Origin of the sequence: Pallidibacillus pasinlerensis, assembly GCF_009996845.1 — a bacterium.
GTDB lineage: Bacteria > Bacillota > Bacilli > Bacillales > Caldibacillaceae > Pallidibacillus > Pallidibacillus pasinlerensis.
This window is the reverse complement of record NZ_JAACYS010000016.1, coordinates 1-50,093: the sequence shown is the minus strand read 5'-3', so window position 1 is coordinate 50,093 and position 50,093 is coordinate 1. Positions and strand designations below refer to the sequence as shown.

General features: G+C 34.4%; 46 protein-coding genes, 1 pseudogene and 1 riboswitch. Of the genes and pseudogenes, 9 read left to right on the top strand and 38 right to left on the bottom strand.

The features are described from left to right. The first annotated feature begins 206 nt into the window (after window positions 1-206). A complete protein-coding gene (locus GW534_RS05425) occupies window positions 207-647 on the top strand; it encodes a YtoQ family protein (protein WP_161920044.1) in 441 nt (146 codons plus the stop codon). A 139-nt stretch (window positions 648-786) separates the two neighbouring features. On the opposite strand, the gene GW534_RS05420 is transcribed toward GW534_RS05425, so the two are convergent. Further along, a complete protein-coding gene (locus GW534_RS05420) occupies window positions 787-2,328 on the bottom strand; it encodes a malate:quinone oxidoreductase (protein WP_161920043.1) in 1,542 nt (513 codons plus the stop codon). 542 nt (window positions 2,329-2,870) lie between these two features. Further along, window positions 2,871-3,776, bottom strand: a complete 906-nt coding sequence (locus GW534_RS05415; RefSeq protein ID WP_161920042.1) for a LysR family transcriptional regulator — start codon at window positions 3,774-3,776, stop codon at window positions 2,871-2,873. A 172-nt stretch (window positions 3,777-3,948) separates the two neighbouring features. On the opposite strand from GW534_RS05415, the gene GW534_RS05410 reads away from it, so the two are divergent. Continuing rightward, the gene (locus tag GW534_RS05410; protein WP_161920041.1) at window positions 3,949-5,139 is read left to right on the top strand and encodes a coenzyme F420-0:L-glutamate ligase; all 1,191 of its coding nucleotides are present in this window, start codon (window positions 3,949-3,951) and stop codon (window positions 5,137-5,139) included. A 220-nt stretch (window positions 5,140-5,359) separates the two neighbouring features. Here the strand turns inward: GW534_RS05410 and GW534_RS05405 are convergent, their stop codons facing one another. From GW534_RS05405 to GW534_RS05395, 3 genes are all read right to left on the bottom strand, one after another. After that, on the bottom strand, window positions 5,360-6,037 hold the full coding sequence (locus GW534_RS05405; protein ID WP_161920040.1) for an RluA family pseudouridine synthase: 678 nt from the start codon (window positions 6,035-6,037) through the stop codon (window positions 5,360-5,362). 250 nt (window positions 6,038-6,287) lie between these two features. Continuing rightward, the gene (locus tag GW534_RS05400; protein WP_161920039.1) at window positions 6,288-6,515 is read right to left on the bottom strand and encodes a hypothetical protein; all 228 of its coding nucleotides are present in this window, start codon (window positions 6,513-6,515) and stop codon (window positions 6,288-6,290) included. Window positions 6,516-6,690: 175 nt separating this feature from the next. Continuing rightward, window positions 6,691-6,888: a hypothetical protein gene (locus GW534_RS05395; protein WP_161920038.1), complete on the bottom strand. Its 198-nt coding sequence runs from the start codon at window positions 6,886-6,888 to the stop codon at window positions 6,691-6,693. 567 nt (window positions 6,889-7,455) lie between these two features. Here GW534_RS05395 and GW534_RS05390 point away from each other — a divergent pair. Beyond that, window positions 7,456-7,851, top strand: a complete 396-nt coding sequence (locus GW534_RS05390) for a hypothetical protein (protein WP_161920037.1) — start codon at window positions 7,456-7,458, stop codon at window positions 7,849-7,851. A gap of 68 nt (window positions 7,852-7,919) precedes the next feature. Here the strand turns inward: GW534_RS05390 and GW534_RS05385 are convergent, their stop codons facing one another. The 18 genes and pseudogenes from GW534_RS05385 to GW534_RS05300 all read right to left on the bottom strand — a co-directional run bounded on the left by GW534_RS05385 (window position 7,920) and on the right by GW534_RS05300 (window position 27,244). Continuing rightward, window positions 7,920-8,804, bottom strand: coding sequence for a radical SAM/SPASM domain-containing protein (locus GW534_RS05385; protein WP_161920036.1), 885 nt, complete (start codon window positions 8,802-8,804; stop codon window positions 7,920-7,922). Window positions 8,805-8,996: 192 nt separating this feature from the next. After that, window positions 8,997-9,479 (bottom strand): nucleoside deaminase, encoded by a 483-nt coding sequence (locus GW534_RS05380; protein WP_161920035.1) that lies wholly within the window; start codon window positions 9,477-9,479, stop codon window positions 8,997-8,999. A gap of 76 nt (window positions 9,480-9,555) precedes the next feature. Next, window positions 9,556-9,898: pseudogene (locus GW534_RS05375) on the bottom strand (zinc ribbon domain-containing protein YjdM). 221 nt (window positions 9,899-10,119) lie between these two features. Then, window positions 10,120-12,795 carry a YhgE/Pip domain-containing protein gene (locus tag GW534_RS05370; RefSeq protein WP_161920034.1) on the bottom strand — a complete coding sequence of 892 codons (2,676 nt, stop codon included), beginning with the start codon at window positions 12,793-12,795 and terminating at the stop codon, window positions 10,120-10,122. Window positions 12,796-12,908: 113 nt separating this feature from the next. Then, window positions 12,909-13,493, bottom strand: a complete 585-nt coding sequence (locus tag GW534_RS05365) for a TetR/AcrR family transcriptional regulator (protein WP_161920033.1) — start codon at window positions 13,491-13,493, stop codon at window positions 12,909-12,911. Window positions 13,494-13,898: 405 nt separating this feature from the next. Further along, window positions 13,899-14,636 (bottom strand): energy-coupling factor transporter transmembrane component T family protein, encoded by a 738-nt coding sequence (locus tag GW534_RS05360; RefSeq protein ID WP_161920032.1) that lies wholly within the window; start codon window positions 14,634-14,636, stop codon window positions 13,899-13,901. Then, the gene (locus tag GW534_RS05355) at window positions 14,633-16,222 is read right to left on the bottom strand and encodes an ABC transporter ATP-binding protein (protein WP_161920031.1); all 1,590 of its coding nucleotides are present in this window, start codon (window positions 16,220-16,222) and stop codon (window positions 14,633-14,635) included. The genes GW534_RS05360 and GW534_RS05355 overlap by 4 nt, the downstream gene beginning before the upstream one ends. After that, on the bottom strand, window positions 16,200-16,796 hold the full coding sequence (locus tag GW534_RS05350; protein WP_161920030.1) for an ECF transporter S component: 597 nt from the start codon (window positions 16,794-16,796) through the stop codon (window positions 16,200-16,202). Before GW534_RS05350 ends, GW534_RS05355 begins: the two co-directional genes overlap by 23 nt. Next, window positions 16,793-17,479 (bottom strand): thiaminase II, encoded by a 687-nt coding sequence (gene tenA, locus GW534_RS05345; RefSeq protein WP_161920029.1) that lies wholly within the window; start codon window positions 17,477-17,479, stop codon window positions 16,793-16,795. The genes GW534_RS05350 and tenA overlap by 4 nt, the downstream gene beginning before the upstream one ends. A 116-nt stretch (window positions 17,480-17,595) precedes the next feature. Further along, a riboswitch (TPP riboswitch) is annotated at window positions 17,596-17,696 on the bottom strand. A 128-nt stretch (window positions 17,697-17,824) separates the two neighbouring features. After that, the gene (locus GW534_RS05340; RefSeq protein WP_202630838.1) at window positions 17,825-17,950 is read right to left on the bottom strand and encodes a LysR family transcriptional regulator; all 126 of its coding nucleotides are present in this window, start codon (window positions 17,948-17,950) and stop codon (window positions 17,825-17,827) included. Further along, a complete protein-coding gene (locus GW534_RS05335) occupies window positions 17,947-18,294 on the bottom strand; it encodes a hypothetical protein (RefSeq protein ID WP_161920028.1) in 348 nt (115 codons plus the stop codon). Before GW534_RS05335 ends, GW534_RS05340 begins: the two co-directional genes overlap by 4 nt. A gap of 206 nt (window positions 18,295-18,500) precedes the next feature. Next, on the bottom strand, window positions 18,501-18,857 hold the full coding sequence (locus GW534_RS05330; protein WP_312854631.1) for an SAVED domain-containing protein: 357 nt from the start codon (window positions 18,855-18,857) through the stop codon (window positions 18,501-18,503). A 318-nt stretch (window positions 18,858-19,175) separates the two neighbouring features. Further along, window positions 19,176-19,625 (bottom strand): hypothetical protein, encoded by a 450-nt coding sequence (locus tag GW534_RS05325; protein ID WP_161920027.1) that lies wholly within the window; start codon window positions 19,623-19,625, stop codon window positions 19,176-19,178. Further along, window positions 19,622-20,269, bottom strand: a complete 648-nt coding sequence (locus GW534_RS05320; protein ID WP_161920026.1) for a S1 family peptidase — start codon at window positions 20,267-20,269, stop codon at window positions 19,622-19,624. The genes GW534_RS05325 and GW534_RS05320 overlap by 4 nt, the downstream gene beginning before the upstream one ends. Window positions 20,270-20,561: 292 nt before the next feature. Continuing rightward, window positions 20,562-23,810, bottom strand: coding sequence for a type I restriction endonuclease subunit R (locus tag GW534_RS05315; protein WP_161920025.1), 3,249 nt, complete (start codon window positions 23,808-23,810; stop codon window positions 20,562-20,564). A gap of 35 nt (window positions 23,811-23,845) precedes the next feature. After that, entirely contained in the window at window positions 23,846-25,123 is a 1,278-nt protein-coding gene (locus GW534_RS05310) for a restriction endonuclease subunit S (RefSeq protein WP_161920024.1), read from the bottom strand. Beyond that, window positions 25,113-26,630: a class I SAM-dependent DNA methyltransferase gene (locus GW534_RS05305; protein WP_407670442.1), complete on the bottom strand. Its 1,518-nt coding sequence runs from the start codon at window positions 26,628-26,630 to the stop codon at window positions 25,113-25,115. The genes GW534_RS05310 and GW534_RS05305 overlap by 11 nt, the downstream gene beginning before the upstream one ends. A gap of 20 nt (window positions 26,631-26,650) precedes the next feature. Then, a complete protein-coding gene (locus tag GW534_RS05300; RefSeq protein WP_161920022.1) occupies window positions 26,651-27,244 on the bottom strand; it encodes a helix-turn-helix domain-containing protein in 594 nt (197 codons plus the stop codon). A gap of 135 nt (window positions 27,245-27,379) precedes the next feature. On the opposite strand from GW534_RS05300, the gene GW534_RS16340 reads away from it, so the two are divergent. Further along, the gene (locus GW534_RS16340; protein WP_246203943.1) at window positions 27,380-28,291 is read left to right on the top strand and encodes a recombinase family protein; all 912 of its coding nucleotides are present in this window, start codon (window positions 27,380-27,382) and stop codon (window positions 28,289-28,291) included. Window positions 28,292-28,404: 113 nt separating this feature from the next. Next, window positions 28,405-28,902 carry a hypothetical protein gene (locus tag GW534_RS16335; RefSeq protein ID WP_246203941.1) on the top strand — a complete coding sequence of 166 codons (498 nt, stop codon included), beginning with the start codon at window positions 28,405-28,407 and terminating at the stop codon, window positions 28,900-28,902. Here GW534_RS16335 and rlmH read toward each other — a convergent pair. Next, window positions 28,846-29,325, bottom strand: a complete 480-nt coding sequence (gene rlmH / locus GW534_RS05290; RefSeq protein ID WP_161920021.1) for a 23S rRNA (pseudouridine(1915)-N(3))-methyltransferase RlmH — start codon at window positions 29,323-29,325, stop codon at window positions 28,846-28,848. The two genes, GW534_RS16335 and rlmH, sit on opposite strands and share 57 nt — an antisense overlap. 253 nt (window positions 29,326-29,578) lie before the next feature. Between rlmH and GW534_RS05285 the strand changes: the two genes are divergently transcribed. From GW534_RS05285 to GW534_RS05275, 3 genes are all read left to right on the top strand, one after another. Continuing rightward, a complete protein-coding gene (locus tag GW534_RS05285) occupies window positions 29,579-30,280 on the top strand; it encodes an NAD(P)H-dependent oxidoreductase (RefSeq protein ID WP_161920020.1) in 702 nt (233 codons plus the stop codon). 18 nt (window positions 30,281-30,298) lie between these two features. Continuing rightward, the gene (locus tag GW534_RS05280; RefSeq protein ID WP_161920019.1) at window positions 30,299-30,481 is read left to right on the top strand and encodes a hypothetical protein; all 183 of its coding nucleotides are present in this window, start codon (window positions 30,299-30,301) and stop codon (window positions 30,479-30,481) included. 192 nt (window positions 30,482-30,673) lie between these two features. Further along, on the top strand, window positions 30,674-32,056 hold the full coding sequence (locus GW534_RS05275; protein ID WP_161920018.1) for an amino acid permease: 1,383 nt from the start codon (window positions 30,674-30,676) through the stop codon (window positions 32,054-32,056). A 47-nt stretch (window positions 32,057-32,103) separates the two neighbouring features. Here GW534_RS05275 and GW534_RS05270 read toward each other — a convergent pair whose 3' ends face one another. Beyond that, complete coding sequence (locus tag GW534_RS05270; protein ID WP_161920017.1) at window positions 32,104-33,381, bottom strand: MFS transporter; 1,278 nt, start codon at window positions 33,379-33,381, stop codon at window positions 32,104-32,106. Between the two features lie 385 nt (window positions 33,382-33,766). Here GW534_RS05270 and rlmD point away from each other — a divergent pair, with 385 nt between their 5' ends. Then, window positions 33,767-35,152 carry a 23S rRNA (uracil(1939)-C(5))-methyltransferase RlmD gene (rlmD, locus tag GW534_RS05265; RefSeq protein ID WP_161920016.1) on the top strand — a complete coding sequence of 462 codons (1,386 nt, stop codon included), beginning with the start codon at window positions 33,767-33,769 and terminating at the stop codon, window positions 35,150-35,152. Between the two features lie 506 nt (window positions 35,153-35,658). Here the strand turns inward: rlmD and GW534_RS05260 are convergent. From GW534_RS05260 to rpsF, 13 genes are all read right to left on the bottom strand, one after another. Then, on the bottom strand, window positions 35,659-36,867 hold the full coding sequence (locus GW534_RS05260; RefSeq protein WP_161920015.1) for a S1C family serine protease: 1,209 nt from the start codon (window positions 36,865-36,867) through the stop codon (window positions 35,659-35,661). A 152-nt stretch (window positions 36,868-37,019) separates the two neighbouring features. Continuing rightward, on the bottom strand, window positions 37,020-37,814 hold the full coding sequence (locus GW534_RS05255) for an MBL fold metallo-hydrolase (RefSeq protein WP_161920014.1): 795 nt from the start codon (window positions 37,812-37,814) through the stop codon (window positions 37,020-37,022). A gap of 321 nt (window positions 37,815-38,135) precedes the next feature. Then, a complete protein-coding gene (locus tag GW534_RS05250; protein WP_161920013.1) occupies window positions 38,136-38,933 on the bottom strand; it encodes a two-component system regulatory protein YycI in 798 nt (265 codons plus the stop codon). Window positions 38,934-38,935: 2 nt separating this feature from the next. Next, window positions 38,936-40,198 carry a YycH family regulatory protein gene (locus GW534_RS05245; protein ID WP_161920012.1) on the bottom strand — a complete coding sequence of 421 codons (1,263 nt, stop codon included), beginning with the start codon at window positions 40,196-40,198 and terminating at the stop codon, window positions 38,936-38,938. After that, on the bottom strand, window positions 40,195-42,018 hold the full coding sequence (walK, locus tag GW534_RS05240; RefSeq protein ID WP_161920011.1) for a cell wall metabolism sensor histidine kinase WalK: 1,824 nt from the start codon (window positions 42,016-42,018) through the stop codon (window positions 40,195-40,197). Before walK ends, GW534_RS05245 begins: the two co-directional genes overlap by 4 nt. A gap of 9 nt (window positions 42,019-42,027) precedes the next feature. After that, window positions 42,028-42,735: a response regulator YycF gene (yycF, locus tag GW534_RS05235; RefSeq protein WP_161920010.1), complete on the bottom strand. Its 708-nt coding sequence runs from the start codon at window positions 42,733-42,735 to the stop codon at window positions 42,028-42,030. A gap of 666 nt (window positions 42,736-43,401) precedes the next feature. Continuing rightward, complete coding sequence (gene dnaB, locus GW534_RS05230) at window positions 43,402-44,763, bottom strand: replicative DNA helicase (RefSeq protein ID WP_161920009.1); 1,362 nt, start codon at window positions 44,761-44,763, stop codon at window positions 43,402-43,404. A 242-nt stretch (window positions 44,764-45,005) separates the two neighbouring features. After that, window positions 45,006-45,455, bottom strand: coding sequence for a 50S ribosomal protein L9 (gene rplI / locus GW534_RS05225; protein ID WP_161920008.1), 450 nt, complete (start codon window positions 45,453-45,455; stop codon window positions 45,006-45,008). Then, complete coding sequence (locus GW534_RS05220; RefSeq protein ID WP_161920007.1) at window positions 45,452-47,422, bottom strand: DHH family phosphoesterase; 1,971 nt, start codon at window positions 47,420-47,422, stop codon at window positions 45,452-45,454. Before GW534_RS05220 ends, rplI begins: the two co-directional genes overlap by 4 nt. A gap of 69 nt (window positions 47,423-47,491) precedes the next feature. Further along, window positions 47,492-48,436, bottom strand: coding sequence for a YybS family protein (locus tag GW534_RS05215; protein WP_161920006.1), 945 nt, complete (start codon window positions 48,434-48,436; stop codon window positions 47,492-47,494). 398 nt (window positions 48,437-48,834) lie between these two features. Next, a complete protein-coding gene (rpsR, locus tag GW534_RS05210) occupies window positions 48,835-49,071 on the bottom strand; it encodes a 30S ribosomal protein S18 (protein ID WP_161920005.1) in 237 nt (78 codons plus the stop codon). 53 nt (window positions 49,072-49,124) lie between these two features. After that, on the bottom strand, window positions 49,125-49,610 hold the full coding sequence (gene ssb, locus GW534_RS05205; protein ID WP_161920004.1) for a single-stranded DNA-binding protein: 486 nt from the start codon (window positions 49,608-49,610) through the stop codon (window positions 49,125-49,127). Window positions 49,611-49,682: 72 nt separating this feature from the next. Beyond that, window positions 49,683-49,970 (bottom strand): 30S ribosomal protein S6, encoded by a 288-nt coding sequence (gene rpsF / locus GW534_RS05200; protein ID WP_161920003.1) that lies wholly within the window; start codon window positions 49,968-49,970, stop codon window positions 49,683-49,685. Window positions 49,971-50,093: the final 123 nt, after the last annotated feature.

Below are 50,093 nucleotides of genomic sequence, written 5' to 3'. Positions count from 1 at the left end.
CCCCCATGAAGGACACTTAGTAAGCTTTTTTTGAGATAATGTCCTTCATTACCGTAATGAAAGACATTTCAAGCTTATTTCTTTTAATTATTATCCTACACCATTAAGTAATATGTGTATATCACCCACCCGAAACTCCTTCCTTTGCTATCATCATCAAAGTTTAATATGATTAACTTAGAATACATAATAATGGAGGGGGATTTATGAAGTTAGTTGTTTATTTAGCTGGACAGATTCATGATGATTGGCGTGAGGAAGTAAAGAAAAAAGCTCAAGAGCGAAATTTACCACTGACTTTCGTTGGTCCACAAACAGACCATGATCGCTCAGATAATATCGGTAATGAAATATTAGGGGAACAGCCAGGGAAACTTTACAAAGACGAAGCAGCTTCTGATATTAACAACTTAAGAACACAAGTATTAATGAATAAAGCAGATTTAGTGATCGCATTGTTCGGTGAAAAATATAAGCAGTGGAATACAGCAATGGATGCAAGTACAGCAATCGCTTTAAATAAACCAACAATTATTATTCGACCTGAATCTTTAATCCATCCGTTAAAAGAACTTTCCAACAAAGCTAACGTTACAGTAGAAACAATTGATCAAGCACTTGATGTCATTAGCTATATTTTTGAATAAACCGCAATTCCAAACAAAAGGCTAGCCCATAAGCTAGCCCTATTTTCATGAAATTAAACCTCACAAACTACAAAACTCAAAAAAGAGCCACCTGAATACAACGTCCCAGGCAGCTCAACAATCCCAAATTATATATCTATTAATTAAAAGCCGGCTGTTTATCGCCTTGGTCAGCAACTTTCACTTTGTCCACTTCAAACTCAGTTAAGCGAAGTGCTTCATTTGATAACTTTTGAACTTCTTCTAAAAGATCTAAATTATCTACTAAAGATGCGCCATAAGATGGGACCATTTCTTTAATTTTTGGTTCCCATTCGTTTAAATATTGTGGGAAACATTTTTCAATGACTTGAAGCATAATATGAACAGCTGTTGATGCACCTGGAGAAGCACCTAACAGAGCTGCAATTGAACCATCAGATGCGCTAATTACTTCTGTACCAAATTGTAACGTTCCTTTTCCACCAGCTTCTGTATCTTTAATAATTTGTACACGTTGACCAGCAATGACAATATCCCAATCCTCAGATTTTGCTTTCGGGATAAATTCACGCAATTCCTCGATTCGTTTTTCTTTCGTTAACATTAATTGTTGAATCAAGTATTTTACTAAGGAAAAGTTCTTTCCAGCAGAAGCTAATAAAGTTAAGAAGTTGTGTGGTTTCACCGATGCGAATAAGTCCCATAATGAACCTGTTTTCAAAAATCTTGGTGAGAATCCGGCAAACGGTCCGAATAACAACGCTCTTTTACCATCAATATAACGTGTATCTAAGTGAGGGACAGACATTGGTGGTGCACCAACTTTAGCTTTTCCGTACACTTTGGCAAAATGTTGTTCAACAACTTCTTGATTTTTACAAACTAAGAACAAACCACTAACTGGGAATCCGCCAATACCTTTACCTTCTGGAATTCCTGACTTTTGTAATAAATGAATGCTTGCCCCACCAGCACCAATAAATACGAATTTCGCTTGGTGACGAGCAACCTCACCACTTGTAAGGTTTTTCACTTTTAATTCCCAATAGCCATTACTTAAACGTTTTACATCTTGCACTTGATGACTGTAATGTACTTCAACATTTTGACGTTGTAAGTGCCCAAGTAACATTTCTGTTAAAGCACCGAAGTTTACGTCGGTACCTGTGTCAATTTTCGTAGCCGCGATTGGTTCGTTATCCGTACGGCCTTCCATAATTAGTGGAACCCATTCTTTAATTTTTTGTGGATCATCGGAAAATTCCATTCCTTCGAATAATGGATTTTTCGATAAAAGTTCGTAACGTTTCTTTAAAAATTGCACATTTTTTTCGCCATGCACTAAACTCATATGTGGCAATGGACGAATAAAATCTTGTGGATTTTGAATTAATTCTTTATTTACTAAGTATGACCAAAATTGCTTGGAAATTTCAAATTGTTGGTTGATATTGATTGCCTTTGTAATATCAACTGAACCATCTGGCTTTTCCGGTGTATAGTTCAATTCACATAGTGCAGCATGTCCTGTACCCGCATTGTTCCACGCGTTAGAGCTTTCTTCAGCAGGTTTATCTAGTTTTTCAAAAACTTTAATACTCCACTCCGGTGCCAATTCTTTTAAAAATGTCCCCAATGTTGCACTCATGATACCGGCGCCAATCAAAATTACATCTGACTTCGATTGTGTGTCACTCATTTTATCTTTCCCCTTATCCCCTAAGATTTTAAAAGATGTAAGCGCTATAACAAAGCCGTAAAATCAAACTAGCATTTAAAAATTAAAAGAATGCTAGAAATAAGATTCATTAAACAACTGGCTTTTGTCATTGTACCTATGTCTTGCTAAATCGTGCAGTATTTTACAAAAGATTACTAACAACTACAGTGTAACATTGATGTAAAAGTATTAAAATATTTATATATCAAATTACTTTTTACTATTATTATAAAATAATTTTCATCCTTTTGAAAGTTTTATGAAGTTTTTGTGTAAAAAGAGGCACATTCAATAAAAATTAGTATGTAAAATAGAAAATCTATACTTTTATCTCATTTATACTCTCGCAAATCGTTCCATTCATCTTCCAACTTCTTCATTAGCATTTTTATTCCACTTCATAAAGTCTCATTCATTAAAATTAACATTCACATATTCTCGAAAATGAAACTGTGGAAATAGGGTTATTATAATAATAAAATATTTTCACAGCGAACGAGTCACATAAAAACTTAGCCAAACTAATACTCTATACGATATTCATTAAATTGATTAAGTCTTTGAACAAATTGTTCAGCTGCATGGGATAATGGAACACTTTTTAAATAACAAATTCCGATACTTCGTTTTGGGATGTCTTGTTCAAGTTGCAACTCATAAATCTCACCTTTATCTAAATAATCTTTGGAAAACTCTTTAATCACACAAGCTATACCTAAGTTAATTTTCGCAAATTCAATCAGTAAATCATAGGAGCCAAGCTCAAAGGACGGGGACAGTTGCAAACCTTGCTTTTTAAAAAATTCTTCCACATATATACGTGAATTCGACTTTTTCTCTAAAAAGATTAACGGTAATTTCAAAAGATCTTCAAAACGAATTGGCTTTCTCGCTAATCGTTTATACTTTTCTCCACAAACAAAGATGTCTTGGATTTCTTTACAAGGTAAAATCTCAAGCTGTTCATCTTCAATTGGTAAATTACAAATCCCTAAATCGGCTTGACCGGCTTTAATTAATGAACGAATTTCCGATGTTGTCCCATTGATAATCGTTAATTTAATCCCCGGATATTTAAAATGAAACTCTTCAAGATATGGTAATAAATAATACCGGGAGATTGTATCCCCAACAGCAATACGCAACTCTCCAGTTTTTAACCGTTTAAATTCTAACAACTTATCCTCGGCGACACCAATAATCGCTAAAGCTGATGTCACGTGTTCTTGTAACAATTTTCCTTCATTTGTTAGCTCAATCCCTTTAGGTGTTCGGTGAAAAAGTTGAACATCAAGTTCGTTTTCTAATTTTGAAATCGCCTGACTAACAGCTGATTGGGTCATATATAATTCCCTTGCCGCTTCAGAAAAACTGTTACTCCGACTAACCGTGTTAAAAATGCGATATAAATCTAGTTTCCCTATCATATAATCCACCCTTATAACAGATATTATTAATATTAATTTTACTAATATCCCTTTTAAAAGTATAGTAAGTAATGTGAGAAAACAATACATAATATAAGAAGGAATTTATTTTTTTACTTTAATAAATTACTCTCATTATAAATGACATAAAAAATTTCAAGGAGCGATTCATTTGGAAAGAGCAGTTGGAACTGTAGTACGCGGTTTACGTGCACCAATTATTAACCAAGGCGATGATATTGAACAAGTTGTTGTTGATATTGTTTTAAATGCAGCTAAAATTGAAGGTTATTCAATCGAAAATCGGGATATCGTGACCATCACTGAGTCCATTGTAGCCCGTGCACAAGGTAACTATGCTTCAGTTGATGATATTGCAACAGATATAAAAGAAAAGTATGGAGACGAAACAATCGGTGTTATTTTCCCGATTCTTAGTCGTAACCGCTTCGCTTTAAACTTAAAAGGAATTGCAAGAGGCGCAAAAAAGGTAGTTTTAATGTTAAGTTATCCATCAGATGAGGTGGGTAACCATTTAGTGAGTATTGATCAACTTGATGAAAAGGGGATTAACCCTTGGACAGATGTTTTAACGGAAAAAGAATTCCGTGAACATTTTGGTTATCAAAAACACCCATTTACTGGTGTCGACTATATTGAATATTATCGTAGTATTGTGGAAGGTGAAGGGGCAACATGTGAGATTATTTTCTCGAATAACGCCGCTACAATTTTACAATACACAAAACATGTTTTAGCTTGTGATATTCACTCTCGTCATCGAACAAAACGTATTCTTAAAAATAATGGGGCAGAAACCGTTTATGGACTTGATGATATTTTAAACAAACCGATTAATGGTAGTGGATATAACGAAGCTTACGGTCTTCTAGGGTCAAACAAAGCGACAGAAGATACAATCAAACTATTCCCGAATAACTGTCAACCGATTGTCGAAGGAATTCAAGCAAAACTAAAAGCAGCAACAGGTAAAACAATCGAAGTTATGGTTTATGGTGACGGTGCCTTTAAAGATCCTTCAGGTAAAATCTGGGAGTTAGCTGATCCTGTCGTATCTCCAGCCTATACTCCAGGCCTTGAAGGTACACCAAATGAAATTAAACTTAAATACTTAGCGGATAATAACTTCGCCCATTTAGAAGGGGAAGAATTACAAAAGGCGATCGCTGAATATATTCAAAATAAAGATGATGATTTAGTTGGTTCTATGGAATCACAAGGAACAACACCACGTCGTTTAACCGATTTAATTGGTTCCTTATCTGACTTAACTTCCGGCAGTGGAGATAAAGGAACACCAATCGTTTATATTCAAGGGTATTTTGATAATTATACGAAGTAAAAATAAAAAGGATGTCTTCTTAACAAACCCGTGAATCAGTAGTCAGGGGATTGGTTAATAATATCTTTTCCAAAAATCGTGAAAACATTATGTCCGATATCCGTTAATGGTTTATTTGAATTTACAATTTTATATTTGAGAAAGGCAAAAAAAGCCACCAAAAATTGGTGACTGGTATTCCAGAGCTATTCAATTTATGAAAATATTGGTAATAACATTATTATTTAATATCCCACATATCCCAAGGTTCGTATTTAGGTGGTAAGCAAATTGTATGCATTGGCTCTTTACGTACTGGGTGTTCAAGTTCAAGTGAATACGACCATAAGGCTATTTGTTTACCCGGTTTCGTTAAATGTTCACCATATTTTTGATCACCGTAAATGGGGTGCCCAATGGTTGATAGTTGCACACGAATTTGATGTGGGCGCCCCGTCTGTAAGTAAACTGATAAAAGACTTAAACCATTTTTCGAATCTAAAACTTCATAATTAAGCACTGCTTTTTTACCATTTGCATTTTCACGTGAAACAACAGATACTTTATTTTTCTGTTTATCCTTATATAGATAATGTACTAATTGACCTTTATCTTTATCCGGCTTTCCATGAACAACCGCTAAATACTTTCGCTCTATAACATTTCTACGTAGCATATCGGATAACCGAGAAGCAGCTTTTGACGTTTTTGCAAACACCATTACACCACCCACGGGGCGATCTAGCCGGTGCACAAGTCCTAAATAAACATTACCCGGTTTCTGATATCGAACTTTAATATCGTCTTTTAATATGGATAATAAATCGGGATCACCGCTACTATCTTCTTGAACGGGTACATTAATTGGTTTTTCAATAATTAGTAAGTGATTATCTTCATATATAATTGGTACTTTCATTTTCTTGTCCCCTCAAAGCATATTGCATTAATCTTAACACGATGAACAAACGAACGACAAATGCCTATTTGATGTTATGAAGTACATTGTCTAATTGTCTATTAAAATGAAAAACATTTAATCTATCAATTTAAAATAATATCATAGATAAATAGATAACGGCTGTAAAATGCTGCTGTAAGACTATTATCAAACTTTGCAACCTTGGCAATTCCTGCGCTTAAAATCATTAAAATACTACTTTGCAGAACTAAAAAATAAGAATATATACGAATGTTTCCACCGGGATTTTATTTTGATACACACTAACAAAACTGACTGCAGGCATGAGTAAATACATATTTAATTTTGATAATGTATGTAGATCAAGCTGAAATTTCCGATGAAGAAAAGCACCAATAATAATTAGTAGAAAAACAGGTACGATGACATGAAGTAATATTTGTAAAAAATTGACAATATCCTCACCTAAATTCATCTTTTAGTAAATATTTTTTACCGTACTTTCATTAGATCATTAAAAAATAGATAGGATAACTTTTCTACTTAAACGATTTTAATAAGGAACACATTTTTAATCTAAATAAGAAAGATAACACTTTTTATGATGTTCATCTATTTAGGCGTAGAAATCATAATATTATTTATGATTATTAAACTTTGTTTTCAATTATATATCCGTCTAGTGAAATCCAGATTGTTTTTGTTAATCTTTGAGCGACTTTTTCTAAGTCTTGTTCTTCTATCACTTCTAAGCTTGACGTTAGCTCTTTATGCCACTTTTTTATTAATGGCATATTCCATTTAGTTTTCGCAAAAATATTCGTAATACATAAGATTTCAGATGTCATATGTTGATAAACTGAATTATTCGCATAGGATCACCTAAATTTTTAACCTTTTTATACTATATTTTTTTCCTTTCGTTAAAAACGGTTCTAAATAAAAAAACTTGATAAGTACTTGGATTTATCTGGGTAATATATTAAAGAGAGGTATGGTATAGACTTACGGCAAATTATTTTACAATAACCATCATATAAAATTTTTACTTAGCGCCCATTCCACCGTCAACACGGATTTGTGCACCAGTAATAAATTGACTTTCATCTGAAGCTAAGATTCAGCTTCACCATAACGGCCAAGAGGAATAGTTTTTGCTAGTTCTCTACGTACCGCAATTGGATCATCTGGATTGTTACCAGCTTCAACAATATCCATCATTTGTGTTTTTGCATAACTTGGGTGAATGGAGTTTACGCGTACACCGTATTATTGCATTGAATAATCATAAATTTTCAAAATGAACATTATTATTTAATAAGACTACTAAAGGAGGGATGTATAGTATCCATTTAAAGTGAAAATGTTTAAAATTCAGGAAACAATTCCAAACACATTAAATAAGGGGGAATAATATGGGAGCGAACTGGATTAAATTGTCTGTTCTTTATTTAGTTTTTGGAATTTGTGTTGGCTTATTTATGTCCATGACTCTACAACTGAATTGGGGATCTGCACACGCCCATGTTAACTTAGTCGGTTTTGCGACAACGGCTATTTTCGGAGTTATTTATTCTATTTATCCTGGTGCAGCAAACAATTCATTAGGAAAAGCCCATTTTTGGCTTCATAATTTAGGTGTCCCAGTTTTCCTTTTAAGTGCATTTTTAGTGCAAATACCTGGTATGTTAGATACTGCCCATATTTTCACATATCTTGGTGGGGGAGCTTTCGGGTTAGGTGTAATAGTCTTTATTGTTAATGCGTTAAAAAATATTAACGAATCAACGATGATCGGTTCTGGAAAATAATCACTAATTATATTTAAACCGGTCATCTCATAACAATTGATGGCCGGTTCCTTTTATGTATAGGCTATTTACCCAAATCTTTTACGAAAACCACATTTTCTACAAAGTTCTTCAACTGCTTCTCTTCTCGAAAAGCCTTCAACTAAATTTTTAGCTCTTTCCATTTCAATAATATCTGAAAAAGCATGTTGATTAATATTTCCTAAATTAATAATGCCTTCTCCATCTAAACAACAAGGAATAACCGTTCCGTCTGCTAAAATTCCTGCCTGAGTTCTTAAACCATAGCAAAAGCCTTTTCCATCATCTTCTTCTGCATCTAATGAAGGCCATTCAAACTCGTAATCTTGGTTAATATATACCCGTTCTGCAATCTTAATGCCGCCTTCAGGCTTTACTTCTTCTTCTATTTTGTAATTTAAATTAAATTCATCTTCAATAATTGCAAGCAACTCTCTGTTCCGCTCTCGTTCAAAATTTGTTTTATTATCCGGTGATAAATTCCACAGTCTTAGAGAGATATACAATTTCGTTTTCTCTGTTGCTTCTTTAACAAAAGACAGTATACTCCTCACATATTCTTCCTTATCTTTCTTTTGCTTCAGAGCCGGATTGCCATCATAACTATGAAGTGAAAAGTTAATTTGTCTTAAGGCAGGCTTATTTAACAAGTCGTTTCGCTTTTTATTAATTAGTGTTCCATTTGTTGTAATATGTACATTAAATCCCTTCTCATGGCTAATATCTAACAGCTCGCCGATTTTCGGGTGGAGTAGGGGCTCTCCCTTAACATGTAAATGAATAAAATTCGTATGGGGTTTAATTTGATCTAACCGTTTTGAAAAGTCCTCTACTGAAATAAATTGTTTCGGTCTTAAGGTTGGCGGGCAGAAATAACAAGCAAGATTACATACACTCGTAATTTCTAAGTATACCCTTTTAAACTTTTTCAACTTACATTCCTCTCTTTAAAAAACATATTTTAGTAATCATCATAGCGTATACTAGTTGAACAAAATACATATACTTTTAAAACTCGAGAGATTAAACGTATTCTTACAAAGTAAACGAGCATTGGATTATATTCACAATGCTCATTTTTTATTTTCATAATTTAATTTTAATCAGTTTATAATACAATAAAATTAACGTTTTCCTTCATGGAGTTGACGATGAAGTTCACGTACTTGTTCTGCTAGTTCAGGAACAGGACCAGCCACTTCTACATCTCGGATTACTTCTTGTATTGGAAGATTGCGAACGCGTGATGGAGGTACGCCTAATTCACTTAACCATTGGGCTAACTGTTTAGAAGAACTAGCATAAACGATTCGGCCTAAACCAACCCAACCGTGGGCCGCTGCACACATTGGACAATATTCACCGGACGTATAAACTGTTGCCTTTGCTCTTTCTTCAGGAGTCATGTTGTTTGCTGCCCAGCGTGCGATGGCAAATTCCGGATGTTGCGTGTGATCACCACTGGCTACATGGTTATGGTCCTCAAATAGAACCTTGCCATCAGCTGAAACAAGAACTGAACCAAAAGGCTCATCACCTTTTTCCAATGCCTCTTTAGCAAGTTCCACACAACGACGCAAGTGTTTCAAATCTGTTTCACTGATCATCAACTGAATCCTCCTTTCGCCATCATGTGCATTTTTTCTATTATCAAATGTGATTGGAATTAAAGAAAAGCAGATATTATGCATTTTTTACAAACTCTGATTTCAATTTCATCGGACCAAATCCATCAATTTTACAATCGATATTATGGTCACCATCAACTAAACGAATATTTTTTTACCTTCGTACCTTGTTTTAATACTGAAGAACTTCCTTTTACTTTTAAGTCTTTAATTACGACAACAGTATCTCCGTCGTTTAAAACATTACCATGGGCATCTTTAATTACATTTGTATCTTCTGCACTTTCTGTATCTTGATTTAACGTCCACTCATGGGCGCACATTGGGCAAACTAACATGTTCCCATCTTCATATGTATATTCAGAATTACATTTTGGACAATTTGGTAAGTTACTCATTCTATCATTTTCTCCTTTTAAAAGATGTATTCATTACTATAATACAAGCTATTATAAGAAAGACAAATCACGATTATATTTTGACCAGAAAAAAGGTACCGTCGTTTTATATATATGGGGTTTAAATGAATAACAATCCCTTTGAATATAAGTGATAAGATCTCTCAGCCAGTAAGATATGTCACCAACCAAAGAAAGAGGGACTTGTAAAATCCCCCCTCTTACTCCAACATCCTGCTAGCTTTCGTTTTTTCATATGCAGCTTCAATACGTTCAGCAAGCAATGGTTTTAAGAGTGCCCCAACAAGAAGTGCAAGAACCATAAAAATGAGTAATATGCTTATATATTTCATCACAAGAACAGGAATAGCTCCAGCAACGGCTTCTCGTAACAAATTTATCGCGTAAGTAAATGGTAAGAAAGGATGAATTGCTTGGAAAAATGGTGGCGTAACATCAATTGGGAAGGTGCCTCCGCTACTCGATAATTGCAGCACGAGAAGGATAATCGCAAGCCCTTTACCAATATTTCCAAAAATAGATACGAGTGTATAAACGATTGTCATTAATACTATAGAGATTAACATGGAAAACACAACAAAGAAAACTGGATGCTTTGTGTAAACCCCAAGTAAAAGTAAATTTCCTACACTAACAATAAGGCTTTGTAAAATTCCAATAATCAAGAAAATAATTAGCTTTCCAAAATATACATGACGTAATGTATATTCCTTTCGCATATCTATAGGGTGCACGTTAGTGGAAATTAAATTTGATAATAATAACGCTCCTACCCAAATACTTAATGTCGTATAAAATGGTGCATTCGCTGATCCATAATTCGGTATTTCAAATAAGTGTTCTTCTTTTAAGTCAACTGGATTGGCAAAAAATTCACTTTCTTTATCAAGATCATTTCGTAATAAGACAATCAACTTATTTATTTGGTCCTCTTCTTCAATTTTCTTAAAGTGATCGGCTAACTCATCTATCACATGTTCAAATTCAGGTAAATACTCACGACTATACCTATTTATATCATGTAATGAATTTTTCACTTTAGGAGCCTTTTCTGTTAATAATGTCGCAATATTTTTATACTTCTCTTTCATTTTTGGATAATCAGTCTTCATCATCTGTGCTACATTATGAACAAGCTTTTCAAAGGAAGGCAATTTTTCATTCACAAATTTAGCCAAATTTTCAATAGTATTGACCACTTTTGGAAGTTCTTCCTCTGTTATATCTACGAGTTTATTTACTTTAGCTTCCACATCTGGGAGTTCATTAATGAGTCTTTCAATCGTTTCTCCGCTTTTATTTACGATATCGTTAGATAAATTTAATACATTCCCCAATGATTCTAATTCAGAATACAAATTTTCTAATCCACTATTTGACTGTTCAATTCGCTCCATTAGATCCATAAAAGCTGTAGTCAGGTTTTTTCCTTGTTCGCTGTTTAACATGTTCATCAATGTTGTAGAAACTTCTTTCACAGCCTGGTTCTTTTCACGAATTTCTTTTAATTTTTCTGAGTTAAAGTTTCCGTTATTGATTTCATTTTGCAGTGAATTAACTGATTGTTGAAGAGTCTCCATTTTGTTACGTAAAACAGTCAGCTTATCTATCATATCTTGGATTTGTTCATTTTGCTGTTTTTGATTCATAAGCTCATAGTACTTTATGATTTGATCAATCACTGCAATTTGATTTGTTAATTGTTCATTTAAATTTGTAACATATTTCGTGGCCTCTTCAAGCGAATCTTTATTATAAAACTCTTCAATAACTTGATCTGTCAATGTTGCGGTTTCACTGATAAACTGGATTTGCTGAAGGAAAATTTCGCTCATTGTCGAGTCTGTTTTAGCAGCTTGTTCCTTTAGTGATTCAACAATTTGCAAAAATTCCTCTGCATACTCTCTGTTTTCCTCTAAAACAGGAATCAAATTTTGCATTTGTGCAATCTTCTCTTTTGCTACATTTGCCTTTTCTAGACCATCTTTTAATTGCTCTCCCACTTCAGTAAAGCGATCTCGAAAAATCGTTAGTTTTTCAACTGCTTTTTCCAGTTCTGGTATAGACTGTTCGATCTTTAAGACTTCATTTCCTATCTGGTTTATCTTCGGCAATTGCTCTTCTAGACGGAAAATGTATTCCGCACCTTTGTCTATCTGAGGAAAATAATCTTGTAATCCAATAAATTGTTCTATACGATTATCAATCTTATCCCAGTTTTCTTCTATTTCCATTAAACTTTCTGCAAAATGATTAATTTCAGGAAAGCTTTTGTGTATTTCATCGACTATTCTTTTTATTTTACGCATTGTTGGAAGTTCTTCTTCCATCTTGATACCAAGCTTATCTAATTGCTCAAGAAGAGCCTTTGACGTTTCTTCAATCAATTTGTCATTTATTTTTGAAACAACCGCATTTGCTCCAGCCGACGTCATCTTAGGAGCAATTGCATTCATTTTTTCATTCACTTGATATACTATTTCCGCTTGCGTCGGATCTCCATCAAGAACCTTAACTAAATTACTAGAAAAGTTTTTATCAATATAAATGGCAGCATACAAATTCCCTAATTTTACACCTTTTTCTGCTTCACGTTTCGAAATAAATTTCCATCCGAAATCTTGATTCTCTTTCAAACTATGAACAATCTCTTCACCAATGTTAATGGATTCTCCCTCTATTTCCACTCCCTCATCTTCATTAACAACGGCTATTTGAATCCCCTTCGTATTTGCATAGGGGTCCCATGTAGACTCTAAGTTAAACCACGCATAAAGGGCAGGTAATACAGCAATTGCTAATAAAATTAAAGCAAACAATGGAACTCTTTTTATATTTCTTAAATCCTGCTTAAAGATATTGATAACGTTCCTCATAGTATCCTCCAATAAAACTATGAATATGACTAGAATAGTTCTTTGGTCAATTTATTTAAAAAATATAGATCATATTTCGATATTCCCTCATTTAGCAAGAACTATGCCAATTGTTAATAGTCTTCATTTTTCATTCCAATTCCCTCAATAAAATATGTATTGATAAGTTCTGCAATTTGATCTTTATCTAATGGTTCATGACGTTCTTTCCAGTCATTAACCAGGTTTACGTACATTTTAAACATTAAAAAGGATGTTATTTTAGGATCACATTTCCGTAATTCTCCACGTTCAATCGCGGTTTCGATTTTTACTTCAATAAATTCACAAATTTCATCTTCTACAGATTTCATTGCTGCAATGACTTCAGGAGTTCCGATTTCCTTTACCTCTTGAGAAAGTTTAATCATTAATTCATGTTCTGATTGAAATTTAGTTATAGTATGTAGAACTTCATTAAAGCTTTTAATAAACGGCTGTCTTCGTGGAATTGCACTTTCTGCAACATCTCTCATTTCAACGACAAATAAATCTATAATTGCTTTTAGCATTTCTTCTTTAGAAGAAAAATATGTATAAATTGTTCCCTTACCTACTTGTGCAATTTTTGCAATTTGATCCATCGTTGTTGCTTTATAACCAAAGTGACTAAAGGATTTCTTTGCAGCATTAATAATTTTTAACTTTTTGTCATTCATCCTTATTGAACCTCCGTTTTTCGACTAAAATACGAAATTGGTCATTAGTCAGTTTAACATTACGGAAAGCATGGTGCAAGTAAAAAATAGTAGGGGCTGTCCAGAAATTAAGTAGCTAGTAGATTTTTTGTTTCATTGACGCGATCATCGAGAGCACAGCACCCGCCTTCTCGACGCTGACACACGTTTATAGACTTTTGGGCAGAACACTTACGCTTTCTCCACAAGAGCTATTCCCGTTCCTTTTGTACTGAATATGCTTCGTCGGTTCTACACAAACAGGCACTACGTATGTCGTCGCTATATCTACTTGAACATCTACTACTTTTGACTTTTTGGACAGCCCCACTAAAATTCAAAAAACATAAAAAATTAAAGACTTCTTTTTCAAAAAGATATGAAATCTTAACGAAAAATAATGATCATTACTATTACAATCGCTAATATAGAAACTAAATAACCCCCATCTTTTAATGCCACTTTTGTTGTTCGATAATAGGTTCTGTTTTTTGCTCTGCTTAATCCACGGGCTTCCATTGCAATCGCAATGCGTTCAGATTTCCTAATTCCTTGTGTAAACATCGGGACAGCATAACTTAAAAACATTTTCCATCCATTTTTTTCTTTATAGCCTCTCACTTTATGAGCCATTTTCAGCTGATTTAATTCCGATTGGAATAAGGGGATTAAACGAATCCCTGCTAATAGTCCATATGCCCACTTCGGTGAAAGTTTACATTGATGGATGAGACTCATAATAAACACTGTCAAGTCGGTTGTAGAGGTAAATAATAATCCATACGTGACAAAAGCTAACATACGAAAAGCGATCGTCAAACCATGATTTATACTTTCTTGTGTCACATGAAACCACGCCCATTGCCAAATCGTTTCCTGCCCCTTTCCAAAGGCTGCCATCATCCAAAAAATTAAAATAAAAATCCCGAAAAAGGGACATAACCTTTTTAATAAATACGAAATTGTCCATCCTCCTAAAAAAAGACCTATAAGGACGGCTAGAAACCATATTAAGAACGTCACTTTAACATCGGTAATGACCATTAATAGTAACATCACAAGTACATGGGAAAATAGCTTGCACGAGGGATTTATAGTAGCTAAGAATGAATGATTTACCTTCATACTAAAATCTCTTCCCTTCGTTCATGCATCAACTGGTAATGAAGAGGTGGTATGATTTTCGTTTTTTGTAATATATCCCGGTTACTAAATAAACCAAATGGCGTTCCTTGATAGGCCATTTTCCCTTTATTCAAAAGCAAGACTCGATCTGAATATTGATCTACCAAATCCATATCGTGGGTTACCATAATAATTGTTGTTCCTTGTTTCTGTCTTTCTTTTAATTGTTTCATCAGTTTATATGTTGTTTTTTCGTCTTGACCAAATGTTGGTTCATCAAGCAATAATAATGCTTGATCAAACAATAACATAGTTGCTACACTTAACCTCCGCTTTTGTCCAAAACTAAGTGTAAAAGGATGTTTGTTCTCATGGTCTTCCAACCCGAACTCTTGTATCAGCCTCTTTGTTTTGGCATATATTAATTCTTCTGGCCAATTTCTCTGGCTTCCTCCAAAAGCAATTTCTTCAAATACTGTGTCAGCTATAAATTGATGTTCCGGATTTTGAAAGACAAAACCTACTTGCTCATACAATTCACGATCTGACCAATTCGTTAGTTCCTTACCATGAATAAATATGTTTCCTTTTTTTATTGGTTCCAAGCGGATAAGACTTTTCAGTAAAGTGCTTTTTCCACTTCCATTTTCTCCAACAATGGAGATCCATTCTCCTTTGTCTATTGTTAGATTAATTTCTTTTACAATAGACTTCCTTCCGTATCCAATTGTCACATTTTCTGTCGAAATGACTGGATTTTCAATTTTATAATCTTTCATTGCAGTCTGACACTTTGATTTAAATTGCTTCGATAATTTGATGGATAATGGATGAGAAGGATTTTCAATAACCTCAATCCACTTGCTTGGATAAAGTTTCGGACGCCAAATTCCCGCTTCTTTCATTTCATTAGTAAAATGATGGATAATGTCCTCTGGCTCTCCATCTCCAATCACATTTCCGTCCTCATTTAACATAATAATCCGATCCATCCACTCAATACAGCCGTCTAACATATGTTCAACAAAAATCATTGTTTGATTTGTTTTTTGAGATAGTCGGTGTAATATTTCAAGTATTTCTTTCCTGCCAGCTGGATCTAACTGAGCAGTTGGTTCATCAAAGAACAGCACCTCTGGCTCCAAGGCTAGTAAACAAGCTAAAGCTAGTCTTTGTTTCATTCCACCTGATAATGTATCGATAGGGGTTTTCTTATCTACTTTTAAACCGACTTGATTCATTAAATCGGAGATAATATTGTCCATTTCGGTTTGAGGAACGGATCGGTTCTCAAGGCTAAATGCAATCTCTTCATCCACATGCAACATACAAAATTGAGAATCGGGATCCTGAAACATAATCCCCACATTATCTCTCAGAAATACTTGTCCTGTTACTTCTGCTTCTATATACTCTGGAATGATCCCAGCGAGAGTGGAAATCAAAGTTGATTTCCCACCCCCGCTTGGTCCAAGTATCAATACTTTTTCTCCTTTATTAATAGATAGCGTAATATTTTTCAGTATGTGTTCTGAACGGTTATAATAACGGACAGAAAGATCATTACAGCCCAGAAACATGTCCATTGGCATCTTCCTTTTTTCTTTTTTCTTTCATAATTGCATATTGTTCTAACACACCTGTTTTTGCCAATGTATCTACTACTACTTTTGCTAACCAACCGCCAAGAATCATACCGCTGATAATATGAATACCTAACGTAGTTAATAATACCTCTGTCGAGTAATATCCAAAACCTTTTGCCAACAAATTATAAATCATTCCAAAAACGGCCGCCAAAGCACCAGAAAGCATTAAAGTAAAAAGGTTATATCGCTTGTATCTGAATATGGCAAAAGCAGTTTCAGAACCAATCCCTTGAAATATTCCTACTAATAAGGCGGCTAATCCAAAATGGCTTCCTGTAAATAATTCCACTGCTGCAGCCGTAACTTCTGCGACAAATGCCGCACCTGGTTTACGAATGATATAGGCAACAATAGGACTAGCGATCACCCAGATGCCAAACATAAAACCGGCACCGACAGGACCAATTACAGCAGAAATCGGAATCCAAAGTGTAGACCAGCCTAAATAGATCACACCACAAATTACTGATAAAACAACCGCTAAGACGATTTCTTTCATTTTCCAAGTCAAGATTGTATTACCTCCATTTTTACAGGCCAATCCTCAAGTTTATAAGCCATATCCCAAAACATATATTCAAGCTGACAGCTAAGTAAGAAATGTTCCTTCATTTTTTCTTTTTCTATGTTTGTCGCTTCCTTTACCAGTTCATCAAGCCGTGCACAAAACTTTGTTGTGATTGAATCGGTCCGATTGCCATAGAAATGGATCCATTCATAAAATGGATGTGAACGGTCTGGGTTCACTTCTGTTAATAATCGCTTCCCTATTTCCCAGTAAGTCCACGGGCACGGCAATAAAACTGCAATAATTTCACCCAATGTCCCTTCATGAGCAACCGTCAGCATATGCCGTATGTATTGATGTGCGGTTGGAGACAATGGGTACCCTTGTAATTCTTCGTATTTGACATCTGCAACTTGACAAAAGTTATGATGTGGATGTGTTTCACTATTCAAAATAAAAGAAATTTGCTTATTAAACATTTCCATATCTTTACGATCTTTACACTTTGAAATTGCCATTCCATAGATTCGTATAAAGGCATTTAAATACTCAAAGTCTTGCTTTACATAATGAATTAGTTGTTCCTTCTTTAAATCTCCTTTTGCTATTCCCTGTACAAATGGATGCTCAAAAATAGCATTAAAAATCGGATCTGCTTCTTTTCGCAGTTCTGCAGAAAAACTCATGTTTATTTATGCCTCCTTATTAATTATAGTGGAAGACGCTAGTTAGGAAGCAATTGCAGAATAAAGACAAAAAAAACCGCACCAAAATGGAGCGGCAGAATACTTTTAAATATACTCTTGCACGGACTCCACTTCCCTACGCTAGTATGAACTAGATCAGGTTCAAAGGGTCCGGGATACTTCCCGTCTCAGCCGAAAGGCTCCCCTAGTGTCTTCCTATACATTGCTATTCATTTAATTATCACTTTACACACACTTTTCAGTAAAGTCAATACAATCTTACATAAGTTAATAATTTTATTTCACCATACCCTTTGTATAACACAGCTGTTTTCCAGCAGTTGTTTATACTGTCCTTTTTCCAATTGTTGTAAAAAGGGTATGATTAAGCTCTTTTTCAAGAGATTGTATTTGTAACGTATTGGTGGGTTGTGTGTAGCCTAATTTGTTTGCTGCCTTGGATAAATTCAATTCCTTTGCAACAATTTTTCAACCACTTTTAGACACTCAAAGATTGCATCATCGTCCAAAATATACTCACTTAAAATAGCATCTATATTTTGTTTGAGATTTTCAAAAGTTTCAAAAACACCATCCCTAATCTCTGTATTGAAAACATCAGTTATGGAATCCTCATTAATAACCTTTGCTAGCCTTTTATCGAACACAAATAAAAAGTACTGATATTGGTCAACCCCCTTGTATTGCTTCCAGTTAATTCTTTTAAAGCGTGTAATAATAAATTGGTAGTCCTCATGGTGGAATTCAACAATTTCATTTTCCATTGTTTTTCTTGAGTTATTTGTTTGTTGCAAGTGTATCTCCTCCATTATCTTATGTGTTAATTTCACATGCGACTATTATAGATAATGGAATAAATCCCTTTCTTTTAGTTCAATATAAATACATTGGTTGGTATATCAATCTTGTTATAAAATGAATTACAGAGCCAATTTAACCCTAATTTTTGGCCGATATTCATTGATGAAAACAATAACTTTATACGATTTCCCTTTCTTTGTTAAACGGTTTTCTCATCAACATCAAAGCTTAAAATTTCCTCATTTCTTAAATTAATCGCCCAGTCATAAGCATTATTGTTATAGTTATACACTATTATTTCAGGATGATAATGATCTACTACTCTCCCTAAACTAAAACTCAGAGAAACAGGAGTGGTAGCAAATAAATGAACTCTTTTAACGCCTCTCTCGCTTAATCTAGATAGAAGATCTAAAAAATACTTCTGATACAAATCGACTTGAGCGTAATTAGTGATTTTCCAGCGCACCGGACTTTCTAAGCCTAATGATATTATTTGGGAGACATTTGTAACATTCTTTATTCCCTCATCCCTGATTGAAAATGATTGTTCAATTTTTATTGAAATTATGTTAATAAATTACTTTTTGGATAGGAAAAGAGCACAGTCTATATACTAGGAGTGCGCTCTTTTGCCTATCTAATAACTAGATTTTTTCTAACCACCCTTTATTAATTACTATTTCCACCCTTTGCTTTACCACTATTTGTGATACGGTTCACCGTGGTGATTTGAGAGGCAAAAAAGCATTGGGAGTTAGTTTAACTCTCAATGCTTTTTTATATAAATTTTACATGCGATGTGTGTTGTGTGGAGACAATAAACGATTTTGAGTTAGTGAAGCTTACCTTTTGAATGAGTATATCTGATATATCAATTTTCCGTTGTATCCAATGCACACCAAGCATTTAATGAAGTCTTAGCAATCATTATAAAAATGATAACAATTGCAGGAGCAATAAATGTAGCAGCTAAACCAACTTTAGCACCTATTAGTGCTGAAACCATTGAAACAATAGCTGTTTTGTTTTCATGAGATTGAGATAATTTAACTAATTCACTACGTTCAGCAGCATATACAGGATCTCCACAAAGCAACTTATGAACTTCTTTCTTTAGCAATGGGAAAAACCTCTTCTCAGGTTGAGGTTGTGCAGAAAAAGGTGATGTATTATCGACTGACGCTTCAAGCCATGCTATTGCCGCTTCCTCATACGATTTAATGTTCAATAACTCAGATACAATATCCCTTTGATAATTAGGCAATGTATCTAACCAGAATTTGTCCTCTTTAACATTAAATAAATTTAGATTATCCATCATGAAATCATCCTTTCTATATACCCTGCTGAAACAGCATGAGTTGTTTGATGTAATGTTTGTGGATCAATATCACCTAATCTAATACCCCCTTTAAGGGTTGGAACATATGGTCCTATGAGTATACCAATCAATGCACCATCTAAAGTGCGAATTACTGGACCTCCTGACTGACCGGGTCGTGCCTGTATATTTAGTACTAAATGTTTTGATTTAATATTTTTGGAACTAAGAAGTATTTTTGCACCCACTTCACAAGTCTGTTGTGTCAAAACTATTCTACCTAAATTTGAATGAGGAAAACCAACAACTACAACTTCCTCACCAGGATTAACAATATCGGCAGTCCCCAATTTAAGGTTCGATTGCACAGATTGTCCCCCTTGTAAAGATAAGACACAAATATCTCTAAACGGATCTATTGCCTCAATTTTCACAGGAACAAGTTGACTTTGTTGTACAGTAGTATCTTGATATCCCGATTTGTAATTGGTGTTAAGTCTAATAAATAAATTTTCATTACTGCCATTTACAACATGTGCCGCAGTTACTAATAGATTCGATTTATTAATCAAAGTACAGGTACCCGCTGGAAAGTAAATACTATCTATTAATCTACCAATAGAAAAAACAACATTTTGAAACATTTAATCACTTCCTAATCTCGTACATTAAAAAACTCATTCAACTATCTATTTACACATTTTTCCCGTATCTACAACCAATTTTGTATTCTATATATCTCCTTGTTATATTCAATTCTTAAATGTAATGAAAAGACAGTTCCAAATATAAATTTCCCAGGAACTGCCTTCTGTTGTTATATCTAGTTGTTTTATCTGGGTAGCCCAATACATTATTTATATCTCTTTTCTTTTTTCTCAATCTAAGATTGAAGAGTAAAGAATTCGAAATAGAATTAGTTAAGAAAAGATTTTCTTAAACTTCATATTCACCTTTAGATTCCGCAGCCTGCAGCGTATTCCAATCTCTTACTTCAGTATGCTCCGCCATTAATTCTGCTTGTCGCATAACTGTGTCCAATGCTTTTTTCGCTTGTTCTGGTGGATAATCATACTTCTTCAATAGTCGCTTAATAATTCTCCTCATTCCTGCACGGGCGCTTTTTCGAACATGCCAGTCAATGGTCATGTTCCGTCTAATTGCTTGAGTCAGTTCATTGGCGATTTTACGTAAGACTTCATCTTCCATTAACTCTTTAACTATAGACTCAGATGTTAAAGCATCGTAAAAGGCAATTTCATCTTCATTTAAACCGAGATCTTTTTCTTCTTCTCGTTCTTTTTTCATGTCCTTTGCCATTTGAATTAGTTCTTCGATTACTTCGGCGTTTGTAATGGCTTGGTTTTTATATTTGTTCAGCGACTGTTTCAGTTTTTCCGAGTATTTTTGGGATTTGACAAGGTTGCGTCTTTCCATTGTTTTGATGTTGCCTTCCAGCAATTTTTTAAGCATTTCAAGGGCTAAATTTTTATATTCATATGAACGTACTTCTTCGAGAAATTCTTCCGATAATATAGATACATCCGGATGTTTCAATCCCATTACTTCAAATACATCCACTACTTCTTCTGAAATAATGGAACGTTCGAGTAATTGATTAACGCGTGCTTCGATTTCTTTTTTCGTCTTCCGCTTCGGCTGTTTTTCTTGAAGTTTATTAAGGCTTGCCTTAACTGCTTTAAAATAACTGACTTCAAGAGCTGCTGCTTTTCCTTCATCCGTCGCTGCACATAGTGAATGCGCCTTCGCTAGCTCGGTTGCCGTCTTTTTGAATTCTTTTTGTTCTTTTTCACTCTTACCAAAAATGACATTCATTCCGCCAGTGATGGCTCGAATACGAGCTGCTTGGGATGAACCCATATAAGCAGAGTAATCAAACCCATGCATCATATCTTGCAGGATTTCAAGTTTTTCTTTCATAACAGCGACAGCAGCTGATGTATCGATACCCGTTGTTTTCTTATCACTTTCGGTATATTGATTTAAAGCTTTCTTTAAGCTTTCTAAAATCCCAATATAATCTACAACTACTCCACCTGATTTATCTTTAAATACACGGTTTACCCGTGCGATTGCCTGCATGAGGTTATGACCCTTCATCGGTTTATCGATGTACATCGTATGCATGGAAGGTACGTCAAATCCAGTCAGCCACATATCACGTACAATGACGATTTTTAGTTCATCATTATTATCTTTCATTCTTTTTGCCAATAAATCCCGTCGTTTTTTTCCACCAATATGCGGCTGTAAGAAATCATCATCCCCAGCACTGCCTGTCATGACGACTTTAATTTTACCTTTATCGTCATCATCGGAATGCCAATCTGGACGTAATTTGACAATTTCGTTATAAAGTGCGACACAAATACGGCGACTCATACAAACAATCATTGCTTTTCCGTCAATTGCTTTTGCCTTTTCTTCGTAATGATTGACTATATCTTTTGCCAATTGTTTTATGCGGTTAGGTGAACCGACGATGGCTTCGAGCCTAGACCATTTGGACTTGTATTTTTCACGTACTGGTTCTTCCTGATCTTCGGTAATCTCTTCAAATTCTTCATCGATCTTAGCTAATTCTTCTTCATTGGCTTCCAAGCGGATAATACGGTTTTCATAATAAATTTTAACCGTTGCTTTATCTTCAACTGCTCGCGTCATATCATAAATGTCAATATAATTACCGAAAACAGCGGGCGTTGACTTATCTTCCAGTTCTATCGGTGTTCCTGTAAAACCGATAAAGGAAGCATTCGGAAGTGCATCACGAAGATATTTTGCATATCCATATTTCACTTCGCCTGTTTTCGTATCTGTCTTTGCAGAAAAACCATATTGACTGCGATGAGCTTCATCCGCAATAACAATCACATTTTTACGATCGGTTAAAACCGGCATTTCGCCTTCTTCCGGTTTGAACTTTTGAATCGTTGTAAAAATAATACCGCCTGATTCCCGGTCATTTAGAAGATCATATAATCCGTTTATCTCTTTGGATTTTTCGTTGGCTTGTTGTTTTTTCTGTTCCTCACTCAATTTGCGGACATCTGCTTGTTTCGGTGTTTGTCTTAAAATATCCTTTGATTTAGAAAATGTCGAAAATAACTGGTCATCTAGATCGTTGCGGTCAGTAATCACCACAATGGTTGGATTATTTAGCTGCTTGACAAGCTGTGCTGTATAAAAAACCATTGAAAAACTTTTCCCAGAACCTTGTGTATGCCATATAACACCGATTTTACGGTCTCCGTTCTCACTGGTCGCTATTTTTGTCTTTTCCACTGCTTTTTTTACCGCAAAATATTGGTGATAGGCAGCGAGAATTTTGGCAATCGTTTTTCTTTCGCCGATTTTCTTCCCATTTTCATCCCGTTCTTCTTCTTTGGATTCCTGAAAGAGAATAAAGTTTTCAATAATATCAATAAGCCGGTTTTTTGCCAGCATCCCTCTTAACAACACTTCATATTGCGGCACTTCAAGTGGTTCAATGTTTTCCCCATCCACCGTCCGCCAATTCATAAAACGTTCTTGACTTGCGGTAATCGTTCCCGCTTTCGCATTAATCCCATCGGATAAAATACAAAATGCATTGTAGTAAAATAAAGTTGGAATATCACGTTTATACGTTTGAATTTGTGCATAGGCATTATCGATACTCACATTTTCATCAGATGCTGATTTTAATTCGATAACGACAAATGGGATGCCATTTATAAAAATAACTAAATCCGGGCGGCGTTCTTCTTTTTCAACGATCGTAAACTGATTTACTACCAAAAAATCATTATTAGCTGGTTGTTCAAAATCAATTAAGAATGCCTTCATCGAACGGCTATGACCATCTTGATGAAACGATACATCAATGCCTTCAGTGATTAATTTGTGAAAATGACGGTTGTTTTCTTCTAAGCTTGGACTATTAAAAGCTATAATTTGCCGAAATGCTTCTTCTATTGCTTCCTGTGGCAAATGGCGATTATGTTTAAACAAAGCATCTTTTACACGGTCTTCTAAAATTACAGTACGATAATCTTTGCGTTCTGGTCTTTCCCCATCACAACTAATGTCCGGACCAAAGACATAGTCATAGCCAAGTTCCTGAAGAATTTCTATAGCTGCTTCTTCCAGCTTATCTTCCGTAAAATTTTCTAAAAAACTCATTCTCCTCTCCCCTTTCGCAATCGGAACCATTTCCATTAACTCTGTTCTACTAAAGTTTCATTATCCAACGGGACACGAATTTCTCCGGACATTAGTTTTGGGAGAAGATTGTCTCGGATTGAAACTAATCTCTGGTTTTCTATCGAATTATTAAAAATTAAAAATGAAATGTTTTTAATAATTTCAGTAAATGAATCCTCTATATCTTTTTTAGGTACTAGTATTTTGTGTTTTTTAACATGAGTAATTTTTATACTTGGTTGAACGGATCCAATATTATATGAAATCAATTGTTTTTTTATATGTCGCATATACTGAAATAAATATAAATAAGAAATGTTTTTTGTTCTTAATGCAACAACATTTTGCGCAATACAACCTTTGTCTCCAAAAAATAATTTTAATTCACCAATGCTCCCAACGGTAGACAATAAAATATCCCCAGTTTTTGGATGTCCACTTCTAAACCATGTTTCATACGTGTTTTTATCTACAAACTTAGAACAATTATCATAATTTACAATGCGATCTGTTCCAGTTAATGCTTTTACATCAATAATAGGATAATTTGTTTTATTCTGGCTTAAAGGTGGTGTTTTTCCACGATTATCAATAATATCAACTAAATCATCTAGTTGACATATCTCCCACCCCTTAGGTATCATCCCCAACTCACTCTCAACCATTTCGCCGCCACTTGATTTATACGGCTCACCATTTTCATTCGGAAACTCAAAATCAACAAACCAATGTTTAAACAAAGCTTGGGCCATTTCTTCTAACTTTTTATTAATTTTGTTGTTGGTTTCAATCTTTTCATCTAAGGTGGAAAGGATATTTGCTATGGCTTTTTGTTCTCTTAATGGTGGAATCAATAATTTCGTCTGTTCTAAGACATCCATTTGCACTCGTTGGCGACCAGATGTACCAGTCATTGATTTTATTGCAATATTTCTAAAATCATCTGAAATTGCTAAATAATAAATAAAGTCATTATCTGAAATACCACTAATTTCACGCATTACAATGAATTCAGTTGAACCAAATCCTATTTCATTATCATCTAATATATCAACTTGTGCTGTTTTCCCATTTTCAAGACACGGAGTTATTCGAGCTAATAAAGTGTCACCATTTTTAAACTTTGTACCACTTTTAAATTCAGCATATTCAAATCCAGTTATTTTTTTTTGGTAAGGAGCTAACTTATCCATGCTGATTTTTTTAGCCATGGTACCTTTTTTTATGCTTTCTCGTGGATTAAATAAAATAACATCTTTGAGCTGAACTTCTTTCCAATCGTTAGATGTCATACCCAATCCCCCCTAGATTTTTTCTAATCTCTTCTTCCAATCGGTGGGATTTTTCAAATAGTTCCCTTAATTCACTCGTTAACGTTTCCATTTTTTCTTCAAATGGTATACCATCATCCTCGACATCACTTATTCCAACATAACGTCCCGGAGTTAACACATAGTCGTTTTGGCGGACATCCTCTATTGTGGCTGATTTACAGAACCCATTAATGTCCTCATATTCACCATCTAATTTCCGCCAGTTTCGGTATGTTCCTGCAATTTTTTGAATATCTTCTTCTGTTAATTCACGAAGACGACGGTCAACCATTTGTCCCATGTTTCGTGCATCGATAAATAAAATTTCATGTTCACGGCTTCGGTATTTAGGATGATTTTTCTTATTACGGTTTAAAATCCATAAACATACCGGAATACCAGTTGAATAGAATAATTTATCAGGCAATGCAACAATGGCATCGACTAAATCCGCTTCGAGTATGTTTTTACGAATTTCCCCTTCATTCGATGTATTGGAACTTAGCGAACCATTGGCTAATACAATACCAGCAGCGCCATTTGGTGCTAGGTGATAGATTATATGCTGTAACCATGCATAGTTGGCATTGCTCGCTGGTGGTGTACCGAATTTCCAACGAACATCATCAACTAATTCATTTCCGCCCCAGTCACTCACATTGAATGGAGGATTGGCAAGGATGAAATCTGCTTTCAGCGTTTTATGCAAATCGTTATGGAATGTATCCGCATGGTGTTCACCGATATTCCCCTCAATTCCACGGATAGCAAGATTCATTTTACAAAGCTTCCAAGTCGTCGAATTCAATTCTTGACCGTAAATCGAGAGGTTATCGATTTTTCCTTGATGGCGTTCAACAAACTTTTCACTTTGAACAAACATGCCGCCGCTGCCACAACAAGGGTCATAAATCCGTCCTTCATAAGGTTCAATCATTTCAACCAATGTTTTAACAACACTTTGTGGCGTATAGAACTCGCCACCGCCTTTTCCTTCTGCACTTGCAAACTTACCTAAGAAATATTCATAAACTCGACCAAGTAAGTCTTTTTCTTGTTTGCTGTGCAATTTAATGGTTGAAATGAGGTCTATCAGTTCTCCTAAACGGCGTTTATCAATCTCAGGACGGGCATAACGTTTATCTAACACACTTCTGAGTGACGGGTTTTCTTTTTCAATTTCGATCATCGCTTCGTCAATATATTGACCGATTTTCGGGTCTTTCGCACGGTCTTTAATGAAGCTCCAACGTGACTGTTTCGGTACCCAGAAAATATTTTCGGCTGTATATTCATCACGGTCTTCTTCAAAACCTTCTCCTTCTTCAACTAACTCGTTATACTTCATTTCAAACTTATCAGAAATGTATTTTAAGAAAATCAATCCTAAGACTACGTGTTTATATTCGGATGCATCCATGCTTCCACGTAATTTGTCAGCCGCTTTCCAAAGTGTTTCCTCAAAACCAATCTTTGCTGTTTCCATCATCGCATCTCCTTTTAAATCTAGTAATTATAATCATCTAATACTTCGAATAATTCACTTTCAAATTCGTCTTGTTCAGGACCTGTTGACACCCAATCTGGTAACACTTCTAAATAATGTGCTAAAGCTTCTATTGTTTTATGGAAAACCGGTTCATGCTGTGCTTTATCTAAAAGTTCAAGAACCAATTTAAATGTGTCTAAATAAGGTTGATGTTCAGCACGATTAAGCATGTTCCGAAATTTTTCAATTAGTTTGGCTTTTTCAATAGCATGTTCAATTTGATTCAATTCCTCTTTGTCATAAACCGGCACTTCAACAAGATCATTTTCTTCCCCAATGAGGAACTGTTCTTCATGTTTCGTGATAATAGGCTGTAAATCCCGTTTTAATTTTTCTTTTTGAATCTCCAGTTTATCTAAATCAGTTAATTCTTTTGAAAAGTATTTAGCGTCTATGCCAAAAATTTGTTCCAACGTAGGTAAATGTTTTTTAGAGATCTTTTGCTTTCTTTTAATCCAAAGATTAATATTTTGCTTTTTAATTCCAAGCTTTTCGGCCAGTTCAATTTGCTGCATACCATAAAGTTCAAGGATGTATTCTAAACCTATCAATTGATCACCTACCAAAATATTGTCCGAGTCAATATAGTTATATTGTAATAGGTAAATAGTTCCCAGTCAATCAAACATTTACTATTATCGTGTTTTATGGGGCAAAACTGAGATGACAATACGATTTGTCCAGCAATGAAAAGGCTTATTGATGATGTGGAAATCAACAAATTTGATGCCGTTTTGGTATGGAAAATATCCCGGCTTTCAAGAAATATGTTGGATACTCTAATCATTTTGGATAAGTTTGAAAAATACGATGTAAAATTTATATCCTACTCGGAAAACTTTGATACCGGAAGCCCTATTGGCCGTTTAGTTCTACAGATAATGGCTTCTATTGCGGAAATGGAAAGAAATACGTTATCGGAAAATGTAAAACTTGGTATGAAACAAAGGGCATTAGAGGGACAATGGAATGGTGGTTCTGTATTTGGTTACGATACTGTTGAAAAACAACTTGTCATCAATCATAAAGAAACAGAGATCGTAAAAATGATCTTTGAAATGTATGCAAGCGGAAAGGGGTTAAAGGCAATTGCAAACTACTTAAATAAATTAGGATATCGAACGAAAAAAGGCCGTTATTTTTCTATAAATGGGATTGCAACAATCTTAGACAATGTCATCTATAATGGTAAAATCAGCTGGTTAAAGGTTGAAAATTGGGACACTAAGAGAAGAAAAGGAAAGAATCCTGACCCTATCATTGTTGAGGGGCAGCATGAAGCCATCATTTCAGATGAATTATGGAGTTTAGTTCAAGCAAGAAGAAAAAGCAAATCATTTAAACAGCGCCAATCGAATGAACCTTTTTTACTTAGCAGTCTTTTGCGTTGCCCTGATTGCGGTCAAGGAATGGTCCCTTCCATTACGACATCTACACGAAAGGATGGGACGAAACGAAAACATCGTTATTATGTTTGTAGTAATTTCCATAATAAAGGATCTGCAGCATGTAAAGCGAATTCCATAAAAGCGTATGAAGCAGAGGACGAGGTTATTAATAGAATTGAAAAACTCGTTACCAATAAGCAAAAGCTATAAAAACATTAAAAGAAATAAATTCAAGTTCTGCTAGTTCACTAAACAAACTGAATAAAGAACTAGAACAGATTGAAAACCGCTTGTTGGAAATCCAGCAATTGCAAGACAAATATATGGAAGCTTTTGAAAAGAATACACTCCCGATAGATATCCTTCAAGAAAGATTACAAAAGCTTTCCAATGAAAAGAGAGAATTAGAGCAGAAGAAAAATGAGATTCCAGTACATTTGAGTTCTTCTGATTCAAAAGTTATTCAACCGGAGCTTATTGAAATGCTGCTTGAAAAATTTCTATTCGTTTATAAACTGACATCAAGAGAAAATCAAAAACAGCTACTTCAGTTATTGATCGATAAAATTTCAATTAAACAAACAGGAAAATCAAGAACCATTAAAAACATTGAACTTGAATTCGATTTTACAGAAGTCAACATATCTAAAACCTTTATACTTATCCACATGTTGTATCGTGAAGCGGATAATGAAACTGATTATCCACAGCCAATACCCGCTTCCGACAATAAAATTCCACCTTATCTTCAACAATTTTTGCCTCTATTTATGGTACGGTTCATTCCTATTTATTCGAAACGCTCGATAGATTTGTTCTAATAAAATAAGTCTTATGAGCTGGTGGGGAAAGGTCATTTTGGAAAAGGAAAGGGCGAAGTTACTTCGTTTTTGCACTTCTTCACTAATTCCAAGAGACCCACCAATGATAAAAGTAAAATGACTTTTTCCATGGATTGATAGTTCATCAATCTTTGCTGCCAGTTCTTCAGAGGATAATAATTTCCCTTGAATCTCTAATGTAATAACATACGAATCCGGATGGACATGGGCTAAAATTCGCTCGCCTTCCTTCCGTTTTACTTCCTTCATTTCCGCTTCACTTAAATTTTCTGGTGCCTTTTCATCAGCTACTTCAACAATTTCCACTTTTGTATAACCTTTCAGTCGCTTTGTATATTCATCAATTCCCATTTTTAAATACTTTTCCTTTAATTTCCCAACTGATACAATTGTAATTTTCATTTCCAACGCCGTCCTTTATTTTCATTCATCTGCCAGTTTATCATAATTTCCACCTAACCATGAATCATTTTGGAATTTACATATATATTTCCCGGGGATAAAAGAATTTTAATAATTTTCAGGTTAATAATTCCCAAATGGTTATACTAATACTACATATAATAATTTCGAGCAGGATTATTTCGATTGTATTTTTCACATGCTATACTTTTATAATAGAAATATTGGAAAACAAAAAGGTAAGGAGTTAACAATGAAAACATTATTAATTGTTTCCCATCCCGATATTTTAGAATCAAGTAGTCAGCAATATTTTTTAAGTTCCTTAAAGGATTTTGCTGAAGTGACGGTTCACCATTTAGAAGAAGTTTATCCGGATGGAAAAATTGACATAAAAAAAGAGCAAGAATTGTTAAAAACACATGATCGCATTATCTTCCAATTCCCATTTTACTGGTATAGTTCACCACCAATGCTTAAACATTGGCAAGATGTTGTGTTAGAAGAAGGCTTTGCCCATGGAAAAAGGGGGAATGCTTTAAAAGGTAAAGAGTTCGGATTAGTGCTAATGATTGGTGTAAGTGAAAAGGAATATCAAGCAGGGGGGACTGAACTATTTAGTATTAATGAATTAACAAAGCCATATCAAGCAATGGCTCATAAAACAGGCATGATTTATTTAAAAACACTATCAATTTTCCAGTTTGCCTATATGGAAGAAGAAGAAAAAATGGATACATTAATTCGCTATTGGCAAATGCTTACGATGGAAAGTAATACGAGTCTTGCTTCCCGAGAAAAGTGGTTAATTTCCCAACTTAAAAAAGCAATGCAACGAACGGAAGACAAAAAGGATGCGGAAATTTTCCAATTTGCCATTGATTTAATTGAAGAAAACCGCTCCTCCATTGATGGATTAAAGATCGTTTTAGATCAAGTGCGCCAATCATTTTAGTAAAAGGAGGTTAATTCCTTGGAAAAAGAGGAATGGATTTTACACGAACTACAACGTATTTATGATAAAAGTAATGATTATAACGAAGTAACTCTCATTAAAGCAACACAGGAGATTATTCAGGAACAAGTAAAACGGATTGAACAAATGGAAGGGGAAATAGACGGTACCATTTGGAGCCCAAAACGTTGGGGCGAATAAATTAATTGCTGGAATTAATAAAAAATATCCCTATAGAAAAGAAGAATCAGCATTTCTATAGGGATTCTTTTTTATTACTACTACATTATTTTTTACTAAAGTTATTGATTTTTTATAAGAAATGTATAAAATATCAAATACACACTTTAATACTTTAAAGTTTAACACTTTACAGAAGAAGAGGTTTTTATTATGAAACATGCATTCTCTCGTAAGAAAAATATTTCTGATCTTTTAGAAAGGAAAAAGAGAACTAGGCTACCTCAAACTTTGAGTGGCTTTGATTTAATAATGCTTGGATTAGGTGCAATTGTTGGAACCGGAATTTTTATTCTTCCTGGAACAGTTGCCGCAACACATGCAGGTCCAGCTATTTCAATATCTTTCTTAATTGCAGCTTTTGTTTGTTGTTTAGCAGGTATGTGTTATGCCGAATTTTCTTCAAAAATACCGGTTACAGGTAGTGCATATACTTACGCTTATATTACTTTTGGGGAACTTATTGCTTGGCTAGTTGGTTGGGCGTTAGTTTTAGAATATGGATTAGCGGTTGCTTCAGTAGCAACAGGTTGGTCCGCTTATTTCAACGGATTGTTACAAGGATTTAATCTATCAATCCCACAAGCTTTATCAGGACCATTTAACCCAGCAGATGGGACTTATATAAATTTCCCGGCAATGGCTATTATTTTAATTCTTGCATTTTTACTTACTCGCGGTTTGAGGGAATCTGCTAACATAAATCGAATTATGGTATTTATCAAAATTGGTATTATTCTATTATTTATTCTTATCGGTGTTTTCTATGTTGAACCGGCAAATTGGCAACCGTTTATTCCTTTTGGATTTGAAGGGATTTTAAGTGGTGCGGCAATTGTCTTCTTTGCCTTTTTAGGTTTCGATGCTGTATCATCGGCTGCAGAAGAAGTGAAAAAACCACAAAGAAACTTACCAATTGGCATCATTGGATCACTGTTTGTCTGTGCGCTATTATATATGGCCGTTTCTTTTGTACTTACAGGAATCGTTCCATTCACTGATTTAAATGTAAGTAATCCAGTAAGTTACGCTATGCAACTAGTTAACCAAGGTTGGATTTCCGGTGTTATTTCCATCGGCGCTATCGTCGGCATGACTACCGTTATGCTTGTTATGATTTATGCTGGGGCTCGATTATTGTTTGCCTTAAGCCGGGATGGACTTTTACCGAAATTTTTAATTGAATTAAACAAGTTTCAAACTCCAGCAAAAGGGACATGGACTTTTGCCATTATCGTTGCTATTTTTGCAGGGTTTATACCTCTGGCACAGCTTGCTGAATTAGTAAATATGGGTACATTAATTGCCTTTTCTATGGTATCAATTGGTATAATAGCATTAAGGAAAAATAAAAATCTACCTACAGATGGTTTTCAAGTACCGTTATACCCTGTTTTACCAATCGTATCTTTTCTAGCTTGTCTATTTTTAATTTCCCAATTGTCTGTAACGACTTGGATTGCTAGTTTTATCTGGTTTATCCTTGGAATTATCCTGTATTTCTTATACGGAAAAAACAACAGTATACTAAATTAATTTAAAAATCGGGGCCGCTACTTAATGCAGTCCCGATTTTTGTAAATTTACGATATTGTTATATTTTCACTTTGTTCCTTCACTTCTTGATCTGGAACAAACATTAATACAATAAATCCAAGAATAAATAAAACTACTAAACTTAAAATACCAAAGGAAGAGTGGCCGGTAATTTGTGTTGTAATTCCAACTAAAAACGGACCGAGAACAGCTGCAAATTTACCAAAAATATTAAAGAACCCGAAAAACTCATTTGATTTTTCTTTTGGTACCATTTGGGCATAGTAAGACCTACTTAATGCTTGAATTCCTCCTTGAGCCGTTGCAACCATCATCGCTAAAATCCAAAAATCAAGTAAAGAATCAAGGAATAATCCATAAATACAGACAATTGTATAAATAATGATACCAACATAAATCATTTTCTTTGCGCCAAACTTGTTCGACAACTTACCGAATAGGATGGCAAAGGGAGCAGCTACAACTTGGACTGCTAATAAGGCAATTAATAATCCGGTTGCATCTAGTCCTAGGCTAGTTCCATAAGTTGTTGCAAGAGAAATAATCGTTCCTACACCATCAATGTAAAAGAAATAGGCGATTAAAAAGATGACGATTGTTCGATATTGTTTAATTTCCTTAAATGTTCCATAAAGCCTTCTAAAACTACTTGTAATAATCTTCGGTTCACGTTCTACAAAATGCATTTGTTTCACGTTTTTTAACATTGGAATGGTGAAAGCTAGCCACCAAATCGCTGTAATGAGGAATGAAATTTTACTTGCTGTGCCTGTTGAGATTGGTATCGTTCCATTACTAGCTAACATAATAATAGCAATACAAACGATAAATGGAATAACACTACCAATATAGCCAATCGCATATCCTTTCGAGGAAACTTCATTAAATCGACTTTCCTTCGTTACATCAACTAAAAATGCATTATAAAATAATCCCGCTCCACTTGCTCCTACCGATGTTAATACATATAAGGATACTAATAGTAACCAATTATCGTCGGGGACAAAGAGCAAACCGACTGTAGAGATTATTCCAATACCAGTAAAGAATGTAAAAAATTTTTTCTTCATACCACGATAATCGGCGATAGTTCCTAAGATGGGACCAAGCATTGCTAAAATAAACGTCGCAATGGAAACAGCATAGGAAAAAAAGGCAGTTGCATCTGCACTATTAACTCCCGCATTCGTCGCAACGGATCGGAAATAAATAGGGAAAATAGCTGTTGAAATGACAACGGAATAAGCTGATGTCCCCATGTCATAAAGAACCCAACTTCTTTCCGCCCTTTTAGTTTTACCCAATTTTTATAACCTCCTTAATATTATTCAAGGTATTAAAACTGCCAATGTTTAATTACTTTAGATGTCTTTAAATACAAATTATACGATACTACTACTAGTAGAATTATTGAGAAAATGTAAATTTCCTTTAATATTCAACAGCATGCCATTAAATTCCTTGATTTCTTCGAAGTTATTAATCTATAAAAATTTACTATAAAAAGGAGAGTTCATTATTTTCTTGCTTAATAACGGAAATACTATAAAATGATAAATACTTACCAATTGTATAATAGCGTTTCAAATCAAAGGTCATTCCGTTATAATGGGGAAGAATGTAAATTTCAAATGAGATTGAAAAGTTCGATTAACGATAGATAAATTTTTGCACAGAGGAGGTTATTCAATGGAAAACTTCGGTGAGACTTTTGTTACAGAAATCCGCCAGTTCGACAAAAAAGGTTCTGGACAAGCTGTTGTATGGCGTGAAAATGAACATGGAAATCCGAAAAAATTACGGTTAACTGTTCCACAGACGTTACCTGGTGAAAAGGTGGAAGTTACTGTAGATAAACCTGAAAAACGAAGAAGAAAAGCAATTTTACAACGAGTGATTGAACCTCATCCAGAACGTATTATTCCTCTTTGCCTACATTTTGACCGCTGTGGTGGTTGTGTCTGGCAACATTGGGAGTATACGGGACAATTAAAGGGAAAAACTGATTATGTTAAGGGCACCCTTGAGGCAGAAGGCTTTGATCCAAATCTTGTAAAAGATACAATCGGTATGAATAATCCGTGGCATTATCGAAATAAAATGGAGTTTACCTTCGCCCCAGATGGTTCCCTCGGGCTTCATGAACAAGGGAATTGGCGCAAAATTATTCCTTTAGAAACTTGTCTAATTGCAGGAGACCTAATGGTTGACTCAGCAATGGAGGTTGCCGCTTGGGCGAAAGACCATCAATTACCGGGTTATAATAAAGATACCCATGAAGGTTTACTAAGACATTTAATGGTACGTCAATCCTTTGCAACAGGGGAATTAATGGTCGCTTTATTTGCCACAGAGGCACCCGAAGGAAAATTAGAGGCTGCGAAAACAGACCTTATCAATCGACTAACTGAAAAATTCCCACAAGCAAAAAGTGTATTATGGCTTGAAAACCGCGATTGGGCAGACCGAACTCAATCAGAAAAAACGCATATTCTTGCTGGGCGTGACTTCATTTATGATGAAATGGCTGGATTCCGTTACCGTTTATGGTTTGATACGTTCTTCCAAACAAACCCGACACAAGCACAAAAGCTAGTGGAACTTGCGATTGAAATGGGCGAACCTAAAAAGACAGAAAAAATGATTGATTTATTCTGTGGTGTTGGTACATTTTCTTTACCATTTGCAACTAAAGTGAAAGAACTTTACGGAATCGAAATTGTTGAAAAATCAATTGAATCAGCAAAACGTAACGCTAAAGATAATGACGTTGAAAATACAGGTTTTTTAGCTAAAGATGCCCGTCATGGTATTGATCAAGTGCTAGAAGAATTCGGTAACCCGGAATTATTATTACTTGACCCTCCTCGTTCTGGAGCCGGTGGAAAAGTAATGCGAAAAATCGGTCGTTCACAGCCGGACCGTATTGTTTATGTTTCTTGTAATCCAGAAACATTTGCAACTGATATTAAAGAACTTGTACCATTTGGCTATAAACTAGTGACTGTTCAACCTGTAGACTTATTCCCACATACTGTCCATGTTGAACTTGTTAGTTTACTTGTAAAAGAATAATTAAGTAACTAAAAGTTATAATAAAACAAAAAAAGGACTTCCTCAGCCTTGTATGAATAGGTTATGGAAGTCCTTTTTATACTATAATTTGTAATTTATCAACAAATTATAAACAACTTACTAACATGCGGACGGTGTACTTTACCATTTTACATCGAAAAATTTTGTTTATAAACATCCTATTTACAACTTACAAACAAGTTTTCCACATAAGTTATCCACATACCCACAGATTGTATCCATATTTTGTGTGAGAATGTTAGTTCGCCACAATATATCCCATTGATTATCCACAGTATCCACATTTTCCTGTTGGTAACTTTTCCACACAATCGGTTCAATCTTGGTAGTTCTTCAGTCTCGATAACCATTTCTTCTAATACGTATTCTGCATGTTCTTAACAACCGTAAATTATAACCATTCCCCCTTTATTCCCTTCACTTATTACCAAAAAGACACTCTTTTAAATCAAGAAAAAATTAACATTTTACAAGTTAAATGTGATCTAGTCTTTATTTTCCGTTAATGTTATGGTTGTTTCACCATATTTCCCATTACGGTAGTATCCGACTCTAATTGAATCACCTATTTGTGTCTCTTTATATAAGTATTTGCGAAACTCGATAATAGAGTGCACCTCATGTTCGTCTAATTTAACTATGACATCATATTGCTTTAATCCTGCTTTATCAGCTGGGCTTCCTTGCTCTACTCCTGCAATAAGAATGCCAGATTTTACATTGATTGGGAGATGCAATGTTTGCTGTTGATGATATATTGAAATATCACTTAATTCTTGTAAAGAAATTCCAATATACGGCCGTTTAACTCTTCCAAATTGTTCAATGTCTTCAATTATTGGTATTGCACTATTGACAGGAATGGCAAAACCAATGCCTTCCACTTCTTGACGAGCAATCTTCATAGAATTAATACCAACTACTTGACCAGCAATATTAATAAGTGCACCGCCACTGTTACCGGGATTTATTGCTGCATCGGTTTGGAGCACCTCTGCGTTCCAATCAACAAAACCGTCATTATTAAAGTCCATTGGTACTGTTCGTTCTAACCCAGAGACAACCCCTTGGGTAATGGAACCTGCAAATTCTAAACCTAATGGGTTACCAATGGCAATAACAGGTTCTCCTAGTTTTAAAATGTCTGAATTTCCAAAGGGCGCCACTGCTTTTACTGCCTCTCCATCTACTTTTAAAATGGCTAAATCTGTCCAAACATCACTGCCAAGTAATTCCGCATCCACCTTTGTTCCATCTGATAACGTTACTTCAATTTGATTTGCTCCTTCAATAACATGATGGTTCGTCACAATATAAGCATAGTCACCTTGTTTTTTATAAACGACACCCGATCCAGTTCCCGCCTCTTGGGCTTGGGACCAAAAACTTCCCCCTTGTAAATTTGTAATTCCTACTACTGCATCAAATACTTTTTCGACTGCCTTTGTTACACTGGTATCTACTTCATAGGAAATTTGTTCAATTGTTTGACTTTGGTTTTCCATCCTTGTATTTGAATCCTTTATAGGAACATGACTATTCGAACCATTATTTGAAAATTGCAGAAATAAAATAATTGATAATGCGCCTATCATTGCCCCTATAAGACTAGAGAAAAAATATCCCCCTTTACGTTTTTTTCTTTTTTGATCATCGTAAAAATGATTATATTCATCTTGGTTTCGTTCACTCATTTGTCATTCCCCTTTATCAATTCTTCGTTTTATAAGCATTATTTCCTACTTTCTTCCTTCTTATGTATAAACAAAAAAGCTGTTCGAGTTATCATGAACAGCCTCTTATACTTATTCTTTTAATTGAATAACAACAAATGACCTTCTTCTTTTTATACCGCTTTTAGCGTCGTTGGTGTCTTTGGGTCGGTATCGTATAAAGAAAATTGTTCACCAACGACAAAACCTTGTTGTTCCAGAACTTGGGTAACAGACAACCTTGCTAATTCTTTCATATTATTATCTTTACTTAAATGAGCTAAGTAAATTCCTTTTGTCCTGTCACCAATACATTCACTCATTGCCAAAGCTGCATCTTCATTCGATACGTGACCAACATCACTTAAAATTCTTCTTTTTAAATTCCAAGGGTAGTTTCCCATTCGTAACATTTCCACATCATGATTACTTTCAAAAATATAGTAATCCGCATCCTTGATCGTACCAATCATTCGATTGCTTACATAACCTGTGTCTGTTATAATAACAAGCTTTTTATCCCCTTGATGAAAGATGTAAAACATTGGTTCTGCTGCATCATGGGAAACTCCAAATGATTCAATATCTAAATCACCAAAGTTTTTAACTGTTTCCATATCAAAGGTAAATTTTAAATCTGTAGGAATTTCGCCAATCGACTGAGACATTGCTTGCCATGTTTTTTCGTTGGCATAAATGGGGAGTTTATATTTTCGCGCTAAAACACCAACACCTTTAATATGATCGGCATGTTCATGGGTAACTAAAATGCCGTCCAAATCCTTCGGTGAGCGATTTATTTGTTGAAATAAGGCTTCCATTTGTTTTCCAGTAAAACCGGCGTCTACTAGAAAAGCTTTTTTCTCTGTTTCAACATATATTGCATTACCCGTACTACCACTGGCTAGTACACTGAAATTTAGTGCCATTAACGTTCACTCCAAAATTGTCTTATAAACTATGATTCTATAAAAACACGCACTTAACTGTAAAGGAGCTGTCCAAAAAGTCAGTCCCTTGAACAATAGTGATAGATTATTGTTTCGTTGGCGGGCGCTTTCCGCGGGCACGGCCTCAGCCTCCTCGAAGCTTGCGCTCCTGTGGGGTCTTCGGCTCGTGCTATTCCCGCTGGAGTCGCCGCCAACTTAACTTCAAATATCACTATTTTGGACTTATTAGACAGCCCCCTTATTTAACCTCTTTCATCATATCACAGATGGGTATTTTAAAAAAGTTGCACTTCATTCCAATTACTCAACAATTTCCCTTTCCTCATTAAACACGTGACCTTCAATAGCATTAATAAAGTACTCGGCATCACCGTTAACAGTAATTCGCCAAGTCGGGGCTAACAGTTGAGATTGACTTTGAGGTTGATTTGGTTCTCCAGAAACTAGTGAATAATAACCGAGTTCGACATTTGATACGACACTTTCTGTTTGTAATAAATTTTTACTTAACAGTATACTCAAGGCTTGTTTCGCTGTTATAATGTTTTGTTCTTGTATTTCTTGTATATTTTCAAGCATATTTTGCGTATAGGAGATAATTTCGTTATTGTCATTTAATTGAATGACAATTTGTGAGCTTTCATTATTAAATAACATTTGATTATTATAAGTTTGGTAATAAATGATCTGATTTGTTTCCTTATCATAGTTCCAATACTTATATTGCTCCCCTTCCAAAACCGATGATTGGACGAACTCATCAATATCATCTACTTCCCAATTTTCTTCATCAAGTGGAATTGGAATTTTAAAGTCAACTTTAATACCTGAACCAAAATTAACGATTTTTTGATTGTCCATTTCAACATCATCGATACTTATTTGTTTTACTTCTGCCTCTATATATGGTGCAGAAGTAGGTTCCGTCGGTAATTCGATTACTTGAATATTTTGTGCTTCTAATCTTTCATCAATCGTAGTTTCTTCAATTGTATCGAAGGTATTTTCATTACGTTGACTAATTAATTGTTGAATCAGGAAAATATCCAATAATAGAAAGGTAATAATGAAAATTGTTTTTGCCCTACTCCAATCCATTGCTAATCCCTCCTAGGGTTCACTTCCGAAAATTTTCGCCAACTATTATTCTGTTTATAGAACCAGGAAGGTTGCATCTCTTTTTCAGGGCCAGAACTGTAAAATATTCCTAAGTCATCGAACTTAATATTCTCAGCATTTAGTTTCTCAATAATTTTTTCTCCTGATTCAATCTCCACATTTTCAATGGAATAGGATACATACTCAACAAAAGGACGTTGATAAGAATGAACTTTATTATCGCCAATTTCTATTTCAATTCTTGAGTGATCATTGGAAACAGGATAATTTTTCAAATACAATTGAAACACAACTTTATTTGGCTTTTGAAAAACATTTGAATAATAATACGAATCTGTCCAACCACTATGGCTATTAATGTATTGAACACTTGTTGTAATCATATCACCAAGTTTTTCCTCAGTGTTTTCTGGAATAGACGTATTTACATAAGTTAATTTATTCGTGACCGGATTAAATTTTAATAAGCTTGTCCCGTCAGTAAATGAATTTCCATCCTGTTTTACAAAGTTAGGATCAGGGAATAGTGCCTTCTTAAATAAATCAAAAGACAATTGCTGGGTGTGAATTCTGAAGCTAGGTAAATCCATTTTTTCATTTTGTACATAAATATATTTACCAATATTGTTACTTAATGCAATGTAGTCATAGCTCTTTTCTTCAAACTCGTCCATGACTTTTTGGTAGTCCTCTAAATGAGTAGCTTTTACCCTTGCTTTTATTACGGTACGTAAGTCTGCTGTTGCAAAATAAACGATCCCATCGTCATTTACGACATCGTTCCGAAAGATGAAAATTTTATTAAATACAGCTTGTTCAGGAATTTCCTCTGAGTTGACACTGACATTAAAAATCGATTTTGTTAAACTAAAGGGAACATCACCAGGATATTGGAAAATTAATACTTGATTTGCTGCGATATCTTTAAATTTATAATTAAACTCATCGGTACTATTTTGAAAAGAATAAAATTCCCAAGTTTTTAGTTCGTCAACAACTTTTTTAATCGTCACCATATTTTGTGTACCTTTATAAATATCTTCATCAGTACGATAAACAACTTTCATTGGATACACTAACTCTTTAATATCTTTTTTCTCACTAATATTCACTTCGTTGACATACTCTTGGTTTTCCCGTGCAAAGCCATAGTTTTGTTGAAAGGTAACGATATTCCAAAACAAAATTATACTTAATAACACTAACCCTGTTAAAACAATTGATTTAACTTGTTCAATTTTCAATAAAAATCATCCCCTTGGTCACGATCAAAAGGAAGAGTAAAATGAATGGTTGTCCCTTTTCCTTCGATACTAGTAGCCCATATTTGGCCATGATGTGCTTGTATCATTTCTTTAGCGATTGCAAGTCCTAAACCTGTGCCGCCAAATCTTCTTGCCCGTGCTTTATCAACACGATAAAAACGCTCAAATATACGGTGGATATTTTCCTTAGGAATGCCGACACCTTGATCTGATATTTTCACTTCAATATGCTCATGATACATAATCACTTGACACGTAATTACTCCTCCATCAGGCGAGTACTTAAGGGCATTTGAAATAATATTATCTAGTACTTGTGTAATTTTATCTTGGTCAATGTTTACCATGATTTGCGTTTTAGGAATTTTTCTCACGAATTCCACATTTCGATCCTTCGACATTTCAAAGCGATCGATTATATGGTTAAAAAATCGACTAAAATCCAATCTTGCTTTATTTAATACATAATCTTTACTATCCATTTTTGATAATTGTAGTAAGTCATTGACTAGACGAATCATTCGTTCTGTTTCATTTTGGGTTACATTTAAAAATCTCGGTGCAATTTCTTTATCTTTCCATGCTCCTTCTGAAAGAGCTTCAAGATAACTTCGCATTGTTGTTAATGGTGTACGTAATTCATGGGATACATTAGCAACAAACTCCCGACGATCACGTTCAATTTTCTCCTGTTCGGTAATATCATGCAATACAACAATTAAACCATTCATGATGCCCGTTTCTTTCTGAATAATAGAGAAGTTTGCCCGAAGGATAAACGGATTTTCCTTAGTACTAAAATCAAGAATCACAGAATCTGTTTCCTCCGTTAATTCCTCAAATGTATATTCACCTTCTAAACCTAATACCGAAATTATTGGTTTAGAAATTACTGTTTCACGTGAAACATTCAGCATATATTCAGCTGCTTCATTTATTAATATAATTCGACCTCTGCGATCTGTTGAGATAACACCATCGGTCATATATTTTAATATGGAGGATAATTTTCGCTTTTCACTATCGGTTTTTGCTTGTTCATCTTTTAATTTTCGTGACAAATTATTGAACGCATTAGCTAATTGGCCAATTTCATCGTTTCCATATACTTTAACTTTTCGAGAAAAATTCCCCCTTGCCATTGCTTGGGCTTGTTTTTCCATATCCATTATTGGGCGTGTAACAGTTTGCGCAACAAATACAGCAAGCACCGCGGTTATTCCTAAAGCGATAGCTGTCCCTGTTACTAACACACCTGTAATAACTTGAATTTGGCTGAAAACTTGTTCAATATCCCCTTCTATATACAGTACCGCTTCTACTTGATCATTAACATGAATCGGGACATATAAGTACCATACCCGTTCGTTATTTTCATTTTGTAATGTGTTTTGAATCGTAGATGCTGTGACAATCGTACGAGACACATTTTTATCCGTTGTTTTTTGTCCAACGATTCCTTGGTTATTGTAATCTGAAGTAGCTAATACACGTGAGTTTTTATCATAAACCATTATTAAATGAATATCATTGGACTTGTTTTCATACAATAACGAACGTATTTCAGTTCTTAATGATTCAAGACCATCTTCGTCACGTTCAACTATAAATTCCTGTTCAATATTATATTTTAGTAAATTAACTCTGTTTAAAATCGAATTCTTAAAGTTATCGGTAAGTTTCACTTCTAATTCGCGTACAAAATAAACACCGATTATTTGCATCGCTATTAAAATTAGAAGTACAAAAAACAGGATGAACTTTAAGCGGATCGATGAAAAGATAGAAGACTTTTCCATTCGTTTCTATTACTCCTGCTCAGGATTTTGTAAATAATAGCCTACACCACGACGAGTTACTAACCAACCAGGATGGCTAGGATTATCCTCAATTTTTTCACGTAAACGGCGAACAGTTACATCAACAGTACGAACATCTCCAAAATAGTCGTATCCCCATACCGTTTGTAATAAATGTTCACGTGTCATAACTTGTCCAGGATGTTTTGCTAAATAATATAAAAGTTCAAACTCTCGATGGGTAAGTTCAATCGTTTCACCACGTTTTGAAACAACATATGCATCCGGATGAATTACTAATGAACCGATTGCAATTTCATTCGACTCATTTTCTTGGCTTGCAGTCGACACTTGTTGATGTCGGCGAAGATTCGCTTTAACTCTGGCTAAAATTTCCCGTGTACTAAAAGGCTTCGTTACATAGTCATCAGCACCGAGCTCTAAACCAAGTACTTTATCAATTTCCGAATCCTTTGCTGTTAACATAATAATCGGCATATCGTATTTTTTGCGAACTTCTTTACAAACTTCCATCCCATCTTTTTCCGGAAGCATAATATCCAGTAAAATAAGATCTGGTTTATGTTCCTCGACAAGTTTTATAGCTTCATCGCCATCGTAAGCACAAATCACTTCATATCCATCATTTTTTAAATTAAACTCTAAAATATCTGCAATTGGTTTTTCATCATCAACGACTAATATTTTTTTATTCAATGCATTTCTCTCCTTTCAATCAAAGTCACGTTAAATTTTCTATAATAAACTTGGAGACAAATATCTAGTGTTTTTTTGAAAACTTTTATTAATACTACTTTAACATGATGATATTTAGAATTCACTTTATTTCCTTTTCTATGAGCACAAAAGGAACATTAATTCAAAATTGTTCCCTTTGTTTTTATAGTACATTTCATTATACCTTTATTATAAATCTTAAGTTTTTTAAATATAAACGACTTAACAATATTAAATACAATTATAATTAAAGGGGTTGACTCCCTCTACATTAAACAGCTAGTAATTCCTTCGCTAGGTGTTGCAGAGATTGGACTCAGACCCCTGTTTTAAGATCCTTATAAGATTTCATTAAAAGTTTTTTAATCGTTTTGTAAACTTTTTTATTGATAGAAATGTAATTCTTCCACTAGTAATACTCCAAATTCACCGTGATTTGTATTTCAAATCTATTAATACTTTAACATAATTACAGTGGCAGAAGATAAAACGTCTTTAAAATGTAATTAAATTGTATAATTTCTAGAAGTTAATTGAAATATTGTCTTAAATTTGTTTTCTATTTAATCATTTTCATACTAAAAGAATTTTCACTTCCGAAAACAATAAAAAGCAATGGTCTGTCATGACCGATTGCTTTTACTATTATGCACCAGGTGGAATGTCAGCATCATCAAATCTTCTTTCTAAATTAACGAACTTACTAAATTCTTTAGCAAATGCAAGTTGTACTGTACCTACTGGACCATTACGTTGTTTAGCAATAATGATCTCAATGATATTTTTGTTTTCAGTTTCTTTATCGTAATAGTCATCCCGGTATAAGAAGGCAACGATATCTGCATCCTGCTCGATACTTCCTGATTCACGAATATCTGACATCATCGGACGTTTATCTTGTCGTTGCTCTACGCTCCGTGATAACTGCGATAAGGCAATCACCGGAACTTCTAATTCACGGGCTAATGCTTTTAATGAACGAGAAATTTCCGAAACTTCTTGTTGTCGGTTATCTTGTCTACCGTCACCTTGAATTAACTGCAAGTAGTCAATTAGAATCATCCCTAAACCACGTTCCTGTTTTAACCGGCGACATTTGGCCCGCATTTCCGCCATCCGAATACCCGGTGTATCATCGATGTAAATTTCGGCATTAGATAGACTACCCATTGCCATTGTTAACTTTCTCCAGTCCTCATCGGATAAATCACCGGTACGTAAATTTTGAGCATTAATATTCCCTTCTGAACTGAGCATCCGCATTACAAGCTGCTCGGCACCCATCTCAAGGGAGAATATAGCTACAACTTCATCGGTTTTTGTGGCAACATTTTGGGCAATATTTAAGGCGAAGGCTGTTTTACCAACGGAAGGACGAGCGGCAACGATAATTAAATCGTTCTTTTGGAAACCAGCAGTCATCTTATCCAACTCAGTAAATCCAGTTGGAATCCCAGTAATTTCCCCTTTACTACTTGCCAATGTCTCAATCTTATCATAGGCTTCTACTAAAACATCTTTAATACTAATAAAGGAACCTGCACTTTTACGCCCTGACACTTCCATTATCTTTTTTTCAGCTTCAGAAAGTAGGCTTTCAACTTCATCTTCTCGGTTATATCCCTCTTGGGCAATTTCTGTAGCTGTACGAATTAATCTGCGTAAAAGTGATTTTTCTTCAACGATTCGTGCATAGTAATCTACATTGGCAGCCGTCGGAACAGCGTTAGCTAACTCCATAAGATAGGATACGCCACCGATATTTTCCAACTGCTCTGTTGCAGCCAATTCCTCTGTAACTGTAACGACGTCAATGGCTTTACCTTGATCGCTCAGTTTTAAAATAGCCGAAAATATTTTTTGGTGGGAACTACGATAAAAGTCTTCAGGAATCAGTAACTCTGAGGCTACAGTTAAACTTTCCGGTTCAATTAAAATAGCACCTAAAACCGCTTGTTCCGCTTCAATATTTTGAGGAGGAGTTCGGTCTATTAACAAATCATTCATTCGTATCCAAACCTCCAATAATATACTTTTAACATCACATACATACTTTTATATAAATTTATTTGTTTTTTATTTTATAAGTTAATTATACTATCAATCTATCTTTTCCAGCATAAGAAAAAGGCTTACTCAAACGCTAGAAAATCCTCTTCATTGATTTTCGTGGCTTCGAGCAAGCCTTTCGTTTTCTCTTTTTTCATTTTAACATGAACAAATATAGTTTACGATGGAAATATTTTCGCTTATTTTTCTTCTACAACATGAACATCAAGTGTCGCCATAACTTCTGAATGAAGTTTAATATCTACACGTGTCACACCGAGAGAACGAATAGCATCTTCCATTTCAATTTTACGTCTATCAACTTTGATATTATGTTGTTTTTGTAACTGATCAGCAATTTGTTTAGATGTAATGGAGCCGAATAAACGACCACCTTCACCAGATTTTGCTGTAATTTCAACTTTAATGTTAGCTAATTTTTCTTTTAATTGTTTTGCTTCTTCTAATTCTTGTTGAGCTTGTTGTGCTTCTTTTTTCTTTTGTGCTTCTAACTTTTTCAAGTTTGCAGGTGTTGCTTCAACAGCATAACCATTTTTTATTAAAAAGTTTTGCGCGTAGCCAGCAGCTACATTTTTCACTTCACCTTTTTTACCTTTACCTTTTACATCCTTTAAGAAAATAACTTTCATTTTTCTTTGCCTCCTTCTAAATACTTATCAATGGCTTCTTTCAGTCTTTGTTCAACTTCTTCTATCGAAGTCTCGTAAAGTTGTGTAGCCGCATTTGTTAAGTGACCACCACCTTCAAGTTCTTCCATAATTAGTTGAACATTTATATTTCCTAATGATCTTGCACTAATCCCAATTAAATCATCAGGTCTTCTTGAAATAACGAAAGCTGCTTCTACATCTTCCATCGTTAAGAGAATATCGGCCGTTTGGGCGATTAAAACTTGGTTAAGAATCTCGTCTGGTTCTCCCTTTGTAATAGCAATGCCATTATTATAGAATTCAACTTTTTCAATGAGTTTTGCACGTTTTATATACGTATCGACATCTTCTCTTAAAAACTTTTGTACTAAAACAGTATCTGCACCTTTTGATCGTAGGAAGGACGCAGCATCAAAGGTTCTAGAACCTGTTCTCAAAGTGAAACTTTTCGTATCAACAATGATTCCTGCAAGTAATGCTGTTGCTTCCAGTATATCAATTTTACTTAACGGTTGATATTCTAACAACTCAGTTACTAATTCAGACGTTGAAGAAGCATATGGTTCCATATATACAAGTAATGGATTTCGTACAAATTCTTCACTTCGTCTATGATGATCGATAACAACGATACGTTCAATCCGGTCAACTAATCGTTCTTCAATGACTAGGGAAGGTTTATGAGTATCAACAATAATTAATAAAGCATTATTAATATTTAAATCCATCGCTCCTTGAGGCGAAATAAAGTGATCATAAATATCTGATTTTGCTTTTATTTCTTGTAAAAGTTTTTGTACCCCAGAATCTATTTCCTGTTCATTTAGTATAACATAAGTTTCCTTTTTATAAATTTGCGCGATTTTTAAAACACCGATAGATGCACCAATTGCATCCATGTCAGGATATTTATGCCCCATAATAAAGATTCGGCTACTTTCTTGAATTAATTCACCTAAAGCATGGGAAATAACACGTGCTCGAACCCTCGTCCGTTTTTCCATCGGATTTGTTTTACCGCCATAAAATCTTACCCGGCCGTTCATTAATTTAATGGCAACTTGGTCACCACCCCGACCTAAGGCTAAATCTAAACTCGACTGGGCAGAAGCACCTATTTCAGGTAACGAATTTAGACCAACTCCAACACCGATACTTAACGTTAATGGGATATTGTTTTTAACAATCGACTCTCTCACTTCATCTAAGATTGAGAACTTATCTTTTTCTAATTCGTGTAATATTTCTTTATTTAAAAAGGCAGTGTAACGATCGGAACTAACTCGTTTTAAATAAATCCCGAAATGATTAGCCCATTCATTTAACAAGGAAGTAACTCGGCTATTTAAAGTTCCTCTTTCACGGTCATCCATCGCTTGAGTAATTTCATCATAATTATCTAAATAAACAATAGCAATTACTGGTTTTTCATTTTCATATTTTTTCTCAATAATCGCTTGTTCTGTAATATCGAAAAAGTATAGTAACTTTTCTTCTTTTTTATAAACCATACGGTATTGATGATCGTAAATTGATACCTTTTCACTTTCGATTTCTTGTTTAATTATCGGAATAAGCATGTCCGCCACATCATATAGTGAGCGACCGATAAGTGAATTTTCCTTTAAACAAGAAGCCATATATGGATTGGCCCACTCAATTGTATAGTCATCATTAATTAAAAGTATACCAATGGGCATCTCTAACAGTGCTTCATCGCCTACTTTTTTCACCCGATAGGATAATGATGATATGTATTTTTCGGCTTCTACTTGAAAAATTTTATCGGCTTTAATTAATAAATAATAAAAACTAATCGTTACAATGATATTAATGATGGCTAACCACCAATTATAAAAGATGCAAATGATACTTAGTATCATCATTAAACTTAAGAAAGTTATTAATATCCTTTTTATCCTTTTCTTTCTTAAAAAGATTGGCATATATTCCAACTCCTAAATAAAGTAGAAAAGCTTTTCACACAAGGTTTTACATTCACTTTTACTTATGTTTTAGCTTTTCTTTCTTATCCATTGGCGTAAACCAAAGCCTATATCAACAATGCCTATGATTCGTGCCAACGTGTTAAATAAAGGACTAATAATAACGAGGATCGTCCCAATAATTGGCCAAACCTTTTTAACCCCTTTTTCATAGGATAGGAAAAATAAAAATGAAATACCTTGGATTACAAATAAAAATTGTAAAACAAATAAAATATTTGCAATGGCATTAAATAAAAATGTACCTTCATCAGCTTTAACAAATAGTGAGATTAATACAGTTATTAAATAATACCATATTAAACTTCTTGGTAATGTAAGATTTCTAAATTGGCTTGCTTCCGGAACAGAGAAACCAAATCTTTTCAGTATAGGATACGATATTGTTTGAATAAAAAGCACAATTACTCCAGAAGCCAAAATAAACATAGAAGGGATTAAAGTAATCAATTGTTGTTTAATTAAAGGTAATGTCTCTTTAATTAACGAAACATCCTGTCCGGTACTTTCCAAAACCGATATATATTGTTGGAAAGCATTTTCTGACATTTCTATTGTTTCTTGGATAAAGTTCATATCAAATAACAATATTGCGCCAATATAAAGTAAAACTGTACAAGCTAAAAAAGTTAATGTTGTTGCGGAAAACGTAATGAAACGATCCTTTCTTCCAAGTAAACACCAGCCAAATACTATACCGACCATTCCATATAATATTGTGACAGGAAGTGCAACAATATCAACAATATTACCGATAATCAATGTTAATATTAAGGAGCCTACAAAAAAGAATAAACCATGCTTCAAATCATACTTCGCTGTAAAATACGTAAAAGGTAATGCTAATACGAATGCAACAATCAGCCAGAGAAACGGAAGATAAAGAAATATAAATAATAAAACACCGTATACAGCTAGTAAAATTGCACCTTCCGTTAATTTATTTGTTTGCACATGAACACCTCTACAACTTATTAGTTTTTCTAGTAGTATTGACTACATAATAATAAGACATAAATATATTTTAACGATTATTGTAATATGCTTCAACTTTGGTTATGTTAATTTAAAATATAGCAGTTAAAATAACTTTATCAATGGAAAAAAGCTAAGATAGTAAACAATATCAATAATTTATAATGTATTTACTAATTTATATAAAATTTTTTCAAAGATATAAGTAAATGAAGCCTCTACAAAAGAAGTGGTCCCCTTAAAGCCATGGATGAAACTTCAATTAATCCTCAAACCTTTAATATGTAGGTAAAAGTTTTAATAATTTCATTTACTTTAAAAGATGATTTAAATAAAAAAAGCACGAAGGAATTATAATCCTTGTGCTTTTTACATCATTATTTATCTTCTGCAACATATGGAAGTAATGCTACTTGACGTGCACGTTTGATTGCTCTTGTCAACATACGTTGATATTTAGCACTTGTACCAGTTACACGACGAGGTAAAATTTTTCCACGTTCAGAAATAAACTTTTTAAGAAGATCAACATCTTTGTAGTCGATGTGAGTGATGTTATTTGCTGTGAAATAGCACACCTTTTTTCTTCTTCCACGACCTCTACGTCCTGCCATTATATATACACTCCTTTCCTATTGTTATATCCGTATCATTCGTTCATTTTTATTTAAAATGGTAAATCATCATCAGAAATATCAATCGGTTGCCCGCTGTTGAAGATTGAATCCTCATTTCTTGATGGACCTTGATTTTGATTCTGATTATCAGATCCAAATGGTCTCGCATCAAAATCAGGGTAACCTGCTGATGGAGGATTCTGACGATTTGACGCACCTCTTGGTTCTAGGAATTGAACACTTTCTGCCACAACCTCTGTTACATACACTCTACGACCTTCCTGGTTATCATAACTTCTCGTTTGAATACGACCGTCAACGCCTGCCAAACTACCTTTTTTCAAGAAGTTGGCCACATTTTCAGCCTGTTTTCTCCAAACAACACAAAGAATGAAATCCGCTTCTCTTTCACCTTGTTGATTCGAAAAAGGACGATTTACTGCAAGTGTAAAAGTAGCAACAGGTACACCATTTGGTGTATAGCGAAGTTCTGGGTCTTTTGTTAAGCGTCCAACAAGAACTACTCGGTTAATCATCAGAATCACTCCTTATTTTCAAGGGAACGTTTCACGTGAAACATTCCTAATATTTATTGCAATTTATTTAAATTATGCTTCTTCTTTAACAATGATATGACGAATAATATCTTCGTTAATTTTTACTAAACGATCAAATTCTTGAACTGCTGCAGGTTCAGCTACGAAGTTAACGATTTGGTAATAACCTTCACGATAGTCTTCGATTTCATAAGCTAAACGACGTTTACCCCAATCCTTTGATTCAGTGATTTCAGCACCATTATCAGTTAAGATTGTGTTGAAACGTTCTACTAGAGCTTTTCTAGATTCGTCATCAATATTTGGACGGATGATGTACATAGCTTCGTACTTTTTCATCACATTCACCTCCTTTTGGACTTAGCGGCTCTTTAAAAAAAGAGCAAGGAGCAATAAATATATTACTCACGATATAGAATTATAACATAATGTTTTTATGGGCGCAAACGTTTGTTAATTTTT

Excerpts from the sequence above, each read along its gene's own strand:
- GW534_RS05255 (WP_161920014.1), bottom strand. The coding sequence starts at position 37,814 with ATGGCACTAAATTTCAGTGTACTAGCCAGTGGTAGTACGGGTAATGCA.
- GW534_RS05355 (WP_161920031.1), bottom strand. The coding sequence starts at position 16,222 with ATGGACATGTTTCTGGGCTGTAATGATCTTTCTGTCCGTTATTATAAC.
- rlmH (WP_161920021.1), bottom strand. The coding sequence starts at position 29,325 with ATGAAAATTACAATTGTATCAGTTGGGAAATTAAAGGAAAAGTATTTA.
- GW534_RS05320 (WP_161920026.1), bottom strand. The coding sequence starts at position 20,269 with ATGTTTCAAAATGTTGTTTTTTCTATTGGTAGATTAATAGATAGTATT.
- GW534_RS05380 (WP_161920035.1), bottom strand. The coding sequence starts at position 9,479 with ATGATCAGTGAAACAGATTTGAAACACTTGCGTCGTTGTGTGGAACTT.
- rpsF (WP_161920003.1), bottom strand. The coding sequence starts at position 49,970 with ATGAAAAAGTACGAAGCTATGTACATCATCCGTCCAAATATTGATGAC.
- GW534_RS05315 (WP_161920025.1), bottom strand. The coding sequence starts at position 23,810 with ATGAGTTTTTTAGAAAATTTTACGGAAGATAAGCTGGAAGAAGCAGCT.
- GW534_RS05420 (WP_161920043.1), bottom strand. The coding sequence starts at position 2,328 with ATGAGTGACACACAATCGAAGTCAGATGTAATTTTGATTGGCGCCGGT.
- rplI (WP_161920008.1), bottom strand. The coding sequence starts at position 45,455 with ATGAAAGTTATTTTCTTAAAGGATGTAAAAGGTAAAGGTAAAAAAGGT.
- GW534_RS05395 (WP_161920038.1), bottom strand. The coding sequence starts at position 6,888 with ATGACATCTGAAATCTTATGTATTACGAATATTTTTGCGAAAACTAAA.
- GW534_RS05275 (WP_161920018.1), top strand. The coding sequence starts at position 30,674 with ATGAAACATGCATTCTCTCGTAAGAAAAATATTTCTGATCTTTTAGAA.
- GW534_RS16340 (WP_246203943.1), top strand. The coding sequence starts at position 27,380 with ATGAAAAGGCTTATTGATGATGTGGAAATCAACAAATTTGATGCCGTT.
- dnaB (WP_161920009.1), bottom strand. The coding sequence starts at position 44,763 with ATGAATGATTTGTTAATAGACCGAACTCCTCCTCAAAATATTGAAGCG.
- rpsR (WP_161920005.1), bottom strand. The coding sequence starts at position 49,071 with ATGGCAGGACGTAGAGGTCGTGGAAGAAGAAAAAAGGTGTGCTATTTC.
- GW534_RS05260 (WP_161920015.1), bottom strand. The coding sequence starts at position 36,867 with ATGAGTGAACGAAACCAAGATGAATATAATCATTTTTACGATGATCAA.
- ssb (WP_161920004.1), bottom strand. The coding sequence starts at position 49,610 with ATGATTAACCGAGTAGTTCTTGTTGGACGCTTAACAAAAGACCCAGAA.
- GW534_RS05390 (WP_161920037.1), top strand. The coding sequence starts at position 7,456 with ATGGGAGCGAACTGGATTAAATTGTCTGTTCTTTATTTAGTTTTTGGA.
- GW534_RS05220 (WP_161920007.1), bottom strand. The coding sequence starts at position 47,422 with ATGCCAATCTTTTTAAGAAAGAAAAGGATAAAAAGGATATTAATAACT.
- GW534_RS05250 (WP_161920013.1), bottom strand. The coding sequence starts at position 38,933 with ATGGATTGGAGTAGGGCAAAAACAATTTTCATTATTACCTTTCTATTA.
- GW534_RS05285 (WP_161920020.1), top strand. The coding sequence starts at position 29,579 with ATGAAAACATTATTAATTGTTTCCCATCCCGATATTTTAGAATCAAGT.
- GW534_RS05325 (WP_161920027.1), bottom strand. The coding sequence starts at position 19,625 with ATGATGGATAATCTAAATTTATTTAATGTTAAAGAGGACAAATTCTGG.
- GW534_RS05310 (WP_161920024.1), bottom strand. The coding sequence starts at position 25,123 with ATGACATCTAACGATTGGAAAGAAGTTCAGCTCAAAGATGTTATTTTA.
- GW534_RS05360 (WP_161920032.1), bottom strand. The coding sequence starts at position 14,636 with ATGAAGGTAAATCATTCATTCTTAGCTACTATAAATCCCTCGTGCAAG.
- GW534_RS05305 (WP_407670442.1), bottom strand. The coding sequence starts at position 26,630 with ATGGAAACAGCAAAGATTGGTTTTGAGGAAACACTTTGGAAAGCGGCT.
- GW534_RS05415 (WP_161920042.1), bottom strand. The coding sequence starts at position 3,776 with ATGATAGGGAAACTAGATTTATATCGCATTTTTAACACGGTTAGTCGG.
- GW534_RS16335 (WP_246203941.1), top strand. The coding sequence starts at position 28,405 with ATGGAAGCTTTTGAAAAGAATACACTCCCGATAGATATCCTTCAAGAA.
- GW534_RS05365 (WP_161920033.1), bottom strand. The coding sequence starts at position 13,493 with ATGAATGACAAAAAGTTAAAAATTATTAATGCTGCAAAGAAATCCTTT.
- GW534_RS05370 (WP_161920034.1), bottom strand. The coding sequence starts at position 12,795 with ATGAGGAACGTTATCAATATCTTTAAGCAGGATTTAAGAAATATAAAA.
- GW534_RS05425 (WP_161920044.1), top strand. The coding sequence starts at position 207 with ATGAAGTTAGTTGTTTATTTAGCTGGACAGATTCATGATGATTGGCGT.
- GW534_RS05400 (WP_161920039.1), bottom strand. The coding sequence starts at position 6,515 with ATGAATTTAGGTGAGGATATTGTCAATTTTTTACAAATATTACTTCAT.
- GW534_RS05405 (WP_161920040.1), bottom strand. The coding sequence starts at position 6,037 with ATGAAAGTACCAATTATATATGAAGATAATCACTTACTAATTATTGAA.
- walK (WP_161920011.1), bottom strand. The coding sequence starts at position 42,018 with ATGGAAAAGTCTTCTATCTTTTCATCGATCCGCTTAAAGTTCATCCTG.
- rlmD (WP_161920016.1), top strand. The coding sequence starts at position 33,767 with ATGGAAAACTTCGGTGAGACTTTTGTTACAGAAATCCGCCAGTTCGAC.
- tenA (WP_161920029.1), bottom strand. The coding sequence starts at position 17,479 with ATGAGTTTTTCTGCAGAACTGCGAAAAGAAGCAGATCCGATTTTTAAT.